Genomic DNA, 56,037 nt, shown 5'->3' with positions numbered 1-56,037 from the left:
GCTGGTCACACTTCCGTAGACACAGCCAGGCACGAGCCCGCCGCTCCCACTACAAACGTCGAGGGCACAACCCCCAGATGCGGTTGCAGTACTAGTGCCTGTCGTCCACCTGGTCTCCCACTATTGGGGTGCGATCGTTGAGCCAGTCGTCGACGGTGACGACATCCGCCCACTGCGGGAACAGTCGCTCGATGAGGACCCGGTGCATCTCCGGGTCGGTGTCCAGGCAGGCGTCGGAGAGGACGGTGAGGCCGAAGTCCAGGTCGTTCGCCTGGCACAGGGTATGCAGCACCACAGCGCTGGTGGCGATGCCGGTGAGCACGAGATTGTGGATACCGCGTGCCCTCAGCACCACGTCGAGATCGCTGCCCGAGAACGCACTTGCCCGCCTTTTGGTGACCACCACGTCGCCCGGCAGGGGCGCCACCTCGGGGTGGATCTCGGTTCCTGGGGCGCCCTCGATGTAGAGGCGGGCCCGTGCGATGGCAGCGAGAGCCCTGTTGCGCGTGCCGACTTCGGGGAAGCCGGGGCGTAACGCGATGACTACGTAGATCACGGGGATGTTTGACTCCCGGGCCCCGTCGATCGCCCTGCGCAGGCGTGGCAGGTATCCGGAGTCGTCGTCGGCGATGTCCACGATGGCTCGTTGGACGTCCATCACGAGAAGGGCGGTGCTCATGTTGTCTCCAGGTACGAAGTCAGTTCGACATTGAAACGGGTTGGGTTCCTCTGTTCGGACCCTGCGCGGCTGGCAATGGCGGTGGTGCCCGTCGGGCGAGATGAGAAGGGCAGAGGCGCTCAGCCGACAGTTCGTGCGACGCATGGTAGACGACGGCTTCCTGCACGGTCTGGGGGAGAGCCTCGCCGGTCCGGCACACCCTCGATCGCCGGTCGTATGCACCGGACCTGATGGACGGTGCGGCTGTCAGTCGGCGAGTGCGGCGTTGACGAGTGCCTTGATGTACGGGAGGTCGTTGCCGGTCCCCGTCGGGTTGAGGGAGTAAACCAGGCGGTGTCGGAGGTCGCGGGTGGCGAAGACTCCGTTGTCCCAGCCGGGGCGGGAACCGGTTTTGCCCCACGCGTACTCGCCGTTGGGGAGCTGGTAGCGCATGAGTCCGCCGATGCTGTAGCAGGCCGCCGGGCCGGAACAGTTCGTGTTGTCGGTGGCGTTGTTCGCATGCGGCACCTCGAAGACCAGCTTCTGCTGGGCGGGCGGGAGCAGGCGGCCCCGGAACAGCGCGGTGGTGAAGCGGTCCAGGTCGGCGGCGGTGGAGATCATGCCTCCCTCGGCCCACGGGTAGGGGCTCTGCTCGGTCACGTCCTGCCCGTCGACGTACACCTCCGCGTGGGGCGAGGGGATCATCGGGTCGTCGGCGGCGGGCAGGCTGGTGTGGCGCAGGTGCAGCGGCCGGATGATCCTGTGCTCCAGTTCGGCGGTGAAGGAGTGGCCGGTGACCTTCTCGACGATCAGGCCGAGGACGAAGGAGTTGAGCCCGTTGTACTGCTGCTCGGAGCCAGGTGCGGGCGGCGTGCCGGTGGCTGCGGCGAACGAGTCGCGCAGGAAGTCCTCGGGTGTCACGGACTTCAGCTGCCATCCGGGTCCGTCGGCCGGGCCGGGGGTCGGTGCGGGTTTGGGCAGGCCGCTCGTGTGGTCGAGGAGATGGCGCACGGTGACGCGGTCGTACGCCTCGGGCAGCACCTCGGGGACGTATCGCCGCACCGGTGTGTCCAGGCCGATCCGGTGCTCGGCGACGAGCTGGAGAACCACCGTATTGGTGAAGGCTTTGGTGACACTGCCGATCCGGACGTACGCGTCAGCAGTCACCGGACCGGCAGTGGCGCCCGCGCCGTCCCGTCTGACCAGTGCGCCCGCAACGACACCGTCGGGCAGGTGGTCGAGGATGTCCTGGACGCTGGGGTTCGCGGACGCCCGGGCGCTGGAAGCGGGCGGGGCGGCCGCCGAGGGCAGGGCCGCACCGGCGGTGAGCGCGGTGGCCAGGGCGAGGGTGGTGACGGCGAGGCGGGTGCGCATCGAGGTTTCTCCGGAACGGCGCTGATGGGAGTTGCTGACAACGTCAACTCTGCTGCCAATCAGGGACGTTGCCCATCCGTGATCACCCTGATCGCAACCCCAACCTCTCCCTGAGAGACGCGGCTTGGCGCTGCCGCCACAGTGGAAGTCCGGCGACATCTCGATCGCGCCGGACGTGCTCAGTCCGTGCTGGTCCAGCTGCTCGATGCGTCCGGCGTCGAGGTCCGGTTCACGTGCTGTCGTCGCCGTTGGCGAGGATGGCGTGGGCGGCTCCCAGAAGCCGTGCGCAGCGTCGGGTCATGGCCTCGGGGGACTGTTCGGGGTGGTTGATCCACCAGCGGACCAGGGCTGTGCACAGGCCGCGCCATACGTGTATGAGGGCGTCGGCGTCGAGCGGGTCGCTGGCTCCGGCGGTGTGCAGGAGGTCGGCGGTGCCGGTCGCGGCGAGGTCGTCGATGGCCTCCCGGAAGTAGGCCGCGCGACGGGCTGCGTCGCTGTCGGGTGGCAGCGAGGGGTCGTAGAGGACGAACCACGCCTCGCGCTGTCCGTCGAGTGCGGTGAACAGGGCGTTCAGTACGCGCAGGGGTGTGGATGGTGCGCCGGTGTCGTGTTCGGCCATCGCGGCGCGGATGGCGCCCAGCAGTTGGCCGCCGACCGGGTTGAGGCAGGCGAGGTAGAGGTCCTGCTTGCTGCCGAAGTACTGGTGCAGGAGCGGTTTGGTGACGCCGACGCGGGTGGCGATGGCGGCCACCGTGGTGGCGTCGTAGCCGTGGCGGCCGAACTCCTCGGTGGCCGCGGCCAGGACCTGTCGTTCGCGCGCGGCCCTCGGTACGCCCTTGGTGCCGGCTCTGGAGGAGAGCGTTGTCATGCAACCCGATCTTACCCTAGGGTAATTTACCGACGGGTAAATTCCTTGGACCCCGCTGGAGCGCACCCATGTCCGCCACCGCGACCGACCCCCGTACCTCCCGCGCCCGCTCCTGGTGGGGCTGGGGCTACGCCGACGCCCACCCCGACGACGCCGAATGCGCCGCGCTGGGGGCCATGCTGCCGGGCACCCTGGCCCGCCTGCTGCCGATCCCCCGCATCGCGGATCTGCCCATCGGCCGTCCCGCCGCGACGCCCCCGCCCTCCCTGGCGCACCTGGTCGCCGCCGACCCGCAGGCGCGCGCCGCCCACGCCATGGGCAAGGCCTACCGCGACGTCATCCGGGCCCTGCGAGGCCGGCCCGGCCGGATCCCCGACCTCGTCGCTCACCCGACCGGCGACCAGGACGTGGCCGACCTGCTCGACTGGGCCGGCGAGCACGGCGTGGCCGTCATCCCCTTCGGAGGTGGCTCCTCGGTCGTCGGCGGCGTCGAGTACCGAGGCGACACCCACCGCGCCGTACTGTCACTCGACCTGACCTCGATGGACCGCGTCCTGGAGATCGACGCCACCAGCCGCTCAGCCCGCATCCAGGCCGGGACCCTCGGCCCCGTACTGGAAGACCAACTGCGGCCCCACGGCCTGACCCTGCGCCACTTCCCGCAGAGCTTCGAGTTCTCCACCCTCGGCGGCTGGATCGCCACCCGGGCCGGCGGCCACTACGCCACCGGCCACACCCACATCGACGACTTCGTCCAGTCCCTGCGCGTGGTCACGCCCGCGGGAGCCGGCACGTCCTGGCGCCTGCCCGCATCCGGCGCCGGACCGTCGCCCGACCGGTTCTTCATCGGATCCGAAGGCATGCTCGGTGTCATCACCGAGGCATGGATGCGCCTGCGGGAACGCCCGCGCCACAAAGCCTCCGCGTCCGTGGCCTTCACCGACTTCCACCGCGCGCTGGACGCCGTGCGGGCCATCGCCCAGTCCGACCTCGCCCCGGCCAACTGCCGCCTGCTCGACCCCGGCGAGGCGCTGCTGTCCGGCGCCTCCCGCGACGGCTCCGCCGTCCTGGTGCTGGGCTTCGAGTCCGCGGCCTCTCCCGTCCACGACCGCCTCGCGGCCGCCGTGGACCTGGCCCGCACCCATGGTGGCCGGGGCGAGACGGCTGCGGCGGACGGCGACGCCCCGGCCGACGCGGCCGTGGGCGCGTGGCGTTCGGCGTTCCTGCGCATGCCCTACCTGCGCGACGGACTGGCCCGCATGGGCGCCGTCGTCGAGACCTTCGAGACCGCCGCCACCTGGGACACGATCCCCGTCCTGATCGACGCCGTCCGCACCGAGGTCGGCGCCGCCGCCTCGAAAGCCATCGGACACCCCGCCACCATCAACTGCCGCCTCACCCACGTCTACCCCGACGGCGCCGCCCCCTACTTCACCGTCGCCGTCGCCGGCCGGCCCGGCGACGAGGTCGGGATCTGGGACGACATCAAAGCCATCGCGACCGACGTCCTGCACCGCCACCACGCCACCATCACCCACCACCACGCCGTCGGCCGCGACCACCGCCCCGGCTACGACCTCCAGCGCCCGGAGCCTTTCGCGCTGGCGCTGCGTGCCGTCAAGGACGCCCTGGACCCCCACCGCATCCTCAACCCCGGCGTCCTGCTCGACTGAAAGAACAGCGGTGATCGGGCGAGGAGGGCAGCAACTGCCGCAACGACCTTCCCACGCAGGCCCCCGACGGCGAAGCACGGGTGAACGGCGGCATCTCCACTTGGCCGACCGGACGGCCGCAGCACCGATTCGCCGGTGACCCGGCCGGGCAACTCACCGCCTTGCTGGTCGTGCTGCTGTCGGTCCTGGCCGGTCCGCTCCGTCGGTGCGCGCGGATACGTGGCCTACCGGCGGCCGGTGGTCAGCCAGCCGCTCACGGTCACTCTGGCCGGTGCCACGGTCCTGGTCGCCGTGAGAGGGGGACTTTCTTGCGCCACCCTCTTGCGTGGTGTCATGTACGGGTCCAGACTCCGGCTTGCAAACACGCGTGCACCTTGCGCGAACGTCCTTCACCCCCACCACCGGGCGTCCCCGGCTGCTTGAAGGGATGTTCAGTGCCACGCTTCACACTTGACCAAAGACACCGCCGTGCCGCTGTCACCGGGAGTGCGGCCGCGATCGGCGTAGCGACCTGGAGCGGCGAGACGGCTCGAGGGAAGCCGGTGGTGCCGGCCGGGAGCGCGGTGAAGGCGATCAGCCACCGGACGTGAGAGCGCCGCTTGCGGCGCGTCCTCCACGGCGGATCGGGGCCGCTGTCGCGCCCGCGCATCGCGGACCGGGAGTGACGCGCATCCGCCGACCGGTGCCACGAAGGCCGCGCGGAAGGTCCTGGCACCACCCGCGCCACGTCGCGCTCTCACCGGATTCGGCTCTGTCGGGCGGCAGCGGTGGCACCGGGATTCACACCGTCCTGCATCACCAGCGTCTGGCACACCCGTTCACACAGTTATAGGAGCAGTATGTCCAGATCCAGACCGGCAAGAGGAAGAAGACCCCTGCTGATCGGTGTCATGGCCGCGGCCATGGCGTTCGCCACCCCGGCCTTCGCCACTCCCTCGTTCGCAGCCGCCGCTGCCGCGGCGCCCCACACCGCTGCCCCCGCCCTTTCCCAGGTCAGCAGCGATCCGTACACCGACTCGCAGGCCCAGCACGCCACCGAGGTGGAGCCGGACACCTACAGCTTCGGCAGCACCGTCGTCGCCGCCTTCCAGGTCGGGCGGGTCTCGGGCGGCGGGGCGTCCAACATCGGATGGGCGACCTCCACCGACAGCGGACAGACGTGGACGCACGGCTTCCTGCCCAGTTCCACCACGAACACCGGCGGCCCGTACTCCGCCGCCAGCGACGCCTCCGTGGCCTACGACGCCAAGGACGGTGTGTGGATGGTCTCGTGGCTGGGCATCGGCTCCGGAAACAACGTCGACGTGGAGCTGAGCCGTTCCACGGACGGCGGCCACACCTGGAGCGCCCCGGTCACCGTCTCCACCGGCACCTTCGACGACAAGAACTGGACGGTCTGCGACAATCACTCCGCCAGCCCGTACTACGGCCACTGCTACACCGAGTACGACGACGCCAACGCCGGCGACGCCGAGCACATGAAGACCTCGACCGACGGCGGTGCGACCTGGGGCGCGCAGCAGAGCCCCGCCGACAGCCCGAGCGGACTCGGCGGGCAGCCGGTCGTGCAGCCCAACGGAACCGTCGTCGTACCGTTCTCCTCCGCCACCGAGGACAGTGAACGCGCCTTCATCTCCACCAACGGCGGCAGCAGTTGGGGCTCCAGCGTGCAGATCGCCACCGTGTCGCACCACCCGGTGGCCGGCCTGGAGGACGCCGCCGCCGACATGTCGCGGCTGGACACGCTGCGCGAGGGACCGCTGCCGTCCGCCGAGATCGACGCCTCCGGCCGGGTCTACGCGGTCTGGTCCGACTGCCGCTTCCGTACCAGCTGCAGCAGCAACGACATCATCATGTCGACCTCGACGAACGGCACCTCGTGGAGCTCGCCGGCTCGCGTGCCGATCGACGCGGCCAACAGCTCCGCCGACCATTTCGTGCCCGGTATCGGCGTGGACCCCAGCAGTTCCGGCACCAGCGCCCGCATCGCGCTGACGTACTACTACTACCCGGACGCCTCCTGCACGGACACCACCTGCCAGCTCGACGCCGGCTACGTCTCCTCCGCCGACGGCGGCGCCACCTGGACGACACCGATCCAGCTCGCCGGCCCCATGACGCTGGCCTGGCTGCCGAACACCACGCAGGGCAGGATGTTCGGCGACTACATATCCACGTCCGTCCTGTCCGGCGGCAACGCCGTCACCGTCATCCCCGTCGCCCATGCCACCAGCGGCAGCACCTTCGACGTGGCGATGTACGCACCGACCGGCGGCCTGCCGATCGGCAGCGGCCAGCCTGGCGGCAACACCGTCACCGTCACCAACCCCGGTGACCGGACCGGTACCGTCGGCACCGCGGCGAGCCTGCAGATCGCCGCGACCGACTCCTCCTCGTCCGCCAAGCTCACCTACAGCGCGACCGGCCTGCCGCCCGGCCTGACCATCGCCGCCGCCAGCGGCCTGATCTCCGGCACACCCACCACCGCCGGCACGTACCACGTGACCGTCACCGCGACCGACGACACGAACGCCACCGCCTCCACCACCTTCACCTGGACCGTCAACCCGGCCGGCGGCGGAACCTGCACCACCACCGGCCAGAAGCTCGGCAACCCGGGCTTCGAGTCCGGCACCACAGTGTGGTCCGCCAGCTCCGGTGTCATCGGCCAGTACGGCTCACAGGGAGAGGCCCCGCACAGTGGTACGTGGGACGCCTGGCTGGACGGCTACGGCAGTTCCCACACCGACACTCTCTCGCAGTCCGTGACCATCCCCTCCGGCTGCAAGGCCACCCTCAGCTTCTACCTGCACATCGACACCGCCGAGACGACGACCTCGACCGTGTACGACACGCTCACCGTCAAGGCGGGCGGCACCACTGTGGCGACCTACTCCAACCTCAACGCCGCCACCGGCTACAGCCAGAAGACCTTCGACGTCTCCTCCCTCGCCGGGCAAACCGTCACCCTCACCTTCACCGGCACCGAAGACAGTTCCGCCCAGACCTCATTCGTGATCGACGACAGCGCTCTGACACTCAGCTGACCCGGCCAACTACCCCCCGTCCGCGGAGGACTGGCTGTGCAGTAGCGGCAATGAGCGACAGCGCGGCCGTGGTCTGCGTCGCTCGCGGTGTGCCGTACGCCGACACGTCCTCCTACCGGCCTTCGTCCTGTGCTGACATCCGTTTTGGTATGTCAGCACAGGCGCGAGCCGGCTTGCCGCCGAGAACAGGGCTCGTGGCCGTCAGCGTTGCCCGACACGCTGTGGCGAGCACCGGGTTCATGGTGTGGACCGTGGCTCCGAGCAGCGTGACTCCGGGGATGCTCCGCAGTCCTTCGCCGCCTTGATGACTGCCGAGGAAGTCGGCCGGCGTCGTGCCGTGCGAACCCGTCGACGCGGTCCTGACGGCGGCGAGGACGGTGGACCGGCGGCTGCGTCATCTTCCGGCCCGGGTGAGGGTACTTCCTGCTCGCCATGTGCCTGTTCCCTGAGGTCGGCTACCGGCTGGTCCGTGACGAGCTGACGGCTGGTCCGGCCTGGAGGCAGGCCGCCCGCTCCGACCCGTACGACACTGTGTCGTTCGACGGCTCGCAGAGGGTTCCCGACAGCGGACGCGCCCAGGCCGGGCTGGGGCGACATCTCATCACGGCTGCCTCGCACCGGAGTCGATGAAGCTGGTCGAGTCCGGCCGTGCATCGCACCTGCTGCGGTGCGCCCCGGGCCCCGGAGACCCGTGTGGTGCAGGGGCCGGGGGCGTCTGCTCAGCTGTTCAGCTGTTGCTCGTGCCTGTAGTGGGATTCATCCCTGGCAGACGCCACGTGCGTAGTCGAACGTGGCCGTCGCCTGCGAGTACCGCCACTGAGGCGCGAGCAGGTTCGCCTTGAGCTGCGTCGGGGCTCTCCACCACACAGCCGAAGTCCTGGAGCCAGGGCGGGTAGAGGTTTTCCGAGCCGATGTAGAAGGCCGAGTCGTCGACCGACACCAGCTTGTGGTGTGGGGCGTAAGGGTGGCCGTCGGCCCACTTGGCGCTGTCCGAGCTGCGGAAGGTGGCCAGTTGGAGGGTGGAGCACATCGTCGTGCGGGCGGTGTTCCTGTCGCCGGTGAGCAGGGCGAGGCGGTCGCGCAGGGTGTCGCTGATCTCCGAGAGGGACCTGATCTGTGAATAGCCGGCGCTGCCGACCGCGCCCCGGTTGGCGGGGTCGCTGACCACGATGCGCGCCTTCACGCCCGCGGCCATCTTCGCGACGAGGGCGTCGTAGAGCCTGATGTCGTAGCGCGGCAGCGGCGGGCAGGTGGCGTTGAGGTCCTGCTGGGAGATCTCGATGTGGTCGCGGGCGCTCGCGACGAGGGCGCGCAGGGCGCTCTCCTCGGGGTTGACGGTGTCGTAGCCGCGGTCGGTGGTGTTGTCGTGCAGCCCGACGACGCATTTGGTGTCCGCGGCGGTGGGCAGGGTCGGGCTGAACCTCGACGCCGGGTCGCTGCTCTTGATACCGACGCCGAGGCCGCCGACGGCGATCACGGGGAGGTCCCCGCCGGGGCTCGGGGTGCCGGTGTCCCCGGCCGGCGATGGTATGCAGCCCGCACCGTTCGACGAGGCGAACCAGACGCTGGCGATGCTCGACTTGTTCTCGCATGTCCAGGACCACAGTGTGTCCAGGTACTTGCCCGCGGACTTCGCGGCGGGCCCGGTCAGCGCGAGGTCGACGTCCGTCACCGGGTGCACGGTGTCGAGGTAGTCGTTCTTCCAGCCGTTGATGCCGCCGGTGACGACCGACTGGTTGTCGACGACGAGCAGCTTGGAGTGTTCCAGGAGAACGCGGTCTTCGAGGTGGTCATCGATGCCACGTTCAGCGTGATGTCCTCGGCCGCCTTGCCCAGAGGTGTTCTCGGTCATCTTGGCGAGCAGCCGCTTGGTGCCGGGTCGATCGGCGCACTTGTCGTCGCCCCAGCAGCCGGGGGTCTGGAGCAGCCAGTCCGAGGGGTCGGCCGTCGAGGAATCGAACCGGTTGCCCGCAGTGCGCTCCCGGACACTGCCTTCGCGGCCGGGCGAGACCTTGCGCAGCGCCTGCTCCACCGCGTCGAGGTGCGGGGTGGTCGATGGACCGGGGGAGTCCGCGAGGGCCGGAGCAGCGGGCAGCCCCGCGAGGACCAGAGAAGGGGCGACGACGCGGCCCGTGAGACGGAAGCGACGGCGAAGATCGATGCCCCGAAGCGCGGCGGCAGCGCCCGCCAGGCACATGGGCCGGCTGTCGGCCTCGCGGCGCTACAAGAGGCACGACCGCCGATGGAAGCGGTACGAGAAGCAGCTGCCCGGCCACCTTCACCGCGATCGACGACTGCACCCGTCTGCGCGTCCCGCGGATCTACCCGACGCTGAACCAGGCCACCGCCATCCAGTTCCTCGACTGCGCGCTGCAGCGTCTGCCGTTCCAGGCCGAGGTCTTCAACGGCAAACCGCGCGAGTCGGAGGACGGGTACAACGACCATCGCCCCCACGGCGGCCTCGGCGGCCAGCCCCCACGAACGCCTCAGCGGAAGAGTACGACCCGGGCGTGTGCCCGGGCCGGGTCACCGGTACCTCAGGCCCGGGGCAGCGTGTGCCCTGACCCGGGCCGGACGGCTCAGCGTGCGCTGACCTTGACCGTGCTTGTGACCTGAGCGGGTTCGGTGCGCGCGTCACCGCCGAAGACCGCGGTGAAGGTCGTGTTCCTGGTGACCTTGCAGGTGATGACGAGCTTGCCGTCACGGTCCACCGTGGCCGCCTTCACCAACTCCTTCGCACCGCCCGCCGGTTGCGCGTAGACCGAGACCTTGCGCTCCTTCCACGTCTTGCCGAGCTTGGCGGTCAGTGTGGCGTTCTTCCCCGACGTGACGGTCTTGCCGTTCCCGTCCAGGGTCAGCGTCGTCTTGTTGCGCGGGACCGCGACCGTGGCCGTGACGGTCGCGGGGGCATGCGTGTCGTCGCCGGGGTAGTGGAGGGAGTAGGTGACCGTGCCGCCCGCTTCCGGGGTGTCCTCGATCTCGAACTCGCGGTCGCGCGACAGCCACACCGTGCGGGTGCCGAGCGACTTGCCCGTGGGCGAGGCGAGGTCGGTCCGCGTCACCTCGATCGGCAGGGAGTCGGGAAGCGAGGGCAGGACGAGGTCGAACTTGCCGGTCAGGGTCAGCTTCCCGTCCAGCGGGGCCTTCGCGGGCGCACTGACGCTCAGCTTGGTCACCGTCTTGGTGGCGTCGTCGAACGAGCGCAGAACGAGGTTCTTCCCGCCCGCGCCGTCGCTGGTGAGGACGAACAGCGTGCTGCCGTCGGGAGCCCAGGCCAGGCCGTGCGGCTGCACGGAGTTGTAGTCGCCGGTGCTGATGGAGCGGATCGCGCGGTTGTCTCCCGGCCGGTAGACGTACGTGTCAACGCCCTTGCCGTAACGGACCCCCACGGCCAGGGCGCCGTTCGGCGCGTACTGGACGGCGTCCGGCTCGCCCTGGATGTCGAGGGTTCTGGTGTCCTTGCCGCCGGAGAGGTCGGAGCCGAGGTTCGTCACGAAGTCGTCGGTGCCGTCCGCGGTGACGATCTCCTTCCCGTCCGGCGAGACGGCGAGGTCTTCCTGGCCGCCGAGGCTGTCGGGCATGATCTGCTTGCGGTAGGCGCGCTTCTGCGCCGTGCCGGAGGAGACGTCGTAGACGGCGAGTTCCTCCGGGGAGCGGTCCTTGTTCCCCGCGACGAGGACTCCCTGAGCGGTGGTCAGCTGCGGTGCCGACTCCCAGGGCACCCCGCCCGACTGGTTCAGTGTGACGACCGGCTTGACGCCGGAGAGGTCGAGAGAGCCGATGTTGCCACCGCCCTGGGCGTACTCGCCGTAGCTGAACCAGAGCTTGCCGCCGGCGAAGGCAAGGTCCAGCGGGGCGGTGTGCGCGCCGGTGGCGTAGCGGGCGGTCTCCTTGAGCGTGACCGTGTCGACGGCGGAGATCGCGTCGGCATCGGGCAGGGCTATGTAGAGCGTCGACGAGTCCTCGCTCAGCGCCATTCCGGTGCCGCTGGTCTCGCCGGTGATTCGGCCCACGGTCTTGCCCGTGTAGTCGGCGACCACGACGGAGTTGGTCTTCGGGTCGCTGATGAAGACGGAGTGGTGGACCCCATCCACCACCATCTCGCCCCGCGGCCAGTCCGCCGAGATCGGCAGAGTCGCACGGCTGTCCGCGGCGGCGGTCTCAGCGCCGGCCCCGGCGAGGCATACGGAACCGAGCAGGATGGCGAGCCCCGCCGTGCCTGTGGTGGCGGCTCGAGAATTGGCATGACGAACACGCATGGTCTTGCGTTCCCCGTTCACAATGTGCCCGGCCGGTTCTGCAATGGCCGGTATCGGTCGTTGACGAGGATATGTCATGTCTGGCGCACGAGTGCGACCCGGTTCCCGCGGTCATGGGCCATTTCTGGGCGTGAGGGGGCGTGGCAGTCATGGCGTGTGATGATCCTGGCTGAGCCACTGGATGGAATCTTTGACTCAGATCGCTAGGCCGCGGCCGGCAGTTCGGAGACGCTGCCTGGTCGGAGATGCCGCTTGGCCTCACCCGGCGCGCCGTCCGACGCGGAGGACGCTCAGATAGCGGCGTGATGCTCGGTCGTCCATCCGTGTGCGGATGCGCTCGGCGATGGCGTCGAGCAGGGGCTCACGGACGTCCCGTTCGAGCCTCCGGTACAGCGACGTCGAGCGAAGGAGATCGGCGAAGCCGTCCCCGTTGAACCACTGAACGGTCGGGTACCAGCGCACGGTCGTCGGACCGAACAGTCCTCCGGGGTCGTCGACCAGGCCCCAACCCTCGTCGGTGGTGCGCACGTCGTCCTCCAGCGGTGGATGACCCCAGCCGGGGTCCCCGGGGCAGAAGCGCTCGTGGAGATCGGCGGTCTCGGCGTAGACCTCCGGCTCTCCCGGCTTGCGGACAACGACGTTGCCGAGCAGCGCCATCCAGCCTCCGGGATGGAGCACGTCGTACGCTCGCCGCCAGCCAATCGACGGGTCGACCCAGTGCCACGACGACGCAGCCACGAGGGCGTCGAAGCGTCGGCCGCGATCGTCCCACCCCTCAAACGTCGACGTCTCGACTTCGACGTTGCGGAAGGTGGCGATCCGCTGGCGGGTGAGTGCGGCCATGGCTGCGCCGGGCTCGACGGCGGTCACCGAGCAGCCGAGCGCTGCCAGTGAGCGCGTCGCCTGACCGGTACCGCAGCCCACTTCCAGCACCGACGACCTTTCGTCCAAGCCGGTGATGGCGCCAAGGTCCGCGAACAGTTCCTCGGGGTATCCCGGGCGGACCCGGTCGTAGAGTTCCGGCACCTCGTTGAACACTCGGCCGAGGTCGTGTCGATTCGAGGGCACCTTCGGATCGTCGGTCACGAACGCACAAACTATGGGGCCGGTCCATGGAGACGCCACTGGTTTCCGGCAGCCGCTGACGTGCCGGAGGCGTGTGGTGGAGCCGGTTCGCCCGGCACCGACGCCGTCCGGGCCTGTGGCCATGACGGTGCGGGCGTCGGCGCGGTGTCCTGTGAGGGAGCTGTACGCGACGTTGCTGTAGTTGATGGCGACTGAGCTGGCCGTCAAAGGTGAGGACGGGCAGGCCACCACAGACGTGGGGAGAATTCCCCGGTGGCGCTGGGTGCGACGGGCGCCGGTGGCTGGTCCGGGCGCCCGCGGGAAGCGTATCGGCTCTGGTCGGGCGGGTCAGGGGTGGGCAGGCACCGGCATGGGGGTGGTCGGGTTGGCGGGTGGGGTGAGGCGGTCGGCTCCCTCCGGTACGGGGACGGCGTTGAAGACGGCGTCCTGCTGGGCCTGGAGTTCCTTCTTGCGCACCGGGGGAGTGGAGGGCAGGCGCTGTTCTTCGTAGAGCAGGTGGGTGACTTCCTGGGCGTGCTTGCTCTCGGGGGTGTGGAACTGGATCTCGAAGAGCTGGCCCGAGCGCGGGGCGCGCCAGCCCGTGTTGAGGCCCTTGTAGCCGCTGGTACGGCCCCAGGCGTTGGACCACTTGGTGCTGTGGTTGCCCCAGGCCGTGAGGAGGGTGGAGGCGCGGGTGACGCCGGTGGTGTAGGTGGTGCCGGGCAACTGGAGGGTGTAGCGGACTGCATCGGTGAGCCGGGCCAGGACGGTGTCCACGTTCTGCCCGGGGTCGTCCTTGAGGGAGGTGGCGACCTTCCGCTTGAGCGAGTCCGCGGACTTCAGCCGGTGGTCGAAGCCGACCAGTACTGCGCCGGAGACCAGGGCCGCGGTGCGCACGTCCGTGCTGATGGACTGCTCGGCCTGGCGGGCGTGGTTGAGGTAGGCGTCGACCTTCGCGTTGTCGGTGCTGTTCAGTGTGAGCCCGCCGGCTCCTCTCCAGCCGTCGTCGCCGGCCGCGACCGCAGGGCCGGTTGTGAGGGTGAGGGCTGTGGTGAGCGTGGCCGTGAGCAGGCCCTTGCTGAGGGAGGAGGTGGTGGTGACCGTCATAGAGCGTCCGCCTTCACGCCGGTGGGATGCGTTGTGTCAGGCACAACCGCCGGGGCAGGGGGCGGGTTACTGGCGCAGGTGCGGTGGTGCGGCTCCGCGACCGGTCTTGTCCGTGTGTGCATCGGCGCCGCCTTCGTCACAGCCACGCGGCTGACATAGTGATCCCGAGGGCGTGGCGCCCGGGCGGCGATATCTCTGGGGTGCGGCTCGGGTGTGGCTCTTCCGTAGTGAGATCGCCGGTCAGGCCGTGAGCTCGTAGTCGCGCTGGTCAGTGACCGTGCGGATGCGTTCGATGTCCCAGGCGGTGCGGAGGGGCCCAGTACTCCTCGAAGTGACTGTTGCTGACGAGGTGTCGGCAGGCTCCTGCAATCACCCCGCTGGCGATCGGCCAGCCCTTCGCCAAGGCCTGCGGCGGGGTCGGTGGCGGTGTGGAAGCAGCGGGCGGCGCCCCACAGCTTGTCGATCGCGTGGACGATGTCGAGGACGGTGCCGACCTTCACGTTCCGCCGCCGCGCCTCGTCCTGGATCAGCTGCAGCTGGTGGGCGGGCGCCGTCCACCAGCACGATCCAGGGCCGCAGGTGCTGCGGGTCGCGGGCCTGTGCCTGGTCGAACGCGGCCGCGATGGCCTCGGCGGGGTCGTGGGCGAGCGAGCCGGTCAGCCACTTGTTGCGGGCCACCGGGCCCGGTCGAGGGGTGTGGCGGCCAACTGCGGCCGCACGGCGGGGCGATCACGTCGTGGACCCGGCGGCGGGACGGGTGGGCGTCGCAGACCACGGTGGGGGTGGTCATCCGCTTGCGGTTGTTCTTCTCGTCAGGAGCGTGCCATGCGCCGTGGGTTCGTGCGGACCGCGCGGCCGTTACGGGCGGTTTCGATCAGTCCTGCTTCGCGGAGAGCGGCCGCGTGCGTGGAGGTTGTACCGGGGCTGGTACACAGCTGGCCGGCCAGCTCGCTGGTGCTGAGCGGATGGGTGAGGAGACGCAGTGTGTGTGCCCGGGTACTGCCAAGGACCGGGGCGAGCGCGTCCTCGTCTGATGCAGCGGGCAGGATCGGCATGCCCGGACCGGCTGGGGAGACCACCAATACGGGGTGCTCCTCGTTGTCGGCGACCAAGGGCGCCACGGTCCGGTGGAAGGTGGGCAGCAGCAACAGGCCTCGGCCGCCCGCCAGCACGTGCCGGCGGTAGGGCGCGGGCAGCTCCCAGCAGCCCCGTTGACAAGTCGGGAACCGAGGCACAGGCACAAAGCGGTCAGCGCGCCGGCCACTCCGTACTCGGCCGTATTGAGCCCCCTCGGAGGCGGCGACCGTGAAGCCTCCGTGACGAGGGGCGGCCCTCGCGGCCAAGACCGGAAGGACCTCGTTCGGAGAGAGACGTGGAGGCCCTGTACGGATGCTCCCGACAACACGGGCCAGGCACCGGACTCCGGTGGCGAAACATCACCCGCAGCAAAACCCGGTTGGCAACTTCATCGTTCGCGATGGCGTCGTGCCCTGGCGTGAGGCCGCCGACGGGGGCATCCGCGACGGGGACGACGGAGACAGAAACAGTGGTGATCCAGGGGTCTCCCTGAAGGGCAGTCATTCAGGAATTGGTGGCGAGATCGGTGGCGGTGCTGGCTGTCCGGAGGGTACGGGCCAGGGAGACGGCGTGGCCGACCGCCCAGAGGTGGAGGTAGAAGAGGCGGGGGTTGTCGCTCAGAGCGTGATTGTGCAGCTCGACGACCTTGATGCCGCCGTGCCGCAGCGCTCTGATGACCGGCTGGACCTCGTTGGCCGTGATGACGAAGTCCCCGCTGACCGCGGCAGAGCCGCTCCCCACGGAGTGGAAGGCGAAGGAAGTCGTCACACCCATGGCCGACGGCACCACGCAGGTACCGTCGTTGATGGTCTCTCTGCGGGCGAAGGAGAACCGGTAGCCGTCCTCGCTCACGCCCTTCGCGCCGAGCGCGGCGTCGATCGCGGCGGTGTCGAGACCGGCCGGAGGGGTCCTGTCGGGCTCCCGGGGCGCGGGGGTGGCGGTGGCGTCCAGGCAGGCTCGCATGGCGAAGGCCAGGACCGCCGGGTCGGTGGAGAGTCCCCGGACGTGTGTCCACCAAAGGGTGGGCCGGTGGGCGAGCAGATGTTTGTGGATCGCGCACTGTTCCAGGTCGTGGGCCTGGATGACGTCGGTCACCCGTTGCAGCTCGGCCTCGGTGGCGACCACGTCGCCCATGAGCATCGTTCGGCCGTCGGGGTAGCGGGCGAACGCCGCGTACGACGCCTCCACCAGACCGCTGACCCCGTACGAGGACAGGTTCAGGTCGTAGCGGGGAAACGTGGCGCGGTACACGATGCCGTCCGCGCCCAACTGCCCAGCCCCGTCCAGCTTCTTCGCCACAGGCTGCCAGTCAGCCGGGCGTGTCACCACGGGGTGCTGCGGCGCCCCGGGGACTTCACCGCGCGTGTCCCCGGCGCGGGTCAGAGCGTGTGCCACGGGAGTCTCGGTCAGGGCGGAGGCCAGCGCGCTGCCCGTGAGGAGAAAGCCACGGCGCGATGTCGGACGAGTGCTGCGGTCTGGCTTCATGTGTCGTCCCCTTGTACCCCGGCTGATTTGTTCGGGCCAGACCGGGATAGCGGTTTTCGCCGCTCAGGTGCGGGCGACACGACCGAGTTTCGCCTGGTCGTGGGAGGTCGGGGTACGGCGTTCTGCGCCCTTGTCAGTGAGCTGCTCTCGCCCGGATCGGCAAACAACACTCTCGCGCGCGGGCGTGGACCGCGTGGAACTGCTGCCGGCCCACTACGGCTACGCGGAGGCGTTGGTGCCAGTGCGAACCTTCCCCCTGCGGCAAGCGATCGGCGGCCTGGCCGAGCCAGGTGGCAGTCGCTTGTACTCGATGGCTACTGGCTGCGCGACTCCGTACGCCATTCCGCCGGTCGCACAGGCGAGGAACTCAGACGTCGATCTGGCCCGCCCGGATCATGCCGAAGGAGAGGGCCGAATCGAAGTAGGAGGTGCCGGCGACGGTGGTCACCGTCTCCTTCCCGGCGTTGATCAGATCGGGGTGCTCCTCGCCGTCGCACGGGTAGGGGCCCACGCCCAGAATGCCGTTCTCCGAGTGCAGCACCACGTGCACCCCGTCCGGCAGGTGATGGGGGATCAGGGTGGGCAGGCCGATGCCCAGGTTGACGTACTGGCCGTCGCGCAGCTCCCGGGCGGCGCGGGCGGCGAGCTGGTTGCGGTCGAGGGGCATGGTCACTTCTCCTCGGAGTCGGTGCGCAGGACGGCTGCCTGGGCGCCGATGTGCGCCGGGCGCACGGTGCGGCGCTCGATGCGCTTGTGCAGCGAGTCGTCGACGGCGACCACACGGTCCACGTACACGCCCGGCAGATGGACGGCGTCCGGTGGCAGATCGTCGGCGTCGACGATGCGCTCGGCCTCCACCACGGTCATGCGCCCCGCCATCGCGCACAGCGGATTGAAGTTCCGCGCCGCCGCATGGAAGACGCAGTTGCGTGCCGGTCGGCGACCGCGGCCCGCACCAGGGCGAAGTCGGCGGTGATGGCTTCCTCCAGCAGGTAGCGGCGGCCGTTGAACTCCCGTGTCTCCTTGGGCGGGAGGCCACCGCGACACCGCCGTCGCAGGTGTGGCGCCACGGCAGGCCGCCCTCCTCGACCTGGGTGCCCACCCCGGCCGGGGTGTAGAACGCGGGGATGCCGGTGCCCCCTGCCCGCAGTCGCTCGGCGAGAGTGCCTTGCGGCGTCAGTTCCACCTCCAGTTCGCCGGCCAGGTACCGGCGGGCGAACTCCTTGTTCTCGCCCACGTAGGAGGAGGTCATCCGGGCGATCCGGCCGGCCCGCAGCAGCAGTCCCAGCGCCCAGTCGTCCACACCGCAGTTGTTGGACACGACCCGCAGGCCGGACGCGCTCGTCTCGGCCAGCGCGGCGATCAGCGTCGAGGGGATGCCGCACAGGCCGAACCCGCCGACCGCGAGTGTCGCGCCGTCAGGGATGTCCGCCACTGCCTGCGCGGCCGCGGCCACCACTTTGTCCATGCCGTGTTCCTTCCCCACCGGTCCGTTCGGTGGATCTCACCCTCGCGGTGCCGGCCCCCACCGACCATGTGTGCCGATGCCACGACTGGGCCTGGAAGAGCGGTGATTGACCACATGCCGCCCGTCGTACGGCGCTCCTATCGTTCCGGCAATCACGCACCGCGCCCACTGTCAGGAGCCGATCGCCATGCGTTCCAGCCTCACGGACACCTTCAGAAGCAGAAGCAGATCTGTTCGCGCACTCACTCTGTTCGCGGTCGGCGCCCTGGTCGCGGGCTGCTCCTCGGCCGGCACCGCCGGCACGGCGGCCGCCGGCGCGGGCGGCAGGGCCGCCCCCGTGAAGGTGGGGCTGGTGTACTCGCGCAGCGGGCTCCTCGCCGCCTACGGCAAGCAGTACGAACAGGGCTTCACGGCGGGGCTGGCCTACGCCACGCACGGGACGGACAAGGTCGGCGGCCATCCGATCGAGGTCACCGAGCAGGACGACGCGGGCGACCCGGCGAAGGCCGTCGCCGCGGCCAAGACCCTCGTCGGCAAGGGCTGCAAGATCCTCGCCGGCACCACCGACTCCGGTGTGGCACTGCAGATGGCGCCGCTGGCCGCGCAGAACAAGGTGCTGTACGTCAGCGGCCCCGCCGCCACCGACGCGGTCACCGGCGTCAACGCCTACACCTTCCGCTCGGGCCGGCAGTCCTATCAGGACATCCTCGCCGCCGGAACACTCCTCGGCGACGCCAAGGGCAGGAAGGTCACGGTACTCGCCCAGAACTCCGCGTTCGGGCAGGCCAACGTGGCCGCCGTGAAGTCGGTCCTCGGCAAGGAGGGCGCGCACGTCGGCTCCGTGTTGGCCCCGCCGAGCGCCACCGACCTCACGCCCTTCGCCCGGCAGACCAGGGCCGGCAAGCCGGACCTGGTGTTCGTCGCCTGGGCGGGCGCCACCGCCCCCGCTCTGTGGACCGCGCTGAACCAGCAGGGCGTGCTGGACGCCAGTAAGGTCGTCACCGGACTCGCCGGCACCGCCTCGTACCCGGTCTTCGGACCGGCCGGCTCCAAGGTCGCCTTCCTCGCGCACTACTTTCCGGGCGCCGGGGGCGGCAACCCGGTGGAGAAGGCCATGCTCGACGGCATCACCAAAGCCGGTGGAACCCCTGACCTGTTCAGCCCCGACGGATTCACCGCCGCCCAGATGCTCGTGCACGCGGTCGAGTCCGGCAGCGCCACCGACACCGCGGCCATGGCCAGGGCGCTTCAGGGCTGGAGCTTCGACGGACCCAAGGGCAAGGAGCAGATCCGCGCGACGGACCACGCCCTGCTGCAGCCCATGTTCACGGCCCGGCTCAGGGGCACCGGCAGCGCCGCGCGGCCCGAGCTGATCGGCAGCATCCCGATGACAGCGGTCGCACCACCGGCCGCGAGGACGGCGGGCTGAGACGATGTCCTCCTCGAACACGACGTCACCGGGCGCCGCGGGGGTCCCGGGCGCCGGGGAGGCCCCTGCCTTCCCGGCCCCTGTGCTCCGGCTGCGCGACATCGGCTGGACAGTCGGCGGTGCGACCCTTGTCGACTCCGTCTCCTTCGACGTCCGCGAAGGCGAGTTCCTCGCTTTCATCGGCCCCAACGGTGCGGGCAAGACCTCCCTGTTCAACCTGGTCAGTGGGCTCAGTCCGGTCTCCCGGGGCACGATCGAACTGGACGGCCGCGACGTCGCCGCGGAAGCCGCCTACGCCCGGGCCCGGCGTGGCCTCGGGCGCACCTTCCAGACCTCCAGCCTGTGGCCGGGCATGACGGTCGCCGACCACGCGAGGCTCGCGGCCCAGGCTGCCGACGGCGGCTCGTACCGGGTCTGGCGCCGTGCCGGCACCTACCCGGAGCGGGTCGACCGGGTGCTGGCCCGCACGCAGCTCGCGCACCGCGCCGACACTTGTGCCGACGCCCTCACGCACGGCGAGAAACGCAAACTCGAACTCGCCGTCCTGCTCGTCGGCGAGCCCCGGCTGATGCTGCTGGACGAGCCGATGGCGGGCGTGAGCGCCGAGGAGGTGCCCGCGCTGACCGACCTCATCCGGTCCCTGCACAAGGAGGAGGGGCGCACCGTGCTCATGGTCGAGCACCACATGGACGTGCTGCTGGACCTGGCCGACCGGCTGGCCGTGATGCATCACGGCACACTACTGGCGCTGGACACCCCGCACGCCGTGATGGCCGACCCCACCGTGCAACAGGCCTACCTCGGGGAGGAGTTGTGAACCCCACTCCGGTGCCCCTGCTGACCGTACGCGATCTGCGGGTCGTGATCGGGGGCGAACACATCCTGCACGGCGTCGACCTGGAGGTGGCCGCTTCGGGCACCACCGCTCTGCTGGGCCGCAACGGAGCGGGCAAGACGACCACCGTACGCGGCATCCTCGGCCTGGTCCCTCGGACCGGCAGCGTCCTGCTCGCCGGTGAGGAGACGGTGCGCCTGGCCACCCACGCCCTGGTGCGCCGGGGCATCGGCTACGCCCCCGAGGACCGCGGTGTCTTCGCCGCTCTCAGCGTGGCCGAGAACCTGCGGCTCGCCGAGCGGCCCGGTGTCGGTGAACCGGCCTACGACCTGGTGCACGAGCTCTTCCCGGAGCTGAGACGACGCGCTCGGCAGGCCGCCGGAACCCTGTCCGGCGGCCAGCAGCAGATGGTCGCCATCGCCCGGACCCTGCTCAACGGCAACCGGCTGATCATCGCCGACGAGCCCACCAAGGGCCTGGCGCCCAAGGTGGTCACCGAGGTCGCCCAGGCGCTGGAGCGTGCCGCCGAGGCGGTACCCGTCCTGCTCGTGGAGCAGAACCTCGCCGTGGTGCGCCGTATCGCCCGCCACTGTGTCGTCCTCGCGGACGGCCGCACCGCGCACCGGGGCCCCGCCGCCGACCTGCTCGCCGACGCGGCGGCGGCACGCCGGCTGCTCGGCGTCGGCAGCGCCGGCCACGGCAGTCCAGTGAACGGTTCCGCGGACCCGTCCGTTCGCACCGCGGCGCGCCCCGCCGCCCGGACCACGGAGGCGGACGCCTGATGGCCACCGTCGTGCTGCTCACCTTCACCGGACTCGGCCTGGGCGCCCTGTACTTCCTGGTCGCCGCCGGCCTGTCGCTGATCTTCGGGCTGATGGACGTGCTCAACTTCGCCCATGGCGCCCTGCTGTCCGTGGGCGCCTACGGTGCGTGGTGGGCCGCCTCCGGCCACCTGCCCGGCGCCGGTTCCGGAGTCGCCGGATTCGCCCTCGCCGTGGTCTTCGGCACCGCGGTGGGCACGGTCGCCGCCGTGCTGCTCGAACTCGCCGTGATCCGCCCGCTCTACGCCCGTCCTCGGGAGCAGATTCTCGCCACGGTGGGGGTGGGTCTGGCCGTGCCGGCGCTGCTGGCCGCGATCTGGGGGTCCGACGCCAGGCCCTTCTCCGGGCCGAAGGCACTGTCCGGAACCTTCGGGCTGCTGGGTGCCGAAGTGCCGCTCGACCGCCCGGTGTTGATCGGCGCGGCCCTGGTGGTACTGGCCGCGCTCAGGCTGTTCCTGGGCCGCACTCGGCACGGGCTGGTGGTGCGCGCGGGGGTGGAGGACCGGGCGATGGTCACCGCGCTCGGCATCGACGTGCGCAGGGCCTTCACCCTGGTCTTCGCCATCGGCGGCGCGGCAGCGGCCCTCGGTGGTGCCGTCGGCGGCCTCTACTTCGGCTCCGTCGACCCCCAACAGGGCACCTCGCTGCTCATCTTCGCCTTCGTCGTCGTCGTGACGGGCGGGATGGGCTCGCTGACCGGCGCCGCGCTGGCCTCGGTGGCCGTCGGCCTCGTCCAGCAGTTCGCCAACTACTACACCACCGCCGGGCTCGGCGACCTCGCTGTCGTCGTCCTGCTCGCCGCCCTGCTGCTCGTCCGGCCGCGGGGGCTCACCGGGAGGCTCGCATGACCACCGCCACCCAGCCGCGCGACCGTGTCCGCACGGCGAACCGCCGCGTCGCCACCCGCTCCGAGAGGCTGCGGCGAGCCACCCGCTGGTGGCCCGTCCCGCTGCTGGTGGTGCTCCTCGCGTTGCCCTACAGCGCGTTGCCGTTGCCGGGCCTGCTGGACGGCCCGATCGGCAGTCCCGGCAACCTGCAACTGCTCGCCCTGTGCCTGCTGTTCGGGGGCTTGGCCACCGGCTACGACCTGCTGCTCGGCCGTACGGGTCTGCTGTCCTTCGGGCATGCCCTCTACTTCGCCGCGGGCACGTACGTCACCAACACCGTGATGCTCGAAGCGGGTCTGCCGTTCGCCGCGTCCGCGCTGTCGGGACTGCTGGCGGGAACGGCGCTGTCCGCGCTGCTGGGCGCCGTCAGCCTGCGAGTCAGCGGCATCGGGTTCTCCATGGTGACCCTGGCCTTCGCGCAGGCCGCGTCGATCCTCGTGCAACGCGATCCGGGAGGCGTCACCGGCGGCGAGGAAGGCAGGGCCGCGCCCGCGGACGGGCTGCCGGCCTCACTGGTGGGCATCGAGCACACGGCCAACCTGTACTGGATGGCCCTGGCCTACCTCGTGGTCGTACTGGTCGTCGTGCAGTGGTCGGTCCGCTCGCCCACCGGCCGGGTCTGGGAGGGCATCAAGGAGAACGAGCGCCGGGTGGAGGTGCTGGGGCTGCGTCCGTACGGTTTCAAACTGGTCGCCTTCGTCCTGTCCGGCACCCTGGCCGCGCTCGGCGGCATCGTGTACCTGCTGCTGACCGGCGGCGCCACGCCGCAGACGACCACGTCCGACTTCACGCTGTCCCTGCTGGTGATGGTGGTGCTGGGCGGTTCGGGGACCCAGTGGGGACCGATGATCGGTGGCATCCTCTACACCTGGGCCGATCACCGGCTCGGCGACCTGGCCGGCTCGGGTGCGGTCACCTCCCTGCCCTCCGTGGTCCGTGTGCCGCTCTCGCAGCCGCTGTTCCTGCTCGGCGCCCTGTTCGTCGCGGTGATCTACCTGCTGCCCGGCGGCGTGGCCCGGCTCCCGGCCCGGCTGCGCACCGCCCGTACGTCCCACGCCACCGCCGACCGCGAGGAGGTCCTCCAGCCATGAGCCGCACTCCACGGAACGAGCCAACGGCCCATCAGGGCGCCGCTGTTCCCGGGCACGAGGAGTTCCAGGTGCCGGTGGCCGGCGGGGAACTGGCCGTGTCACGCTGGCCGGCCGCCGACCCGGGCGCGCCGGTGGTCCTGGCGCTGCACGGCATCACCGCCAACGGCCTGAGCTGGGCGCGCGTCGCCCACCACCTGGCCGGCCGGGTCACCCTGGTGGCGCCGGACCTGCGTGGCCGGGGCCGCAGCGGGTCACTGCCCGGCCCGTACGGCATCGCGGCCCACGCCGACGACATGGCCGCCGTGGTGGAGGCACTGGGCGTGGCGCGGGTGGTGCTGACCGGCCACTCCATGGGGGCCTTCACCGCGGCCCTGACCGCGGTGCGCCATCCGGACCTGCTGACAGGCCTGTTGCTGGTGGACGGCGGCGTGGGCTTCCCCGTCCCACCCGGCCTGGATCCCGACGAACTGATCACTTCGGTGATCGGCCCGGCCATGCGGCGGCTGTCGATGACGTTCCCGGACCGGGAGGCCTACCGCACGTTCTGGCAGCGGCATCCGGCCTTCGCCGGCTCCTGGTCGCCGTGGGTGGACGCCTACGTCCAGCGCGACCTCGTGGGGGAGGAGCCCGAACTGCGGTCATCCTGCAGCCTGGAGGCGGTCCGCACCGACGGCGTGGACCAACTGCGCGGGGAAGTGTCGGGGGCGGTGCACCGGCTGCCCCGCCCCGCCGTGCTGCTGTGGGCCGAACGCGGTCTGATGGACGAGCCGCAGGGCCTGTACGACGAGCAGCGGCTCGCCTCCGCGGGCCTTGCCCCCCGCCTGGTGCGCACACAGCTCGTACCCGGCACCAACCACTACACGATCATCGTCGGCGACGAGGGCGCCCAGGCCGTGACACAGCATCTGCTGGCCGCGGCCGGCGTGGCGGGGGCCGGGAGCGGGGACGGTACACCGTAACGGCGATCGTGTCGGCTCCCGTCCGGGCGTCAGGTGCCCGACAGCAGGTGCAGACGCAGGGCGAGCTGGAGTTCCAGGGCCTGTTCGGGGGTGTTCCAGTCGGGTCCGAGTAGCGCCTGGATGCGGTCCAGGCGCTGCACGACGGTGTTCACATGGACGTGCAGCTCCTCCTTCGCCCGGGTCAGGCTCCCGCCGCAACCGAAGTAGGCGTGCAGGGTGCGGACCAGTTGGGTGCCGCGCTGGGCGTCGTACTCCAGCAGCGGCCCCAGGGTCGCGGCGATGAAGCCGTCCACATCGTGGTGGTCGCCCAACAGCACGCCGAGGAAGCCGAGTTCGGCGGCGCTCGACCCGGCCCCGGCGCGGCCGAGGACGTGCAGGGCGCGCAGGCAGCGAGTGCTCTCGGCGTGTGCGTCGGCGATGGCCCGCGGCCCGGTGGCCGGCCCGGCGCCGGCCACCGTGACCGGCGTGCCGGCCAGCTGGCCGAGCTGCCCGGCGGCGACGCGGGCCGCCTCACCCGGACCGGTGCCGTCGTACGGCAGCAGCAGTACCACGGTGTTCCCGTGTTCCGCGCTGACGCCGCTGCCCCCGAACAGGCTGCGTGCGGCGGCGTCGGCGAGCCGCTCCCGAGCCGCGGCACCGGACCGGGCGACGAGCAGGACGTGGGGTCGGTCGAGGTCGATGCCCAGGCGACGGCCGCGGGCCACCAGCCCGGCCGGGTCGCGGTCGGGTGCGGTGAGAAGATCGGTGAGCAGGTCGCCGCGGACGCGGTTCTCGGTCTCCGCGACCGAACGCCTCAAAAGGAGCAGCAGTGAGGTCACGACGCTGCTGCGCTCGAACAGGCGCCGGTCGGGGCCGTCGAGCTCCGGCCGCCCGTACAGAACCATGCAGCCCAGCAACTCCTGCCCGGCCAGCACCGCGCAGACCCAGCGCCCGTCGCGGAACACGGCATGGGCGGCCGCACGCGAGCTCTCCGCCGCCGCGACCAGCGCCGCCGCCTCGGCGTCACCTGCGTCGCCCGTGCCCCGGGTGAAGGCTCCGCCGTCCCCGGTGACTGTGGTGAGCGGCCACCCCGAGCCGTCGTGGACCGCGACGTCCCCCTTGAGCAGACCGGCCACGGCGGCGGCCACGTCCGGGACGTCACCGCCGCGCAGCACCAGATCGGTGAGCCGGTCATGGGATTCCTCGGCACGCTGCATGGCGGCTGAGTGCTCCCGGATCACGGCGTTCGCCTCGGCCAGCTCGGCCAGCGCGACGCGGGTGTCGGCCATGGCTTTCGCGGTGTCGATGGCGATGGCGGCATGGTCGGCCAGCGAGCACAGCAGGGCGACCTCGTCCGGGGCGAAGGCGCGCGGCGTGCGGTCCGCGGCGAAGAGCGCACCGATGACCTGGCCGCCGCTCCCCGACCCCAGCAGCAGCGGCACGCCGAGGATCGCGACCAGGCCCTCGTCCAGAACCCCGGCGTCGATGCTGCCGGTGTGGAGGAAGCGGCCGTCGGTGCGGTAGTCCGGGGACGCGTAGGGGCGCGCGGTCTGCGCGACCAGGCCGCCGAGGCCTTCCCCCAGCTGGAGGCGCAGGTTCTGGAACAGCTCCGACACCGAGCCGTCGGTGACCCGCATGTAGGTGTCCCCGGCCTCCTCGTCGGGCAGCGTGAGGTAGGCCGTGTCGGTGCCCAGGAGCATTCTGGCCCGCCGGACGATGGAGCGCAGCACGGCGTCCAGGTCGCGCAGGGCCGCCAGATCGCCGGCGGTGTCGAAGAGCGCGGTCAGCTCCGTTTCCCGGCGCCGGTGCTGCGTGAGTGCGCTCTGTACGCGCAGCGCCGCTTCGGCGGCCTGTTCGACCTCCGCGAGGTCCGGGGCGGAGGCACCGCTGCGTCGCGCCTCGACGGCGACGGCGCCGATCTCCTCGGCAGGGGCGCCCGCGGCGAGGAGTTCGAGCAGCCGGCGCAGGTGACGGGCGGCGGAGGTGGGCTGGTGCGGCATGGGCGGGCAACCGTTGCGAAGTCGGGGACAGGGGAGTCGGCGTACGGCCGAGGAGGGCCGGGGTCATCCCCGACCGGGAAGACCCTGACCCTCCGGCCGGGCAGTGGTGCCGGCCCGTCAGGCGGAGGCGGCCCTCTGCTGGTCCGGGGCCGGCCGCGCCGCGGAGCCCTCCGGCTCGATCGCGGCCAGGTCTCTGCCACGGGTCTCGCGCGCGGCGACGACCGCGATCACGGTGATGAGGGCGGCCAGGCCGACGTACACCGAGATCGGCGTGGAGGTGCCGTAGGAGCCGAGCAGGGCGGTGGCGATCAGCGGGGCCGGGGCGCCGGCCGCCACCGAGGAGAGCTGGGCGCCGATGGAGGCGCCGGTGTACCGCATCCGCGTGGCGAACAGCTCGGAGAAGAACGCCGCCTGGGGTGCGTACATGGCGCTGTGGAAGATGAGGCCGACGGTGACGGCAACGACCAGCGCGGGAAACGACCTGGTGTCCAGCAGGGCGAAGAAGGCCCACGACCACAGGCCCACGCCGACCGCGCCCACCAGGTACACCGGCTTCCGGCCGACCCGGTCGGAGAGGGCGCCGAACAGCGGGATCAGGCAGAACTGCACGGCCGAGCCGATCAGTACGGCGTTCAGCGACGTCTGCTTGTCGATCTTGAGGTGCTCGACGCAGTAGGTGAGGACGAAGGCGGTGATCACGTAGTAGGAGATGTTCTCGGCCATCCGGGCGCCCATCGCGACCAGGATGTCCCGCCAGTGGTTGCGCACGACAGCGACGAACGGCGGCTGCTCGGCCCGCTGTTCCGCCTTGCGCCGCTCGGCCTTGGCCAGCGCCTCCTTGAACAGCGGGGACTCGTCGACGGACAGCCGGATCCACAGACCGATCATGACGAGCACGGCGGAGAGCAGGAACGGCACCCGCCAGCCCCAGGAGGTAAACGCGTCGTCGCTGAGCACGGTGGTCATCAGGGAGAGCACTCCGACGGCGAGCAGGTTGCCGGCCGGTGCGCCGCCCTGCGGCCAGGACGCCCAGAAGCCGCGTCGCTTCGCATCACCGTGTTCGGAGACCAGCAGCACCGCCCCGCCCCACTCACCGCCGAGGGCGAAGCCCTGGACCAGGCGCAGGGTGGTCAGCAGCAGGGGAGCCGCGACACCGATCGTGTCGTAGCCGGGGACGCAGCCGATCAGGGCGGTGGAAAGGCCCATCATCAGCAGGCTGATCACCAGGAGCTTCTTGCGGCCGAAGCGGTCGCCGTAGTGCCCGAACACCACGGCGCCGATGGGGCGGGCGGCGAAACCGATGGCATAGGTGAGGAAGGACAACAGGGTGCCGGTCAGCGGGTCCGACTCGGGGAAGTACACGTGGCCGAAGACCAGGGCGGCGGCCGAACCGTAGAGGAAGTAGTCGTACCACTCGATGGTGGTGCCGATGAGGCTGGCCGCGACGATCTTGCGCAGGCCGCCCGGTCTTGCGGAGGAGTCCGGGTCGGTCACGGCGTTGTGAGCGCTGGGCATGGTTGTCACCGTTTCGGAAGGAGAGGGGAGCGGACCTCCGGATCCGGCCGACGCTGGGGGACGAAAGGAGCAGGTCCGGGGGAGTTCGATGGCGGGTGCGCCGGGGCAGTGGCGCGGGTGCCGTCCCGGCCGACCTCAGCCGGTCGGAACCTGCATGGGCGGCAGGACGACGGGTGGTCGACGGGCGGTCAGTGGGCCGTCCAGCCGCCGTCCAGGGGGATCGAGCCGCCGGTGAGGTAGCCGGTGCGTTCGGTGCACAGCCACAGGGCCGCCTCGGCGACCTCGGCCGGCGCGATCAGGCGCTTGATCGCGGTGCGTTCCAGGAACACCCGGTCCATCACTTGCGCCGCCGGGATGCCGTGGGCGAGAGCCTGGTTCGCGATCTGCTCCTCGACCAGTGGCGTGCGGACGTAGCCGGGATTGATGCAGTTGCTGGTCACGCCGTGCGAGGCGCCCTCCAGGGCGACCACCTTGCTCAGGCCCTCCAGTGCGTGCTTCGCCGCTACGTACGCCGACTTGTAGGCGCTGGCCCGCAGGCCGTGCACCGAGGAGATGTTGACGACGCGGCCCCACTGCCGCGCGTACATGTGGGGCAGGGTACGGCGCAGGATGCGGAACGGCGCCTCCACCATGACCCGCTGGATCAGGGTGAATCGCTCCGGCGGGAACTCGTGCACCGGCGCGACGTGCTGCAGACCCGCGTTGTTGACCACGATGTCGGCGTCGTCCGGCAATGCGTCCACGGCATCGGCCTCGGAAAGGTCGGCCACGACTGCGATGCCACCTATCGCCTCGGCCACCTCCTTGGCGGCCTCGGCGGCCCGGTCCACCACGTAGACCTCGGCACCGGCCGCGGCGAAGCCCTCGGCGCAGGCCCGGCCGATCCCGCTGGCGGCACCGGTGACCAGAACCTTGCGGCCGGTGAGGAATCGGGTCGAGGCCAGACCGGACGCGGTGACGTCACCGGCCTCGGGATGCTGGGTCGAGCCCTCGGCGGAGCTCTTGGCGCTGTCCATGGCCGAACACGGTAGGTAGGAACCATGAGGTGAGACACGTGGGTCGCCACCACATTTCCGAAGCATGAGATGGGTTCGGCCACCATGGCCTGGTGCTCGGTGCTCGGTGGTGGGTGGTGACCCGGCGGGCCCCGAACGCCCGGTACACCCGATAAGCGCGGGTGCACCGGCCCGTGCGGCCCGTCGCATGTCACAGCGCCACCGCCGACACCATGGGTGCGCGAGCCACGCCGGGCGCCGCAGTCCTGGCTGTTCCTCACATGTCGAGGGTGGGCCGGCCGGTCGTACGGTCCGCTTTCAGTAAGCCGGTACCACAGCGGGCCGGTGCGGCCCGGTGTCGCACCGACCGGTCACAGGGACACGCGCGGGGCGGCGCCGGGCGGGGTGGGACTGCCGGGCGGCGCGCCGCGTCCGCGCTCCCTTCCCTCTCTCCCCACCACTCATCGGAGTCGCACCATGCTTCACTCCACCTGGCGCAGATTCTTCCGACGCGGCGCAATGGCCGCCGCATTCGGCGTCTTTGCCGCGGGCCTGACCGTCGTCGCCCCTCTCGCCTCGAATGCGGCGGCCGCCGGCACCCTCCAGCAGGTCACCGACTTCGGCTCGAACCCCGGCAACCTGGCGATGTACGAGTACGCGCCGGCGAACCTTCCCACGAACGCCCCGCTGGTCGTGGCTCTGCACGGGTGCACCCAGTCGGCGAGTGACTACCACACGCACTCCGGCTGGCAGAAGTTCGCCGACGAGTGGGGCTTCGCCGTGGTCTACCCGCAGACCAGTGCTGCCAACAACAGCCTGTCCTGCTTCAGTTGGTTCGACTCCACGAAGGACACCCGCGGTAACGGCGAGGCGGCCTCGGTCAAGCAGATGGTCGACACGGCCGTGGCCCAGTACGGTTCGGACCGCAGTCGCATCTTCGTCACCGGCCTGTCCGCCGGTGGCGGCATGACCGCGGATCTGCTCGCTGACTATCCGGACGTGTTCGCCGGCGGCTCCGTCGACTCAGGCATCCCCGCGCAGTGTGCCACCACCCAGACGGCCGCCTCCGGCTGCCAGTACAGCAACCAGAACCTCACCCCGAAGCAGTGGGGCGACAAGGTTCGCAACTCCTACCCGGGGTACTCGGGCGCATGGCCGCGGGTCGCCATCTGGCAGGGATCCTCCGACACCACCGTCGCGCCGGTCAACGGCGCCGAACTGCGCGATCAGTGGACCGACGTCTGGGGCATCGGCCAGACGGCCTCCAGCACCCAGAACCTGACCGGCGGCACCACCGAGAGCATCTACAACGACCCCGCCGGCAAGCCGGCCGTGGCTCTCTTCTCGGTCTCCGGCATGGCGCACGGCCTCGCCGTCAACCCCGGTTCGGGCGCCGACCAGTGCGGTACCACGGGCACGTACTACCTCAACTCCATCTGCTCCAGCTACTACACCGCGAAGTTCTGGGGCCTGGACGGCAGCGGCGGTCAGGGCGGCACCGGTTCGCTGCCCGCCCCGTCCGGCCTCACGGTGACCGGGACCACCGACACGAGTGTCGCGCTGTCCTGGAACTCTGTCAGCGGCGCCGCCTCGTACAACGTCTACCGCGACGGCACGAAGGTCGGCTCCGCGACGGGCACCACGTACACCGACACCGGCCTGTCCGCCGGCACCGCCTACGGCTACACCGTCGCCGCGGTCGACTCCTCCGGCGCCGTCGGCGCGTCGTCCGCTTCGGTCACGGCGACGACGACAGGCTCCGCACCCCAGTGCTACACCGACAACAACTACAACCAGGTGGCCGCCGGCCGCGCCCACCAGAGCGGCGGATACACCTACGCCAACGGCTCTGACCAGAACATGGGCCTGTACAACGTCGCCGTCACCCACACACTGAAAGAGACCTCCCCGGGCTACTTCGTCATCGCCGACTCCGGCTGCTGAACCGGCAAGAGCCGCCACGCCTGCGCCGGCTGGTCAGAACAGCCGGCGCCGGCGACGGACTGGCCGGTGAGAGCAGCCTCGCGGAAGACGCGCGCCACCAGCCTTCCTGGAGGCTGCGTCTGCAGGCGCTGACGGGGATGAAGCCGACGGGGATGAAGACGTGCCGGATCCTGGGATGGTCCCCAAGCCATGTGCGGGTGGACAGGCTGTTGTGCGAGGACAGGTTGTCGGTGGCGACGTTTCATGTCTGCCGCGTGCCCGCAGGGCGCCGTGGACCAGGTCTTCTCCGGCCCGGGGTCGTGGTCGACCTCGGAGTTGACGTGCTGGCCGTCCGGCGACCAGCCCGGCCCCGGCGGGAAGGCGCGGGGGAGCACGGTCCGGGTTCGTCGGCGCAGGCGATCCGAGGACTGAGCCGCTTGAGGTACTTGATGATCGGCAGCCCCAGGCCCAACCGGCGTGAGACCAAGGGCCGGTCTTCAGCAGGGCCGACATGGGCCGCCTCCTCCTCGACGGCGGCGACGAGCAGCGGGTGGTCGGGCCGCATTCGGTCCAGCAGCCGCGTGGACGCAAGGGGGCGGCGGCGATGTCGATCGCCGTGCCGTCCAGGCTGTCGGCACGCGCGGTGGACCTACGGCACCGTGCACACCCGCTGCCGGGGCGCGGCAGCGGCACGAGATGCCGTCCGTGCCCGAAGAAGTCTCGCCTCGGCCAGGAGTGACCAGGTCGAGGGGGTGGCCCGGCAACTCGCTAAAGTGATATCACTTTGATGGTGACCGTGGAACGAAACAGCGCTGGAGCACGGACCCAGGCTCCCCCCTCCGGGCCCGCGATCGTCGTCGACGGGCTGACCAAGCGCTTCGGCGAACGCACCGCGTTCGCCGACGTGACCTTCTGCGTCGACTACGGCGAGGTGTTCGGCTTCCTCGGGCCGAACGGGGCCGGGAAGACCACCACCGTCAGGACGCTTGGCACCCTGCTCGCCCCTACCGCCGGCTCTGCGACAGTCGCGGGCCTGGCGCTGAACGCCGCCAACGGCGTCGAGATCCGCCGCCGGATCGCCGTCATGCCCGAGTCACCGGGCCTGTATCTGCGCCTCAGCGTCACTGAGAACCTCGACTTCTTCGCGGGCCTGTACGAGCTCGACAACCGGCGCGCCCGCATCGAGCACGCCCTGCGGGCCGTCAACCTGCTCGACCGTGCGGACGATCCGTGCCGCTCACTCTCCAAGGGCCTGCGCCAGCGCGTCGGCCTGGCCCGCGCCCTGTTGAGCGACCCTCAGATCCTCTTCCTGGACGAGCCGACCTCCGGCCTGGACCCGCTGGCCGCCCGCGACGTCCACGAGCTCATCGACGGCCTGCGACGCCGCGGCGTCACCATCTTCCTCACCACGCACCGCCTCGCCGAAGCCGAGGCCCTGTGCGATCGCGTCGGCATCATGAACACCACCCTGCGTACCATCGGCCGGCCCGACGAACTGCGCGAGCGCATGTTCGCCAAGACCCTCCAGGTCTCGACCCGGGCGCCGCTCGCCGAGCCTCAGCGCGTCTTCGCCGACCTGCCCGGGGTGGAGGACTGGCACCCGAGCACGCGCGACGAGAACGGCGCCGGCTACGTGCTGGCCGTCACCGATCCGGACCTGGCCGCGCCTGCCGTAGCCCGAGCCGTGGTCTCCGAGGGCGCGGACCTGCTCACACTGAGCCCCTCGCGGCACTCGCTGGAGGACGTCTACCTCCAGCTCATCGACGAGGACGTGGAGGCGCAGGCGCGATGACGAACCAGACAACACTCCGGCCCACCGGCCGGTCCACGAGCCGACCGAGCTGGACCCGGATCCGAGCTCTGGTGCGCAAGGAGCTGAACGACTACCGGCGCAACCATTTCATCGCCACCACGATGGCCGTGATGCCGCTGCTGTTCATGATCGAACCAGTGATCACCGTTTTCAAGCTGCCCGCGAACGCTCCGGCGTCCAAGCTGGACGCCCTGGTCGGCGTCTCGTCACTGGAACTGATGTTGATCCCGGCCCTCGTGCCGGCGGTGGTCGCCTCCTACGCGGTGGTCGGCGAACGCGAACAGGGCACGCTCGAACCGGTGCTGACCACCCCGATCCGCCCGGCCGAGTTCCTGGTAGGTAAGGCACTGGCGGCCTTCCTGCCGGCGCTTGTGATCGCGTACGCGATGTACGGGCTCTTCCTCGCCGCCGTCGGAACGTTCGCGCACCCGAACGTCGTGCACGACGTCTTCCAGGCCCCGAGGATCCTCGCGCAGCTCCTGTTCACCCCGCTGCTCGCGCTCTGGTCGATCTGGGCCGCCATCGCCATCTCCACCCGCGCCGGCGACGTCCGCGTCGCCCAGCAACTCAGCTCGCTCGCCAGCCTGCCACCGCTCTCGGTGACCGCCCTGATCGGCTTCAACGTCATCCAGCCCACCGTCGGCGTAGCGGTGAGCCTCGGAGCCGCCCTGTTCCTCATCGACACGCTCGCCTGGCGGCTGGTGTCCACCCTGTTCCACAGCGAACGCCTCGTCACCGGCGTCAAGGCCTGAGGCCGAGCTCCAGACGCCCTCGCCCGGCATTCACCGAGCCCACGAAGCGCGTGGCCGCATCCGTACCGTCGGCGAACTCCAGGAGCACCCGCCACCGGTGTATCGGCCATGGGCCTGACTCTGATTCAGGAGGTCCCGTTCGTGTGTGTGGTTGTGTGCAAGGAGGTGGGGTACGGGTTCGACCCGATCCGGGGGGCTCCGGCGTCGAGGTGAGGACGGCAGAGACGAACGGCCACCGGCTGACCTTCGAGGTGTCGAAGCTCGAAGGAGATCAACACGACGACCGCACCTGACAGTGTGCCCCTGCACGCCCTCGCCGACGACAACCTCACCGTGGCGAGTCCGGCGGCGACACCCGACGTCAGCCTCCAGCAAATCGCCCTGGCCTGGCTGCTGACCCGCTCCCCGGCGGTGATCCCGGTGCCGGGCGCTGAGTGCCGCCACTTGTCGGCCGGTTGACGGATGAACCCGACGCCCGACCACCACAGGTGAACACCTTCGACCCCCGGGGGTGCCTCTATGTCTTTCGTCAAGTGAGGCGTGGGGTTCGGAGTTCGGGGTTCGTAGAAGGTGCCGTCTCGGAGCATCGCGAACAGCACGTTGATCCGCTGACGGGCCAGGCGGAGAAATGCCTGGGTGTGGGTTTTCCCGCGGGCCCGGCATCGGTCGTAGGAGGTGCGGGAGGCCGGATCGTGCAGGGCGGCGAACGCGGACAGGAACATCGCCCGCTTGAGCTGCCGGTTGCCGCCTCTGGGCGCGTGTTCTCCATGGATCGAGGTCCCCGACGACTTGGTCGTCGGGGCCAGGCCGGCGTAGGAGGCCAGGTGAGCGGCGGTGACGTACGTCGCCCGCCGGAGCAGCTGCCCCCCACCGAACCCAAGCTGCGGGTGTGTGCCGACGACGTGGTTGGCACGGGTGAGCGCGGTGCTCTCGAGGGCTCGGGCGATGCCGAAGTCGATGACCCGAGGACCTGTGCTGGAGATGATGGTCTTGCTGGGTTTGAGGTCGCGGTGGATGATGCCGCAGGCATGGATGCGCTTGAGGGCGTCGGCGACGCCGACGGCGAGGGTGTGCAGGGTTCTTGTGGGCAGGGCGCCCTGTTGTCCGAGGACGTCGTGCGGTGACGGGCCGGGGATGTAGTCGGTGGCCAGCCAGGGCGGGTCGCGGAGGGAGTCGGCGTCGACCACGGGCGCGGTGTGGCATCCGCCGACAAGACGTGCGGCCTCGATATCGCGAGTGAACCGTTCCCGGAATGTCGGATCCGCAGCGAACTCCGGCCGGATGACTTTGACCGCGACCAGGTGCTGCCCGGGGGACCGGCCGAGACAGACGGTTCCCATCCCCCTTGGCCCAGCAGAGCCGTCAAGTGGTAGCGGCCGATACGCCGAGGATCGTCCTGCCGCAGCGGCATGTGTCCGGGTGTGGGCCCGGCCTGCACAGGCGACTGCGGCTTGCTGCGCGTCGCTACGCTCCTGTCGGCGAGGATGGCGGCCACTTCGCGTTCGGTCTCCGCTTTCGGCAGCGCGGCCTGTTTCTCGCCATCTGCACGCAGGATGGCTTCGCGCTTCTCATGGTCGGCGCGCGTCTGCTTCTCCATCGACTCCTGGATGGAGGTCGGGGGCTCGCCGGCGTTCTGCTCGACGCGGTTGACGCGGATCCCCCACTTGCCGGTGGCCTCGTCGCGGACGTCTGTCGAGCGACGAACAGAAGGCAAGGGGTGTGCCCCGGTCACTGGACCGGGGCACACCCTGCGCACGAGAGGTGCGGCCTCTCAGGACTCCTGCCGCGGCTCCGGAGCGTCCAGGACGATCCCCCAGGACTCGTCGGCGCCGATCCGCACGGTGAGTTCCTGGGTGCGGCGCGGCCCGGTGAAGTGGAGGACCACGTCCTGGCGTACGGAGCCCTCGTCGAGGAAGTCGGCGGTCACCTCGGACCGGGCCGCCTTGCCGTAGGCCTTGATCCAGGCCTTGGCCGCCGGACCCGCGTCGCCGGGTTCGGTGTGCAGGGCGGCGAGGCCGTCGGCGTCTCCGTCGGCGAGGCGCCAGACTACCTTCTGGACGGTTTCGAGGCTGCCGGTGCTGGGGCGGCCCGTGACGCGCAGGGGACGGTGGTTGGTGTAGTCCGTCTGGTAGTCCAGGTGGCCGTCGTCGGAGCAGGCGGTCAGGGCGGCACCCAGGGCGAGGGCGAGGGCGGCAGACCGGATATGGCTTGGTTTCACGGTCAGTTCCTCGCCTTCGGGCGCAAGATGATCACGCGCTCGATGTAGTTGGCCTTGTGGCGGTAGCGGGCGATGGCGGCGCTCAGCGTGGTCTTGCTCACGCCGCCGTGCTGGCGCAGCTGGATCTCACGGCCGTTGTTGCCGACGACGACCGCGGCATGGTTGTACACCTTCTCCTTCTTCCACTTGAACATGACGATGTCGCCGGGTCGGGCGCCCTTCTGCGAGACCGACGGCGCGCCCCTGTACTTGGTCATGTGCCGGCGGAAGTTCTCGGCGCCCGACCAGGTGTAGCTCTTGTTCTTGATCGTGCCGAACAGGTAGTACTGCTGCCACCAGGCGCGGTCGTGCTTGCGGCCGCCGGAGCGGGTCTTCATCTTGCCGCCGTGGTAGAGGGCCTTGGACACGAAGTTGGTACAGTCCTGCCCGTACTCCCACTTGGTGTTGATGTTCTTCGAGGCCCACGCGGCGGTCCCGGAGCCTGACACTGCCGCGGCACGCAGGGCCGCGGGGGACGCGGCGGTCCGCTCCTCGACCGGGAAGCCGTCGGCGTCCAAGGCGATGGGTTCGTCCGGGACCTCGTCGGCGTCCCGGGCGTCGGGCGGGGCCACGTCCAAGCCGTTCCAGGCAGAGGGTGCCTCGGTCAGCACGGTCTCGGCGGCCGGGGCGTCGGTCGCCAGGTGCAGGATGGGGGCGCCACCGTTGCTGCTGAATGTGAACCGCTGCTCCTGGAGCCCCTCGTCCGGCTCGGCGGCACCATCCTGCTTCAGCTGGGCCGACTCGGCGACCGCCGCCCGCAGAAAGACGGTTCCGTCGGCGTCCGTGCCGACCAGGACGTCGGAAAGCTTCGCCGAGGCGTCGGTGTAGGTACGGCCATGCCGGGCAAGGAGCTCGCGGGATTCGGCCAGGGCGGGGGCCTGGGCGTTCAGCAGGTCCGCGAAGGACGCCCCGCGGGAGCCGGCGGCGAGTGCCGCGGCGGCGGTCGCGTGCCGGCCGGTGAGGATGCCGGCGCGAGCGTCAAGGTACTGCTGGACGATCTCCCGGTAGGAGGTGGCGCCGCCGGGGACGCCCGCTGTGGTCACCGGCTCGGCGGTGGCTTCGGGGCTGGTGCCGTGCCCGGTGCGGGCCTGGACGGAGACGCGGTAGGTGGTCTTGTCCGCGAGACCGGTGACGACGGCCCGGGGGGCGGTCGTGGTCACGCGGGCGGCCTCGGTGCCGTCCTGCCTGCGGACAACGACGGTGTACTCGGGCCCCTCACCGGCCGACCCGTCGTCCTGCGGCGGGTTCCAGGTGGCCAGCAGTCCGCCGTCACCGGAGGTGGCGCGGACGTCCTGCGGGCGGCCCGGGGCGGCCGAGGGGACGTAGTCGATCACCAGGCGGGGCCGTTGGGCGGCGTCCTGGGCCCGGGAGGAGTGGTACGCGACGGTCTCCCGTTCACCGGATGGCAGCCGCAGCGCGAGGCCCTCGCCGCTCTCCTGCTCCAGCCAGGACTGGACGACCGGGGCGAGGTCCTGGTCGCCGGGCCGGGCGGCGTCGGCGAAGGGAGCCTCATCGAGGAGGCCCGAGAGGTCCTTGCCGTGCTGCGGGGAAGACCAGGGGTCGAGCAACTCATAGATCTCGACCGGCCGTTCGGCGCCGCTCATGGGCGTGAGTTCGAGCCGGGCCCGGGCGATCCGCGCACCGGCAGGCACCTTGGTGAGGTCCGGTTTGAGCCAACCGGTGTGGTCGGCGTCGAGTACAAGTCGGCCGTCCCGCGTGGCGGGAGCGTCCTCGCGCACAGGGGCGGTGGCGTCGTCCAGCGACGGGCCGCTCAGCGTCAGCGACTTGGTATCGGGGGCTTTCGGGCCGGGCTTGTCGGACGCGGTGAACTCCTGCTCGTACGACCAGGCCGAGCAGCCGGTGTCGGTGCAGGCGCGCATTGCCCAGAGGTACGTCGTTCCGGATCGCAGCGCGCCTGCCGGGACCTGGGCGGCGGCGCGCCGGCCGCTGTCCACCCAGGCGTCGGGCACACGCACGCCGTCGAGCGGCTTGCCGTCCTCGTCGCGCAGGGAGAACTCGGCGCGGACACGGCCCTGTTCGGGGCTGGAAGCGACACCGGACAGCAGCGGGGTGAGGGTGTCGGTCGCACCCTGCTCCAGCGCCTGCGGCATGTCGGGCAGCCCACCGGGCCGGCGGCCGGTCTGCACGGTGAAGGTGGTCCACTGCGACCAGGCGGTGTTGTAGTGGCTGCCGTCGTAGGGGCTCGTGCGGAAGCGGTAGGTGGTGCCGTCCCTCAGCAGCCCGTCGGGCAGGGTGACGGCGGCGGGGCGGCCGGAGTCGACATAGGGCGAGACGAGATGGTTCCCGACGCGCTTGCCGGTGGCGGCATCGACGATCTCGAAGGTGCCGTTGACCCGGTCGCCGTCCTTGTCGGAGAAGGTGTCACGCAGCGTCGGGGTCGTGGTGTCGACCTGCCAGGTGGCGGAGGCGTCCTTGACGAACGGCGGCCCGGCCTGCCGGTTGTTGCCGCTGCGCGGACGGAAGTTGTACGTCACGGACAGCTTCGGCGGGTTCGCGGTGGAGTTGGCCGAGTTGACGCGCTTCCAGGGGGCGACGGCAGACTCGTCCGCGGCCCGCAGGCCCATCGTGGCCTTGGGGGCCTTGGCGGAGGCCCAGGTCTGCACGAGACCGGTCACGTCGGCACCGATCCAGCCACCGGCACCGCAGGCCGGGTTGCCCTTGGTCTCGGTGGAGGTGGCGTACTTGTTCTGCATCGTGGGCTGGCTGGTCCAGCGGCTGGCGGTGCTCGCCGCGTCGGCCGACCAGACCTCCCAGGCCTGCGGCTTGCAGTCGGTGTTGGCCGAGTGGAAGTTCCACAGGCTCAGCTTGGCGCTGCTGACCAGGGCGTCCGCGATGGGGGCGGTGCCCCAGGTGATGTACGAACGGGCCGTACGGGGCGTTCCGTTGGCGTTCTTGGTCCCGGGATTGCCGAAGTCCAGCTCGGTGTCGGTGGACCAGTCGCGGGTCTCGCCCTGTTGGACGTAGGTGTCGAAGACGTTGCTCAGCGCCGAGGTGGACGGGTCCACGGTCACCGGGAAACGGGTGTTCGGGTCGGCGAGGAAGCCGGCGTCGGGCGTCACCACGAGGTCGAAGGAGTCGTCGCCGTTCTCCACGACGTCCATGCCCACCGGCACTCTGCGGGTGTGCTCGCCCGACCGCTCGTCCACGGTCGCGTCCCACATCACCGGGGCCGGCATGACGGCACGCTCCTGGCCGGTGCGGCGGTCGGTGAACAGCACGCTGCCGTCGGTCTGCTGCCTGAGTTTGAGCCCCTCGGCCCGCAGCGGCAGGGTGTACCGGTAGGCACCCTCGCCGTCGAGCTGTCGGGGCCGCTTCTTGATCTCGACGTACTGCTCGAAACCGGTCCGGGTCGCCTCCACGACCACGTCGGCACCGGGCACGGCTTCGACGTACTCGGCCCGGTTGCCGTCCAGCAGGGGCTTGGGCAGCCCGCCCTTCCACTGGAGGGTGACCTGCTGCTCCCCCTCCCCGAGGGTGACCAGGTCACGGGGCTTGGCGGTACGGGTCGCGTCGAGCGAGTCGGCCGGCTCGCCACCCGGGCCGCCCAGGGTCAGCTCGGCGGGGTGCGCCTTGGGGGCGACGGAGCCGTCCGGCCGGACGGCCAGGTCGGTGTCCACGGCCACCCAGCGGCCGTCCCGTTCGAACCGGACCGGACCGGCCGTCAGTTCCGTGGTCAGCGAACCGTCCGCGTGCACCCAGGTGGTGGAGGTCTCGGTCCGCTCGGACAACGCCTCGACGCGATCGCCGCCACGGCGGGCAGCGGCGAGGGCGGAGGGAACGTCGGGGGCCGTCGTGGCGTCCGGTACCGGACCGCTCTGCTGCGACGGCGCAGCGGCGTACGCCGGTGTCGCCGGCACCAGGACGGAGAGAAGAACCAGGCCGGCGACACCGGCCTTTGGTATGCGCATGTGCTTGTCAATTCTCGGGTCAATAGAAAGTAATGCGGTCGTAAAGTCTAGGGTCTGGGGCGATTCTCGCGTGAAGGTGCATGACCGTTTTGTTGCTATGTATCCATGGATCCGGCCTGCCGTCCCACAGGTGACATTGATCATCGATCATGTTGGAACGCTGAGCTTCGAGAATCCGTCCCTCTCCGAGTAGTCCCTCCCGGCCGAACCGCGCACCCCTGCTCTCCGCGACCCGCTTGACATCCGCCAGGGCCTGGGAGCGCCGGATGACTTGGTCCCCTGCCTCGTGCCGGATGCAGGGCTGGGACGACCTCTGCGAGGTGTCGCTGCCGGCCAGTCCCCGAACACCCCGAACGGACCCCCTTCCGAAGCACCCGGACCACACCCTGATCACCTCGCGCGGGACGGGCGACGACTGCACGAACTTCGACGAGCTGAAGTGCCCGGTGGCGTGGACGCCTCGTCGTGACTGCACGTGCGGCGGCGAGTCGGCAGTGCCGGAACGGCGCCTGGCCGAGCCTGATCCCGTCGACAAATGACTCCGACGTCGACTCCACCGCCATCGCCGTCATGACTCTCGCCTGGCGGACCGTGACGCCGTGGGCGCGGGCCAGATGGGAGCCGTGGGACAGCCGGCCCGTCGTCGGCAGGCGCCGACCGGTTGGAGGTGAGGCGAACCCGGCGGCGCCAAGGGCCATGCCCGCTACGTCCCCCGACCGCCGCCACCCGCACGCGCGGGAAAATACCGCCATGAAACCGGAAGAGATCGCGGAACTGCGCACCATGTTCGTTTTCACCCCTCCTCAGGGCCAGAGCTGGGAACTGACCTTCGAGGGGCTGGAAGCACGGCTGCGCGAGCGCGATCCAGACACGTTCATCCGCCGTGACGGCGGGGGAGACGGACCGGTCCGCGGGGCGTCGATGATCTTCGGGACCACTCTCGACGAGGAAAACTTGGAAGGCCTGGCCAGCCTGGAACCTGAGGGCGTTTGCGTACTTGACTGCAACGCCCACTTGGCGGCGCGCTTCGCGCTGTGGCTCCGCAACAACCTGGCACCGGCCGACATCCCGGTCATGTTCAACACGGAATGGGGCATCGAGGAAGGCCTGGAACGCGCGCTCGTGCCCGACGCCGCCCGCCCCCGGATCACCGCGGCCTTCGTCAAGCATATTGAGGAGACCGGGGGCCTCGACTGACAAGTCTCAAGAACGTGGCGGACGAAACCGCAGATCCGCACGAGCGGCTCCACGCCCGGCTATGTCCAGCGCGTCTGGAGCGCGGGCCGGAGCGGTGTCCTGGCCTGCGGTCTAGGGTCTGTCGTCGATTGATCTTGACTGGTGGATCATGGTCGGGTGATGCGTCGCCATGAACTGTCCGATGCCGAGTGGGAGTTCGTCCGGCCGTTGCTGCCCGTGTCGTCGCGTGGGCGCAAGCGGCTGGACGACCGCAGGGTCCTCAACGGGATCGTGTGGAAGTTCCGGACCGGGACGGCCTGGCGGGACGTGCCCGAGCGGTACGGGCCGTGGGCCACGCTGCACACCCGTTTTCGCCGGTGGGCGGCGGACGGCACGTTCACGCGGATGCTCCGCGCCGCCCAGGTACGGGCGGACGCCGCCGGGGACATCGACTGGCTGGTGTCGGTCCACTCCACCATCGTCCGCGCCCACCAGCATGCCGCCGGCGCCCGAAAAGGGCGGCTCCGCAACCTGGCGCTCGGACGCTCCCGAGGCGGCCTGACCAGCAAGATTCACCTGGCCTGCGACGGCGCCGGCTGCCCACTCGCCTTCACCGTCACAGGCGGCAACACCAACGACCGCACCCAGTTCATCACCGTGATGGACGCGATCCGGGTACCCCGCCCAGGCCCGGGACGGCCCCGGGTGCCGCCCTCGCACGTCCCGGGCGACAAGGGCTACAGCTCCAGGGCGATCCGCAGTCGGCTGCGAGGCTTGCCTGGCGCAACCGTCGAGGCCCGACCCGCGGTTCGAAGCACACGGTCGACGGCCGCCTCGAGCGCTCGGTCGGTCTCCAGGGCTTCTACCGGCTGACCTCCGAGTCCGCCGACGCGTTGGCGGAGTTCGTCGGCAACAACATCCCTCCACCCTGACGACTGTCACTGCTGGCCGGGAGGCCTGAGGAGCCCTGGTCTTTCCGCTCTTGGAGTGTGGCAGTCGCGCGAGGTTCTCATTCAGGCGCGCGTTGCCGCGTGTGGGACGAGCCACGCCGACGGCTCAGCGTGCGGCGCGCCCGGGACGGAGCTCATCAGGGTCGACCGTCGTCAGCGCCACGCTCAGCGGCACGCCGGTGCCGGCCGCGGCGGCCAGCCGCTCGCGTACCTCGCGCGGCGTTCGAGGCCGCCAGCCGGGCCCGTCACAGCAGCCAGAGTGGAACGTGACACCCGCATTCAGCAGGGCGGTCAACGTCCGCCACCCAGCGGAGTCGCTCCGCTTCGGCACAGCGAGGTCCTGGCCCGCGTCGACCAACTCTCCACCGCAGCGCGGGCATCGGCTTGCCCACGTGCCGCGCTTCTTGAACGAAGAGCGACAGGGAAGGCACACGTAATGCCGGTGAGGAGTCCCTCCGCGAAAGCACATCGCATCAGTATGGCAAGGCCACTTCGCCTATCCCAGCGATTATCGATGCAGAAGAGTCGGCATTCTGACTTACCGCCAGGGCAGCTGTCCTGCCTCAACGACCGCTGTCGTTCGCGTTGCGGTCCCGCGCAACGTGGTTGTGTGACCAGACCATGCCCAACTGCTCCCACCGCTGGATGCGTTCGGCGTCGCGGCGTTCACGGGCGTAGATGAGGGCGGCTTCCACGCCGCGTCGCCGATACTTGCTGCGCTGCCTGTCCATGGACAGGCTCGACAGCGCCCCTCTGTCGACCGCCAAGTAGCCGTCCAGGCAGGATAATCGGGGATGTTTCCCGGTGGGATCACGTCTATCGGGTGATCCTGGGATCGGTTCGACCGAGGAGGAACTTTGCGTCAGACGATCATTGCCGTACTCACGACGGCCGCCCTGGCTGTCGCCGTCGCCCCTGCGGCGGCCGCTGGACCCGTCGCCCGTCCGTCCCTGGAACCGCTGACGAGGCTGTCCGCCGAGCGGGTCCTCATCGCCGACCAGGTGGCCGCCGCCAAGTACCGCACGGGGCAGCCCATCGACGACCCCGCCCGCGAGCAGCAGGTACTCGACGACGTGACCGCCCAGGCCAGGGCACTCGGCACCGACCCGGATGAGGTGGTAGCCGTATTCCGGGACCAGATCGAGGCGAGCAAGATCGTCCAACGCGGGCTGTTCCACATCTGGGACGCGGATCCGTCTGAGGCGCCGACCGGCAGCCCCGATCTGTCAGTGATTCGCGTCGAGATCAACCGTGTCAGCGGCGAGCTCGTTCAGGCCATCGCGGACACCGAGGCGCCCCGTACCAGCCCCCGGTGCGGAGGTCGGCTGCTGGCCGCGTACCGCAACACCGACCGTACGATGCGGCTGGACATGCTCCACTCGATCGCGCTCGGGCGTTCCCTGCCGCACGTGTGCGAGGCGAAATAGCTCCCTCACTAGTGCCGTCGGAGCGCCGGGGAGCGGTCAATCGCGCGACGTCTGAACACGATTCAACGGGTGATGTTCGCTTTCGCCGTGCGCAGGGCGTCGATCCTGCTTCGCGGCAGGGCATCCGCGGCTGCGCCCTCTGCCGCGCCGCGCCGCCCGGATCCGACCCCTCCCCGGGCCGGGCACCCGTGCCTCGTCCGTGACCCCTGGCAGACGGTCTGGTCGCTCTCCCCGACGCGGTGGACGGGTCCGGCGATCGCCGCTGTGTGATCGAGGAAGATGGCGAGACCGCCGCGCCTGTACGTTCCGCATCCCGCCTCCCTGGCCCTGGAGCGCTGGGGTCTGGCCGGTGGATCAGGACGTCGGTGGCATCCAGGGGGTGAGGTCGTCGCGCCAGTCCTCGAAGTGTTCCAGGGCGACGCTCAGATGGGAGTTCGCTCGGTACAGGGTGCCGAGGATGTGGTGCGGGTCGACGGTCGGGAGCAGGGACTCGCCGTCCTCCTCCGAGGCGGCGACAGCTTCGGCCTCCCGGTCGGTGAGGCGGTCGTAAGGGTAGGTCACGGCCGGACACGACCGGTCCGGGCTGGGGCAGGGAGTGTCGGGCGGCCACACCCAGACCGCGCCGTGGTGCCGTACGAGGACTTCGCCCACGTACCAGCCGACCGCGCGCAGGAACGGCCCCCGTCGGTCGTCGTACTGCTCCTCCCAGGTGGCGTAGCGGTCGAGGACGAGGCGTTCGAGGCGGGGGAGGGAGTCGGGGGCGAAGTCCCAGGATCCGCCTGGCTGTTCGACGAGGGCGGTGAAGTCGGCGCGGGCGGCGTCCAGCCAGGCGTTCAGATGTGGGTTGTCCTGGTAGGAGGGGTCGTCGATGGGGCGCATGCCCGGCACTCTACGGCTACCGGGGTGCGCCCGGTTGTGTCGATCCTGTGTGCGCGGCGAGTTGACGAGGGCGTGTCAATCGTCTCGTCCGTAGGGTGAGGCTTCCGGCGGCGCCACAGATGTCACGGGGGCCCCGTGGCGCCGTATGCGAACCGAGTGGTCTGGGCTCCCACTGGAGAAGCCTCGTGACTCAACTGATACCTGCGCCCCGTCGGCGCGTGTGGCTGCGGGCCGCGCTGACCCTGGCCGCAGCCGGGGTGCTGACCCTGACCGGGCTGCCCGGCCTGCCGGGCGATGCCGCGTACGCGGCCAAGGGCAAGCGCTGCGACAGCCTTCCCGACGTCACCGCGACGAATCCGGGTACGAACGATCTGCCGTGGGATCACAACATCCAGGTCCGCGCCCCGGGTGACGTGGACACCTACACGTACAACGCCCCGCGGCAGACCTTGGACGGTCTGACGCTGCCGGGGGACGCGGAGAACCCGACTCCGGAGCAGATCAAGGAGCGGGATGCGTTCCTCGACAAGTTCGACAAGAAGTACACCCAGTATCCGGAGAACAGCGAGGAGCGGGCGTTCGCCCGCTACAAGCAGTATCTCCAGGACAATCAGGGCAAGACGCCGAAGTACTCGACGTTCGCGAAGTGGCTGTCGGACGGCTACATCCTGCCGAACAACAACAACAGACGCGGCGCTGCCTACGAGACGAAGGTGATCAACGATCTCGGCCTGGTCGGCGAGGACTGGCTCTGCCAGGAGGAGATCGAGATCAAGGACAAGGACGGCAACCCCGTCATGGTCAAGGACCCCAAGACCGGCCGGATGAAGCCGCTGGTCCGCAAGTTCGACGCCGTGAACTACAAGAAGGGCGAGTTCCTGGAGTTCAAGGCCGGTCCGGGCCGCGACACCGGGCAGGACCTCGCGAATCAGAAGTTCCTGGAGGACCCCCGCTTCAGCGAGGGGAAGATCGCCTATGTCAACGGGGAGTCCAAGGACTCCGCCACCACCAAGTACGTCAACAGGGTGGCCGACGAGTACAAGGACGCGAGCGGCCAGCCCCGCATGCGGGCGTACGAGCACCTGTCCGACGACGTCCCGGAGTACAAGTCCGTCAACTACCGCAACGTGTCCGGCTCCACGCTGGAGGATCCCGACTTCGCGGTGAACGGCAACAACCGGGCCGCCGGCGGAGCCTCACGCGTCATCGACCAGTCGCCGCCCACCCCGCTCGACATGGAGAGGCAGCTCCAGCGTATCGGGAGGAACGGCGCCACCAACTTCGGTGTCCGCGGGCCGGGCGGCATCGACTTCTCCACCCTCGACCTCGCCTATGTCGGAAAGCCCGTCAAGGGCAAGGGCCTGCCGTACGCGTTCTCCGCGGACAAGATCCAGGACGAGAGCAAGGACTACGGGTGGGGCGGTAAGGCCAAGGCCGCCCTGATCTCCGACAGTTTCTTCACCTGGCTCGCGCTCACACCGGACAAGTTCTGGGTCAACCTCAACCCGGACCAGCCCGACAAGATCATGAACCCGGTGTTCGGGAAGACCGACGCGGGACGCGTCCTGCTCCAGGCCGACCTCCAGCTCAAGCACGACTACGCCAAGGACATGGATCCCCGTCAGGGCGTCGGCAAGACGTTCTGGGACGCCATGAAGGTCGCCAACGTCCCCTGCTCGCCGTCGATCCGCCTGTGGATCGAACCGAAGACCGCCAAGGTCCGCGCCGACGACAACGGCCTCTACATCCTCGACGCCCCCCTCAAGGTGAGCGTCGCCCACCTCGTCGTCAAGCACCCCAACCCCAACGGCAAGTGCGACCTGAGCGACGCCCAGGAGAAGACCGGCGAGGCCCTGGTCCGGCAGTACGTCATCCCCGACGTGGAGCAGAAGGTCGACTCCACCGCCGACTTCGCCGACCTGCGCCGCGTCTACAGCGCCCGCGTGGCCGCGGAGTACGTCCGCCAGCAGGACGCGCAGAGCCCGTCGGACTACCACTCCGTCATCAACAGCGGCAACATCGGCGCGTGGCCGCTGCGCGCCCCCAACCAGCACTGGACGCCGAAGCAGACGTGGGACGACTACATGACGTCCTACACCAAGGGGGACTACTCCTACCCGTGCGAGTACGCAGGCCAGCAGAAGGTGTGCGTCATGGGCGGCGTCGACTTCTCCAAGGCGCCCAAACGGAACATCACCTCGGTCGAGTTCCGCGTACAGCACCCGTACCTGCCCAAGTCGGCCAGGACAGCCGCCAAGACACAGCCCGATGACGCCGACAACCCGAAGCTGACCCTCCTCGGCGGCGACGGCCGGTCCACCGGCAGCGGCGGCGGCACGCCGACGCCCACTCCCACCGGCACTCCGACCAGCACGCCCACCCACCAGCCGACCACGCCCCCGGCCAGCCACACCCCGGCCCCGGGACACTCGACGCCGGCGGCCGGACACACGCCGCCGGCCACCCCGCCCGGCGATGACAACAACGGCGGCGGCCTCGCGCACACCGGCACGCAGGTCCTCGGCATCGCCGGCATCGCCGCCATGCTCGTCGCGGGCGGAGCCGCCCTGGTCTGGTTCAGGCGCCGACACGGCGCGCACCGCTGACAGCACCGACGGCACCAGCGAAGCGACGCGGCTCCCGCACCCGCCTTCCGGGCGCGGGAGCCGCGTCGTCATCGCGCGCCAGCGGCCCGACGCCACATCGCCGTTCTCTTACCGAGCAGCCCCGGAGGCGAGGCGAGGCGAGGCGTTGCGGAGCGCGAGGTCACATATCCCGTGTGCGGACCACTGTCGCATCACCGGGGCCGATGCTCTTCATCGAGCCGGTGCGGACGGGCGAGGAGCGGCGCCGCCTTCCCCGGAGCGGTCGTGCCGTTCCGGGAAAGGCGGTCGATCGGTGTGCGGTGCTGTTGTGAGGTCAGCGGACGACGTGGACCGTCACTGGCCTGGAGGTGCGATCCGTCTTCGCGTGCTGGTGGTGCTTGTCGGTCGAGTACAGCACGGAACGGAACTGCAGCTCGCCCGTGTGCGTGGCCTTGACGTCCGCGCGCGCGTCGCTGCTGAAGCTCCGTGTGACGGCGTGCCAGTGGCCCCAGTGGCCGGGTTCGCCGGACCGCTCCTGTATGACGAGCGTGGTGTACCGCTCGGCGTCGTCATCACCCTGACCGCGTACCTTCACCACGTGGCCGGCATGCACGGTGTGAGGAGCGGCCTGAATCGAGATGTCGCCCTTCGCGAACGCCGGGGATGCCGCCAGTGCAGCCGAGGCCACCCCCAGCGCGCCGACCGCCGCGAGCCGCTTCATGCCAAGCTTCATACTCGGGTCTCCTTCATCTCTTTGCCCCCTTTGCGCCAACTGGACTTCGTTACTCCCTAATTGACGCTCTTTCACCGGAGAAGAGTGGTTGCCGTGCCAAGAAGTTGGCCCCCGATTGTCACTACCTCGTAACTGCAGTGGGCCGACCACCCGCGCTGCCTCACCGCGTACAGACCAAAGCGGGCTGCCTGACAGCCAACCTGGGCGTCGACATAACTGATCGACACCCTGATCTTGATCGGGTTGGCTGGGTGGCATGCCAGAACTGCGAACCGATCGTCTTCTGCTCCGCCGCTGGCGGGAGTCCGACCTCGAACCGTGGGCGGCCATGAACGCCGATCCCGAAGTCCGAGAACACCTGGGGGAACTGCTGACGCGGGAGCAAAGCGATGCCTCGGTGGCACTCATGCAGGCCGAGTTCGACGAGCGGGGTTTTGGGTGGTGGGCGCTCGAAGCACGGGAGACCGGTGAGTTCATCGGCCGTGTGGGCTTGGACGAGGTGAATAGGGACATGCCGTTCGCGGGAGTGGATATCGGTTGGCGGTTGATGCGTTCGGCGTGGGGTCACGGTTACGCCACCGAGGCCGCCCTGGCCTGCCTGGCTTTCGGCTTCGAGGCCATCGGGCTGCCGGAAGTGGTGGCGTCGACGACCGTCCACAACCTCCGATCCCGGGCGGTGATGCGCCGGATCGGCATGACCCGGGATCCGGCCGACGACTTCGAGGATCCGAGCGTGCCCGAGGGGCCGCTTCGCCAGTGTGTGCTGTACCGGATCCGATCGTGCCCTCGCGAAGTGGTGTAGTCACCGGCCGAGCTGATTCGGTTCTGGCGGGAGAGGCTGCCGGTCGATGTCGGCGGGGGTACCGGTGAAGAGTTCAGCCGTGGAGCCTTCGGAGAGGTAGCGGCGGTCGCAAACCTGCCACTCGCCGTGGAGCTCGGCCAGGACTGCGGCTGCGAGGCGGTCCGGGCCCGCAGGGTGGGGAACATCTTCACGAGTGGGCCGGCGGGAAGTCCGCGAACGCGGTGCTATCCGTCGAATCCTCCAGCAGCAACGTCCTAACCTGCGGGAACTCCCGTCCGAGCATGTCGGCGACGACGTCCAGCTGGGTGCGGACGGCCTCTGCCGTGGCATGCGTACAGATCGTGCGGATATCACCAGCTGGACATCCTCCAGGCCACGGGCCCGTAAGGAACGCAGGAACTTTGCCCAGAACGGCTTCGACTCGCTGTGACCAATCAGCCCGAGGATGTCCCGGTGGCCGGTTGCGGAGATTCCCGTGGCGATGACCACGTCCTGGGGCACGATCTGATGGTGCACCCTGGCCTTGCAGTAGGCGGCATCCAGGCAGACGTAGGGGAAGACGGTGTGGTCCAGGCTGGGCAAGAACGTCCCGGCCACACCTTCGGGATCTTCAGATCGAGGTCATCGGCTTGGGTGGTCAGCCCCCGCTTCCGGTGGCCGTTGCGCCAGGTCGTGCGCCTCTCGGAGTGCTCGCCCGGGGCGGCACAGATGACCTCCGTGGCCTCGGCCTCGATGAGCCAGGCAGAATGCGCTCGCACGGCACCCTGACCGTCTCGACTCCGTCAGCCGTACGTGGTGACTCCGGCATCCGCATCAGATCGGTTTGGGACAAGGCCGTCGCGCGCTCCTCCGGTCGAACTGCTCGTTCACCAGGGAGACTTACGCGATGGCCTGCCACTGTTCAGAGAGCGGTCACGGACAGAAGGTGCAGGCCCCGGGCCGATACCAGCGCGTTCACGTCGAACGACCGGCTACAGTTCCCGCCCGGCTGGGTGAGAGAGTCGGAAGACCTCCCGCGACCCTGACTACGCCGCCAAGAAGACCAGGGTGGAGCACCTCCACGCCATCGCCGACGGCGAGGTCATGACCCCGACCGGGAACCGCGCCCCCGCCGGCGGGCGACCTACACCCGCCCGCACGGTTTCCGCCACCTCTTCGCGGCGTACGACCCCGCACCTGACCACAAAGGAGGACACCCGCGTCGGCATCCTGGTGAATGGCGGGAAGTCCACCAGCTCTGTCTCCGGCGTCACGTCCACCTTCGTGGGCCTCGACTCCCGGCATCCGCTGGGCCTGACCCTGGAGAACGTCAGCCTGGACGCCACGGCGTTCACGGCCTCGTACGTGAACATCGGCCTGTACAACAGTGACATCACCCCCTCCGGCACGGGCGTGACCGCCGGCTCGGTGAGCGGCAGCGGTTCCGTAGCGTCCTGCACGTTCCCCTCCTTGCCGAGCCTGTAGCCCGCGCCCCGGATCACCGCACCGCTCGACGGGGTACGCCGTGACATCGCGCGTACCCCGTTCCGTGATCCGTCGATCACCGGTCTCCCGGCAGCACATGCTGGTCGACCTGCGTGAACGACCAGGATCCGGACCGGCGGCGGAAAACCCACACGAGGTCGAAGCGGTCCGGCCAGGTGGCCGGCGTTCCTGGGGCGTCCGCCGCGCCGAGCCCGGCCACGACGGCGGGGATCCGGCTGTGCTCCCAGCAGATCAGTACGGGGCCCGGCGCGGTCAGCGCGGCCTGTGCGAGCCGGCGCTCGGACCCTTCGGCGAAGTCGGTGTCGACGGCCAGTCCGAGGTCCTTGGCCAGTGGGGTCACCGTCTGGCGCATGCGATGGGCGCCCGCGTTCGGGCCCTGGTCGGAGGCGGCGAACACCGTTGCCGGTCGTGCCAGTCCCGCCCTGGGCGGCGAGAACAGCTTCGGGAGCGCGTGTGCCCGCTCCCAGCCCCGAGCCGTCAACGACTTGCTGTCCGGTCGCCCCGAGTCGTCCATCCCGCTCAGCCCGGAGGCGGGCTTTTCACCGTGCCGGATCACCATCACCACGGTCCCGTCAGCGGCATTCACCGTGAGTGAACGGGCCGCTTTGGGTTTCTTGTGCGAGTCGGCGCATCCGACGCCGAATGGGGCGACCGACACAAGGGCCGCGCCTAGGAGCAGACGACGAGCCACAGGGGCGGAGGGCAGCGAGGGGGGTTGACCGACTTCACGCACGGGCCGACCTTACGCCGACGACGGCGGGGTCTGCTCGCGCATACGAGGAGATTGCGAGGAGTTGGCGGGCTGTTGGCCTGTGCCGGCAGCCCGACGGCCCGGCTCTATGCTGCCGACGACGAACGCCCTGGCCGGGGCGGCGTACGTGAACAACGTGTTGTTGCCGCGACAGGTGCCGATCGGCAGGCTTCGGTGACTCGGCTCGCTGGAGGCGCCGTGCGCGCAGGAGGTCCAGTGCAGGACGAGGTGATGTTCTGGCCCGCGGTGGCGGTGTCGGCCGTCACGCTCACGGCCCGCGCGGCGACGGCCAGTTCGTCCTGGAAAAGGGTCTGGGTGTACGTGCCCGGCCTCAGCACCGGGCTGCTGAAGTTGCCCGTCGACGCGTCCGGCGTGCACCAGTACTGCGCCGTGCTGTCGGCGAGGCCGACCAGGGCGGTGGAACGGCTTGCGACGCCGGATGCCTCGCACTCGCCGGTGGCCGGGGCGCCATACGGGTGCGGAGGGGCCTGTGGTGGAGCAGGTCGGCCGGTGACGTCGGCGGCCTTGGCTCCTTGACGCCGCGGAGCAGGACTTGGGGGAAGCCGATCGGGACCAGGGGGCGAGCGGGGGCGGGCGCCTCACGGGACGACCGGTCACTTGGGCAGTTCGGTACCGGAGGGCGGCCTTCACTGGGCGATGGCGATGGCGGTGACGGTCGCATCTCATCGTGTAGGGGCGTCGGGACAGCGCTGTTGTGATGTGTCGAGGTCCAACACCGTGCTGTGCCAAGGCTCCCAGGGCTGCTCTGCTTGGCCATGCGGGGATGGTCCCGTGTATTTCGTGTAAACGTGAACAGTACTTTCGCTCGGGCCGGTCTAGGTCGGGCAAAGGGATCTACCCGCATAGAGGGATTCGCTGATGTCATGCACGCGTCCGCCCGGAATCCCTGCCGGGCATCCCCACCGGGAGATCCCCCATGTCCCCCCTGCCCCACATATCGCGCCCTCTGGTGACCACCCTGTCGGCCTTCGCGCTTGCTGCCGCGGGCCTGACGGTCACCATGGGCACCGCCCATGCGGCCAGCTGCAGCCAGTCCTATCTCCCCCTGCCCGACTCCAGTTGCACGCCGGGCGCCCTCAACCCGGACGTGACGCAGGACACCATCGACTCGACCATCTGCGTCTCGGGCTGGACCTCGACCGTCCGGCCCCCGAGTTCGTACACCACCGCGCTGAAGAAGCAGCAGATCGTGGAGTACGGCTACGCGGACACGAGCCTCTCCGACTACGAGGAGGACCACTTCGTCCCGCTCGAACTCGGCGGCAGCCCGACCAGTGAGCAGAACCTGTGGCCCGAGCCCCGCTACGACACGGGCACCGGCTACACCTCCGCGGACAAGGACACCGTCGAGAACAAGCTCAAGACGGCCGTCTGCGACGGTCAGGTGAACCTCTCCGACGCGCAGAACGCCATCATGACCGACTGGACGACCGCTCTGTCCAACCTCGGCCTGAGCTGACGTCGGACCGGAAAGGGGCGGGGCCCTCCGCGCGGGAGGGCCCCTGCCGAGCGCCCATCCGTTGTGTCGAACCCCGCGCTACTGCGTGGCCGGGGTTGCCAGTCCAGGCCGAGGCCGGCCACCCGCTGCGCCGACGGTGGCGGTGAGAGGGCCGGGGCGTGCCGCCTCAGCGGTCCTTCCTGCTCCCCGGCGACATCGTCGCCGCCGGCCAGGGCGCCCCCCGTCTCCTGGGGCCGCGGCTGCCAGTCCGTGTCGAGGCCGTCGCTCAGCCCGACTGGCCATCCATCGGCCACACCCTGCCCGCCGTCCGGTATGACGCACCGCCCGCATGTGGGGAGGCAGCTGACGGCCCGGAGCATGCGACAGCATGCGCGGCCACGTGGCCCTGGGGCCGGGCCCGCGCACCTGTGCGGCCGGGCCTCGGCGAGTACAGCGCTCCACGGGTGGGGGAGCTCTGCGCAGCTGCTGCTCGTCCGTGAGGGGATCGTCATGAGTCGCTTCGTCGGGCTGTCCTGTAAGTTGCTTCGGTCTTCAAACGGCGCGGCCCGGCATGGCAGTTGCTCTGCGGCGTACTGCGCCGCACGACCGGTTTCTCCCTGTCCCGCACTCGTGCCGCACGCCATCTCGGTCTGCTTCTCGCCGCGGAGTTGACATGCGCTCCCTGACTACCCGGCCCCGGCCCGCCCGCACCGTACGCCTGCTGCTCGCCGTACTGGTCCTGGCGGGCGGCCTGTCCGGCTACGCCTTCGGCCCGCATGCCCTCACCATCACAGCCGACGACACTGTCACCTGGGTCAACCAGGACCGGCCTCCACGACGTGAAAACCACCTCCGGCCCGCAGTCGATTCACTCGCCGACGCTGAGCAAGGGCGGCAGCTGGAGCCACACCTTCACCACGGCCGGCACCTACGGCTCCACCTCACGGCTGCACAGACCACGCGGTCCGTCCCCGCACCGGCTCCGACCGCGCGCACCGGCCCCAGTCGCTCGGCCGCCGCGCCCACCCAGCAGGCGGCCCCGGAGGCCGACAGCGCCGCCTCCGCGTCCCGCCCGCTCGGCCCGATCCCTCCTTCTCACCGGAGTCGTCGCCTGGGTCGCCGTGCTCTGCCTGCTCCTGGTCGGATCACGCTCGGCCGACACGGGCACGCGCAGCAGCGGCTCGGCCAGGTACCCACGCCTCGGAGCGCACTGACGAGGCCCTCGGCAAGCATGACTGAGCAATGGTGGCGTCCGAGGGTCTTGTCGCCGCAAATCCCTGCGAGGTCGTGTGGACGAGCCCGGTTTCGCTACCCGCGTGGGTGCCGGCGGGCGGCTGTCCGTCCGCGGCTGGAGGCGTCGCCGCGAGGGCAGGCCTGTCCACGGCGTCGGTGTCGCTGGTGCTGCGTGGTGCGCCGGGACCTGGTGAGCGCACCCGGCAGCGGGTCCTGAAGGCCGCCGCCGACCTCGGCTACGGTCCGGACCGCACCGCCAGCGCCCTGGCCAGCTAGCGCAGTCGGCTGCTCGGCGTGATGATCGACGTCCACGGCGCCTTCCAGGCAGAGCTGGTCGAGCAGCTGCATCACTGCCTCCGAGGAGGTCGGCCCCGACCTCGTCCTGAGCGCCCAGACCCGGACCCGGACCCGCGACGAGAACAGGGCCATCAAGAGCCTCGTTGCTTTCCGCTGCGAGGCGCTGGGCCGTAGGATCACGGGGTCGGCCAGGTGATCGGCCATCAGGTGGGCCTCGGTCACCGCACGATCGCGTGCGTCATCGCCATCGGCATGCTCACCGCCCTGCGGGGAGGCGGGGGGCGGTTTCCGACGATGTCTCCGCCGTCGGCCATGACGACGACACCCTGTCCCGGCAAACATCGAACCGCCGAGCACCACTTCGCCTCGGCCCCCGTCCAGCACAACGCCGGAACCGCCGCGTCATGGAACTCCGCCGGCTGGTGGCCGAAGGTGTGCCCTGTGAATCCACGGCTTCTGAGCGGCGTGTTTGGATGTGTTGGTGATCATTAACGCACAGGAAACTTCCGAGCTGCGGACGTACGTGGACCGGATTCTGGAGCACTGGTGCAAGGACGAGGACACCGAGGCGCTCGTCCAGGGCGCGCAGCGGCTGACCAGGAGGGAGGCTCGGCGGCGGCTGTTCAGGTTGGGGCATGCCCTGCGTGGGCAGGTGCTCGCGCCCGGCGACGGAGTGGGGCTGTTCCTGGCCAATCGCGTGGACTCCGTCCTGGTACAGCTCGCCGTTCATCTCATCGGCTGCCGCGTGGTGTTCCTGCCGCCCGAGCCAGGGCCGGGCGAGCTCGCCGCGCTGGTCCAGCAGTCCCGGGCGCGCGCCGTGGTCACCGACCCGCTCTTCGCGCAACGGGCCGCCGATGCGGCCGGTCGCAGTGTCCATGCCCCTGTACTGCTGAGCCTCGGGCCCAGTGAGCAGCGGTGCACGGACCTGCTGGCCCTGGCGGCCGAGTGCCCGGCCGTGCGCCCCGACGGCGTGCCCGCCCCGGGAGAGGACGAAGCCGTCACCGTCCTCTACACCGGCGGAACTCTGGGCCGTCCCAAGCTCGCCGCGCACAGCCACCGGCTTTACGACGCGCTGGTGGACCTGCTGGAAGACGCTCCGCAGAACTCCCGCCCCGCGGTCTTCCCGGCCATGGACCAGGGCACGGACAGGGTGCTCGCCTCCACGCTGCTCACGCACGGCAGCGGCCACCTCACCTCGGTCCAGGCTCTGGTGACGGGGTCCACCCTCGTCGTGCTGCCCGAGTTCGAAGCGGGCGCGGCGCTGACGGTGCTGCGCGAGGAGCGGATCACCGCCACCATGTTCGTACCGCCCATGCTGTACGCGGTTCTCGACCACCCGGCGTGCGAGCCGAACGCTCTGCCCGCGCTGCGGCGGATCGTCGTCGGCGGCGCGGCCACGTCGCCCAGCCGGCTGCAGCAGGCGGTCGAGGTGTTCGGGCCCGTGCTCAGCCAGGGCTACGGGCAGTCGGAGGCGCTCGGGATCACCGCGTTCGGTGCGGAGGATCTCGCCTCGGAGGGAGCCCGCCGCCCCGAGCTCTGGCGCAGCTGCGGTCGCGCGATATCCCGCGTCGAGATCGAGATCCGTGGGGAAGACAGCTCGGCGGCACTGCCCGTCAGGCAGGTCGGCGAGGTGTGCGTCCGTGGCGAGACGGTGATGCTCGGCTACTACGAGGACCCGGAGCGCACCGCGGCGGCGCTGCACGACGGCTGGCTGCGCACCGGGGACATGGGCTATCTCGACGCCGAGGGGTACCTCTATCTCGTCGATCGGGCCAAAGACATCATCGTCACCGGCAGCACCAGCGACAACGTCTACTCCAGGGTCCTGGAGGATTTCCTGCTCACCCTGCCCGGTGTGCGCAACGCGGCGGCGCTGGGTGTGCCGGACGAGGAGTACGGGGAGGCCGTCCAGATCTTCCTGGCCACGGCCGAGGGCGCTGACGTCGACCCGGAGGCGGTCGGCGCGGCGGTGACCGCAGAGTTGGGCGCGTTGTACACGCCCAGGAGGACAGTGCTGCTGGACCACCTGCCGACGACCAAGGTCGGCAAGGTGGACAAGAAGGCGCTGCGCGCCGCGCGGACCAGCGGGGTCTTGGACATGCCGTAGGTTCCGTCGCTGTGGAGGCACGTCGGCCGATGCGACGTCAAGTGCGCCCGGAGGACAGGATGATCGTGACCCACCTCTACCGGCCGCCCTTTCCCCTGTGGAAAGGGCGAAGAAATGCGGCATGGTGAGGTGGTTCGGCCCAGATCCCGCGAGCCGCGATGAGTCCTGTGGCGTCCGGCGGTCGTACTGTCGAACCCGTCACCGAGGAGGGCTTCTGATGCGCAGCGTGACCTATTCGATGAACGTCTCACTCGACGGTTACATCGTCGGGCCGGACGGCGACTTCGACTGGACGGCGCCCGACGAGGACGTCTTTCGCTTCTGGATCGACGAAATCCGAGAGGTCGGCGTCCACCTATTGGGACGACGGCTGTACGAGACCATGCTGTACTGGGAGACCGCCGATCAGGATCCATCACTCGACGACTCCATGCTTGAGTGGGCCGCACTCTGGAAGCCGCTCCCGAAGGTGGTGTTCTCCACCACGCTGCCCGCGGTGCAGGGCCATGCCCGCCTGGCTTCCGGTGGTCTGGCCGAGGAGATCGAGCGGTTGCGAGCCGAGCCGGGGGAGGGCGACATCGCGATCGGGGGCGCGACCCTCGCCGCGGAGGCGGCCGCATTGGGTCTGATCGACGAGTACCGGGCCATGGTCTACCCAGTGCTGGTCGGCGGTGGCATCCCGTTCTTCCCCCGGCACGAGCGCCGGGTGGATCTCGAACTCGTCGAGACCCGCACCTTCAGCTCAAGAGTCGTCTACCTCCGCCACCGCGTGGCGCGCTAGGTTCTGTCGTCAAATGTCACGCCCACATCAGCAGGGCTGCGAGGGTGACGGTTGCTTGGTAGGACTCGGTGGTCTTGTCGTACCGGGTGGCGATGCCGTGCCACTG

General features: G+C 70.2%; 39 protein-coding genes and 8 pseudogenes. 22 read left to right on the top strand and 25 right to left on the bottom strand.

All coding sequences use genetic code 11. The annotated features are described in order from the left end of the window. Positions 1–91 precede the first annotated feature (91 nt). The 3 genes from ACZ4MF_RS40550 to ACZ4MF_RS40540 form a co-directional block, all read right to left on the bottom strand. Entirely contained in the window at positions 92–679 is a 588-nt protein-coding gene (locus ACZ4MF_RS40550) for a cysteine hydrolase family protein (RefSeq protein WP_467498247.1), read from the bottom strand. Between the two features lie 246 nt (positions 680–925). Then, a complete protein-coding gene (locus ACZ4MF_RS40545; protein ID WP_467498245.1) occupies positions 926–2,032 on the bottom strand; it encodes a serine hydrolase domain-containing protein in 1,107 nt (368 codons plus the stop codon). Positions 2,033–2,261: 229 nt separating this feature from the next. After that, a complete protein-coding gene (locus ACZ4MF_RS40540; protein WP_467498243.1) occupies positions 2,262–2,900 on the bottom strand; it encodes a TetR/AcrR family transcriptional regulator in 639 nt (212 codons plus the stop codon). 68 nt (positions 2,901–2,968) lie between these two features. On the opposite strand from ACZ4MF_RS40540, the gene ACZ4MF_RS40535 reads away from it, so the two are divergent. Both ACZ4MF_RS40535 and ACZ4MF_RS40530 read left to right on the top strand, forming a co-directional pair. Further along, positions 2,969–4,573 (top strand): FAD-binding oxidoreductase, encoded by a 1,605-nt coding sequence (locus ACZ4MF_RS40535; RefSeq protein ID WP_467498242.1) that lies wholly within the window; start codon positions 2,969–2,971, stop codon positions 4,571–4,573. 839 nt (positions 4,574–5,412) lie between these two features. After that, positions 5,413–7,620 carry a putative Ig domain-containing protein gene (locus ACZ4MF_RS40530; protein WP_467498240.1) on the top strand — a complete coding sequence of 736 codons (2,208 nt, stop codon included), beginning with the start codon at positions 5,413–5,415 and terminating at the stop codon, positions 7,618–7,620. A 727-nt stretch (positions 7,621–8,347) separates the two neighbouring features. Here ACZ4MF_RS40530 and ACZ4MF_RS40525 read toward each other — a convergent pair. Continuing rightward, positions 8,348–9,817, bottom strand: coding sequence for a phospholipase D-like domain-containing protein (locus tag ACZ4MF_RS40525; protein WP_467498238.1), 1,470 nt, complete (start codon positions 9,815–9,817; stop codon positions 8,348–8,350). On the opposite strand from ACZ4MF_RS40525, the pseudogene ACZ4MF_RS40520 reads away from it, so the two are divergent. After that, positions 9,816–10,122: pseudogene (locus tag ACZ4MF_RS40520) on the top strand (hypothetical protein); the annotation flags it as partial. The gene ACZ4MF_RS40525 and the pseudogene ACZ4MF_RS40520 overlap by 2 nt on opposite strands. Positions 10,123–10,199: 77 nt before the next feature. Here the strand turns inward: ACZ4MF_RS40520 and ACZ4MF_RS40515 are convergent. The 7 genes and pseudogenes from ACZ4MF_RS40515 to ACZ4MF_RS40485 form a co-directional block, all read right to left on the bottom strand. Next, complete coding sequence (locus tag ACZ4MF_RS40515) at positions 10,200–11,879, bottom strand: Ig-like domain repeat protein (protein WP_467498236.1); 1,680 nt, start codon at positions 11,877–11,879, stop codon at positions 10,200–10,202. Positions 11,880–12,137: 258 nt separating this feature from the next. Then, complete coding sequence (locus ACZ4MF_RS40510) at positions 12,138–12,965, bottom strand: class I SAM-dependent methyltransferase (protein WP_467498234.1); 828 nt, start codon at positions 12,963–12,965, stop codon at positions 12,138–12,140. Between the two features lie 327 nt (positions 12,966–13,292). Further along, positions 13,293–14,051, bottom strand: a complete 759-nt coding sequence (locus ACZ4MF_RS40505; RefSeq protein WP_467498232.1) for an ATP nucleotide 3'-pyrophosphokinase — start codon at positions 14,049–14,051, stop codon at positions 13,293–13,295. An 812-nt stretch (positions 14,052–14,863) separates the two neighbouring features. Further along, positions 14,864–15,163, bottom strand: a complete 300-nt coding sequence (locus ACZ4MF_RS40500; protein WP_467498230.1) for an ArsR/SmtB family transcription factor — start codon at positions 15,161–15,163, stop codon at positions 14,864–14,866. 469 nt (positions 15,164–15,632) lie between these two features. Next, positions 15,633–16,613: an LppY/LpqO family protein gene (locus tag ACZ4MF_RS40495; protein ID WP_467498228.1), complete on the bottom strand. Its 981-nt coding sequence runs from the start codon at positions 16,611–16,613 to the stop codon at positions 15,633–15,635. A gap of 367 nt (positions 16,614–16,980) precedes the next feature. Continuing rightward, positions 16,981–17,280, bottom strand: coding sequence for a CoA-transferase (locus tag ACZ4MF_RS40490; RefSeq protein WP_467498226.1), 300 nt, complete (start codon positions 17,278–17,280; stop codon positions 16,981–16,983). Positions 17,281–17,282: 2 nt separating this feature from the next. Further along, a pseudogene (locus tag ACZ4MF_RS40485) lies at positions 17,283–18,081 on the bottom strand (CoA transferase subunit A). Positions 18,082–18,268: 187 nt separating this feature from the next. On the opposite strand from ACZ4MF_RS40485, the gene ACZ4MF_RS40480 reads away from it, so the two are divergent. The 6 genes from ACZ4MF_RS40480 to ACZ4MF_RS40455 are packed head-to-tail and all read left to right on the top strand — an operon-like array spanning position 18,269 to position 24,103. Next, on the top strand, positions 18,269–19,510 hold the full coding sequence (locus ACZ4MF_RS40480; protein ID WP_467498224.1) for a substrate-binding domain-containing protein: 1,242 nt from the start codon (positions 18,269–18,271) through the stop codon (positions 19,508–19,510). A 4-nt stretch (positions 19,511–19,514) separates the two neighbouring features. Beyond that, on the top strand, positions 19,515–20,327 hold the full coding sequence (locus tag ACZ4MF_RS40475; protein WP_467498222.1) for an ABC transporter ATP-binding protein: 813 nt from the start codon (positions 19,515–19,517) through the stop codon (positions 20,325–20,327). Continuing rightward, positions 20,324–21,127, top strand: coding sequence for an ABC transporter ATP-binding protein (locus ACZ4MF_RS40470; RefSeq protein ID WP_467498220.1), 804 nt, complete (start codon positions 20,324–20,326; stop codon positions 21,125–21,127). Before ACZ4MF_RS40475 ends, ACZ4MF_RS40470 begins: the two co-directional genes overlap by 4 nt. Further along, a complete protein-coding gene (locus tag ACZ4MF_RS40465) occupies positions 21,127–22,014 on the top strand; it encodes a branched-chain amino acid ABC transporter permease (protein ID WP_467498218.1) in 888 nt (295 codons plus the stop codon). Before ACZ4MF_RS40470 ends, ACZ4MF_RS40465 begins: the two co-directional genes overlap by 1 nt. Beyond that, on the top strand, positions 22,011–23,144 hold the full coding sequence (locus tag ACZ4MF_RS40460) for a branched-chain amino acid ABC transporter permease (protein ID WP_467498216.1): 1,134 nt from the start codon (positions 22,011–22,013) through the stop codon (positions 23,142–23,144). The genes ACZ4MF_RS40465 and ACZ4MF_RS40460 overlap by 4 nt, the downstream gene beginning before the upstream one ends. Then, complete coding sequence (locus ACZ4MF_RS40455) at positions 23,141–24,103, top strand: alpha/beta hydrolase (RefSeq protein WP_467498214.1); 963 nt, start codon at positions 23,141–23,143, stop codon at positions 24,101–24,103. The genes ACZ4MF_RS40460 and ACZ4MF_RS40455 overlap by 4 nt, the downstream gene beginning before the upstream one ends. Positions 24,104–24,132: 29 nt before the next feature. Here the strand turns inward: ACZ4MF_RS40455 and ACZ4MF_RS40450 are convergent, their stop codons facing one another. The 3 genes from ACZ4MF_RS40450 to ACZ4MF_RS40440 form a co-directional block, all read right to left on the bottom strand. Beyond that, positions 24,133–26,082, bottom strand: a complete 1,950-nt coding sequence (locus ACZ4MF_RS40450) for a helix-turn-helix domain-containing protein (protein ID WP_467498212.1) — start codon at positions 26,080–26,082, stop codon at positions 24,133–24,135. A 117-nt stretch (positions 26,083–26,199) separates the two neighbouring features. Continuing rightward, a complete protein-coding gene (locus ACZ4MF_RS40445; RefSeq protein ID WP_467498210.1) occupies positions 26,200–27,597 on the bottom strand; it encodes an MFS transporter in 1,398 nt (465 codons plus the stop codon). Between the two features lie 188 nt (positions 27,598–27,785). After that, a complete protein-coding gene (locus ACZ4MF_RS40440) occupies positions 27,786–28,613 on the bottom strand; it encodes a 3-hydroxybutyrate dehydrogenase (protein ID WP_467498208.1) in 828 nt (275 codons plus the stop codon). 456 nt (positions 28,614–29,069) lie between these two features. Here ACZ4MF_RS40440 and ACZ4MF_RS40435 point away from each other — a divergent pair, with 456 nt between their 5' ends. The 3 genes from ACZ4MF_RS40435 (at position 29,070) to ACZ4MF_RS40425 (ending at position 33,080) form a co-directional block, all read left to right on the top strand. Beyond that, on the top strand, positions 29,070–30,536 hold the full coding sequence (locus ACZ4MF_RS40435; protein ID WP_467498206.1) for an extracellular catalytic domain type 1 short-chain-length polyhydroxyalkanoate depolymerase: 1,467 nt from the start codon (positions 29,070–29,072) through the stop codon (positions 30,534–30,536). Positions 30,537–31,311: 775 nt separating this feature from the next. Continuing rightward, entirely contained in the window at positions 31,312–32,307 is a 996-nt protein-coding gene (locus ACZ4MF_RS40430; protein WP_467498204.1) for an ABC transporter ATP-binding protein, read from the top strand. Beyond that, on the top strand, positions 32,304–33,080 hold the full coding sequence (locus tag ACZ4MF_RS40425) for an ABC transporter permease (RefSeq protein WP_467498202.1): 777 nt from the start codon (positions 32,304–32,306) through the stop codon (positions 33,078–33,080). The genes ACZ4MF_RS40430 and ACZ4MF_RS40425 overlap by 4 nt, the downstream gene beginning before the upstream one ends. A 548-nt stretch (positions 33,081–33,628) precedes the next feature. On the opposite strand, the pseudogene ACZ4MF_RS40420 reads toward ACZ4MF_RS40425, so the two are convergent. The 5 genes and pseudogenes from ACZ4MF_RS40420 to ACZ4MF_RS40400 form a co-directional block, all read right to left on the bottom strand. Beyond that, positions 33,629–34,420: pseudogene (locus ACZ4MF_RS40420) on the bottom strand (protein kinase domain-containing protein); the annotation flags it as partial. A gap of 134 nt (positions 34,421–34,554) precedes the next feature. Continuing rightward, positions 34,555–34,767, bottom strand: a pseudogene (locus tag ACZ4MF_RS40415) (SPFH domain-containing protein); the annotation flags it as partial. An 84-nt stretch (positions 34,768–34,851) separates the two neighbouring features. Beyond that, positions 34,852–35,298: a hypothetical protein gene (locus ACZ4MF_RS40410; protein ID WP_467498200.1), complete on the bottom strand. Its 447-nt coding sequence runs from the start codon at positions 35,296–35,298 to the stop codon at positions 34,852–34,854. Between the two features lie 2 nt (positions 35,299–35,300). Beyond that, positions 35,301–36,941 carry an amidase domain-containing protein gene (locus ACZ4MF_RS40405; RefSeq protein WP_467498251.1) on the bottom strand — a complete coding sequence of 547 codons (1,641 nt, stop codon included), beginning with the start codon at positions 36,939–36,941 and terminating at the stop codon, positions 35,301–35,303. Positions 36,942–37,475: 534 nt separating this feature from the next. After that, positions 37,476–39,266: pseudogene (locus ACZ4MF_RS40400) on the bottom strand (DNRLRE domain-containing protein); the annotation flags it as partial. 750 nt (positions 39,267–40,016) lie between these two features. Between ACZ4MF_RS40400 and ACZ4MF_RS40395 the strand changes: the two are divergent. Then, positions 40,017–40,463 carry a hypothetical protein gene (locus tag ACZ4MF_RS40395; protein ID WP_467498249.1) on the top strand — a complete coding sequence of 149 codons (447 nt, stop codon included), beginning with the start codon at positions 40,017–40,019 and terminating at the stop codon, positions 40,461–40,463. Between the two features lie 159 nt (positions 40,464–40,622). Further along, positions 40,623–41,213, top strand: a pseudogene (locus ACZ4MF_RS40390) (IS5 family transposase); the annotation flags it as partial. Positions 41,214–41,955: 742 nt separating this feature from the next. On the opposite strand, the gene ACZ4MF_RS40385 reads toward ACZ4MF_RS40390, so the two are convergent. After that, a complete protein-coding gene (locus ACZ4MF_RS40385) occupies positions 41,956–42,159 on the bottom strand; it encodes a hypothetical protein (protein WP_467498198.1) in 204 nt (67 codons plus the stop codon). A gap of 90 nt (positions 42,160–42,249) precedes the next feature. Here ACZ4MF_RS40385 and ACZ4MF_RS40380 point away from each other — a divergent pair, with 90 nt between their 5' ends. Then, positions 42,250–42,819 carry a chorismate mutase gene (locus ACZ4MF_RS40380; RefSeq protein WP_467498196.1) on the top strand — a complete coding sequence of 190 codons (570 nt, stop codon included), beginning with the start codon at positions 42,250–42,252 and terminating at the stop codon, positions 42,817–42,819. A gap of 354 nt (positions 42,820–43,173) precedes the next feature. Here the strand turns inward: ACZ4MF_RS40380 and ACZ4MF_RS40375 are convergent, their stop codons facing one another. After that, positions 43,174–43,698, bottom strand: coding sequence for a hypothetical protein (locus ACZ4MF_RS40375; protein WP_467498194.1), 525 nt, complete (start codon positions 43,696–43,698; stop codon positions 43,174–43,176). Between the two features lie 185 nt (positions 43,699–43,883). Here ACZ4MF_RS40375 and ACZ4MF_RS40370 point away from each other — a divergent pair, with 185 nt between their 5' ends. Then, positions 43,884–46,304, top strand: coding sequence for a hypothetical protein (locus ACZ4MF_RS40370; RefSeq protein ID WP_467498192.1), 2,421 nt, complete (start codon positions 43,884–43,886; stop codon positions 46,302–46,304). A gap of 313 nt (positions 46,305–46,617) precedes the next feature. Here ACZ4MF_RS40370 and ACZ4MF_RS40365 read toward each other — a convergent pair whose 3' ends face one another. Continuing rightward, on the bottom strand, positions 46,618–47,016 hold the full coding sequence (locus tag ACZ4MF_RS40365) for a hypothetical protein (RefSeq protein ID WP_467498190.1): 399 nt from the start codon (positions 47,014–47,016) through the stop codon (positions 46,618–46,620). Between the two features lie 256 nt (positions 47,017–47,272). On the opposite strand from ACZ4MF_RS40365, the gene ACZ4MF_RS40360 reads away from it, so the two are divergent. Continuing rightward, positions 47,273–47,818, top strand: coding sequence for a GNAT family N-acetyltransferase (locus ACZ4MF_RS40360; protein ID WP_467498188.1), 546 nt, complete (start codon positions 47,273–47,275; stop codon positions 47,816–47,818). On the opposite strand, the pseudogene ACZ4MF_RS40355 reads toward ACZ4MF_RS40360, so the two are convergent. After that, positions 47,819–48,632, bottom strand: a pseudogene (locus ACZ4MF_RS40355) (transposase). 233 nt (positions 48,633–48,865) lie between these two features. Between ACZ4MF_RS40355 and ACZ4MF_RS40350 the strand changes: the two are divergent. After that, positions 48,866–49,282, top strand: a complete 417-nt coding sequence (locus ACZ4MF_RS40350; RefSeq protein ID WP_467498186.1) for a hypothetical protein — start codon at positions 48,866–48,868, stop codon at positions 49,280–49,282. Positions 49,283–49,358: 76 nt separating this feature from the next. On the opposite strand, the gene ACZ4MF_RS40345 is transcribed toward ACZ4MF_RS40350, so the two are convergent. Beyond that, the gene (locus tag ACZ4MF_RS40345; RefSeq protein WP_467498184.1) at positions 49,359–49,862 is read right to left on the bottom strand and encodes a histidine phosphatase family protein; all 504 of its coding nucleotides are present in this window, start codon (positions 49,860–49,862) and stop codon (positions 49,359–49,361) included. 278 nt (positions 49,863–50,140) lie between these two features. Continuing rightward, positions 50,141–50,485 (bottom strand): annotated as a pseudogene (locus tag ACZ4MF_RS40340) (hypothetical protein); the annotation flags it as partial. A 506-nt stretch (positions 50,486–50,991) separates the two neighbouring features. On the opposite strand from ACZ4MF_RS40340, the gene ACZ4MF_RS40335 reads away from it, so the two are divergent. The 4 genes from ACZ4MF_RS40335 to ACZ4MF_RS40320 all read left to right on the top strand — a co-directional run bounded on the left by ACZ4MF_RS40335 (position 50,992) and on the right by ACZ4MF_RS40320 (position 55,931). Then, complete coding sequence (locus ACZ4MF_RS40335) at positions 50,992–51,534, top strand: hypothetical protein (RefSeq protein WP_467498182.1); 543 nt, start codon at positions 50,992–50,994, stop codon at positions 51,532–51,534. A gap of 1,368 nt (positions 51,535–52,902) precedes the next feature. After that, the gene (locus ACZ4MF_RS40330) at positions 52,903–53,022 is read left to right on the top strand and encodes a helix-turn-helix domain-containing protein (protein ID WP_467498180.1); all 120 of its coding nucleotides are present in this window, start codon (positions 52,903–52,905) and stop codon (positions 53,020–53,022) included. 502 nt (positions 53,023–53,524) lie between these two features. Further along, positions 53,525–55,150 carry a class I adenylate-forming enzyme family protein gene (locus tag ACZ4MF_RS40325; protein WP_467498178.1) on the top strand — a complete coding sequence of 542 codons (1,626 nt, stop codon included), beginning with the start codon at positions 53,525–53,527 and terminating at the stop codon, positions 55,148–55,150. 217 nt (positions 55,151–55,367) lie between these two features. Then, positions 55,368–55,931 carry a dihydrofolate reductase family protein gene (locus tag ACZ4MF_RS40320; protein WP_467498176.1) on the top strand — a complete coding sequence of 188 codons (564 nt, stop codon included), beginning with the start codon at positions 55,368–55,370 and terminating at the stop codon, positions 55,929–55,931. Positions 55,932–56,037: the final 106 nt, after the last annotated feature.

It is taken from the genome of Streptomyces sp. NPDC025793 (assembly GCF_055558375.1).
Note: the sequence above shows the minus strand (reverse complement) of the source record. Positions and strands in the feature narration are given on the sequence as shown.

Coding starts and splice junctions, on each gene's coding strand:
- ACZ4MF_RS40550 (WP_467498247.1), bottom strand. CDS start 679: ATGAGCACCGCCCTTCTCGTGATGGACGTCCAACGAGCCATCGTGGAC.
- ACZ4MF_RS40545 (WP_467498245.1), bottom strand. CDS start 2,032: ATGCGCACCCGCCTCGCCGTCACCACCCTCGCCCTGGCCACCGCGCTC.
- ACZ4MF_RS40540 (WP_467498243.1), bottom strand. CDS start 2,900: ATGACAACGCTCTCCTCCAGAGCCGGCACCAAGGGCGTACCGAGGGCC.
- ACZ4MF_RS40535 (WP_467498242.1), top strand. CDS start 2,969: ATGTCCGCCACCGCGACCGACCCCCGTACCTCCCGCGCCCGCTCCTGG.
- ACZ4MF_RS40530 (WP_467498240.1), top strand. CDS start 5,413: ATGTCCAGATCCAGACCGGCAAGAGGAAGAAGACCCCTGCTGATCGGT.
- ACZ4MF_RS40525 (WP_467498238.1), bottom strand. CDS start 9,817: ATGTGCCTGGCGGGCGCTGCCGCCGCGCTTCGGGGCATCGATCTTCGC.
- ACZ4MF_RS40515 (WP_467498236.1), bottom strand. CDS start 11,879: ATGCGTGTTCGTCATGCCAATTCTCGAGCCGCCACCACAGGCACGGCG.
- ACZ4MF_RS40505 (WP_467498232.1), bottom strand. CDS start 14,051: ATGACGGTCACCACCACCTCCTCCCTCAGCAAGGGCCTGCTCACGGCC.
- ACZ4MF_RS40495 (WP_467498228.1), bottom strand. CDS start 16,613: ATGAAGCCAGACCGCAGCACTCGTCCGACATCGCGCCGTGGCTTTCTC.
- ACZ4MF_RS40490 (WP_467498226.1), bottom strand. CDS start 17,280: ATGCCCCTCGACCGCAACCAGCTCGCCGCCCGCGCCGCCCGGGAGCTG.
- ACZ4MF_RS40480 (WP_467498224.1), top strand. CDS start 18,269: ATGCGTTCCAGCCTCACGGACACCTTCAGAAGCAGAAGCAGATCTGTT.
- ACZ4MF_RS40475 (WP_467498222.1), top strand. CDS start 19,515: ATGTCCTCCTCGAACACGACGTCACCGGGCGCCGCGGGGGTCCCGGGC.
- ACZ4MF_RS40465 (WP_467498218.1), top strand. CDS start 21,127: ATGGCCACCGTCGTGCTGCTCACCTTCACCGGACTCGGCCTGGGCGCC.
- ACZ4MF_RS40460 (WP_467498216.1), top strand. CDS start 22,011: ATGACCACCGCCACCCAGCCGCGCGACCGTGTCCGCACGGCGAACCGC.
- ACZ4MF_RS40455 (WP_467498214.1), top strand. CDS start 23,141: ATGAGCCGCACTCCACGGAACGAGCCAACGGCCCATCAGGGCGCCGCT.
- ACZ4MF_RS40450 (WP_467498212.1), bottom strand. CDS start 26,082: ATGCCGCACCAGCCCACCTCCGCCGCCCGTCACCTGCGCCGGCTGCTC.
- ACZ4MF_RS40445 (WP_467498210.1), bottom strand. CDS start 27,597: ATGCCCAGCGCTCACAACGCCGTGACCGACCCGGACTCCTCCGCAAGA.
- ACZ4MF_RS40440 (WP_467498208.1), bottom strand. CDS start 28,613: ATGGACAGCGCCAAGAGCTCCGCCGAGGGCTCGACCCAGCATCCCGAG.
- ACZ4MF_RS40435 (WP_467498206.1), top strand. CDS start 29,070: ATGCTTCACTCCACCTGGCGCAGATTCTTCCGACGCGGCGCAATGGCC.
- ACZ4MF_RS40425 (WP_467498202.1), top strand. CDS start 32,304: ATGACGAACCAGACAACACTCCGGCCCACCGGCCGGTCCACGAGCCGA.
- ACZ4MF_RS40405 (WP_467498251.1), bottom strand. CDS start 36,941: ATGAGCGGCGCCGAACGGCCGGTCGAGATCTATGAGTTGCTCGACCCC.
- ACZ4MF_RS40395 (WP_467498249.1), top strand. CDS start 40,017: ATGAAACCGGAAGAGATCGCGGAACTGCGCACCATGTTCGTTTTCACC.
- ACZ4MF_RS40375 (WP_467498194.1), bottom strand. CDS start 43,698: ATGCGCCCCATCGACGACCCCTCCTACCAGGACAACCCACATCTGAAC.
- ACZ4MF_RS40365 (WP_467498190.1), bottom strand. CDS start 47,016: ATGAAGCTTGGCATGAAGCGGCTCGCGGCGGTCGGCGCGCTGGGGGTG.
- ACZ4MF_RS40360 (WP_467498188.1), top strand. CDS start 47,273: ATGCCAGAACTGCGAACCGATCGTCTTCTGCTCCGCCGCTGGCGGGAG.
- ACZ4MF_RS40345 (WP_467498184.1), bottom strand. CDS start 49,862: ATGGTGATCCGGCACGGTGAAAAGCCCGCCTCCGGGCTGAGCGGGATG.
- ACZ4MF_RS40335 (WP_467498182.1), top strand. CDS start 50,992: ATGTCCCCCCTGCCCCACATATCGCGCCCTCTGGTGACCACCCTGTCG.
- ACZ4MF_RS40320 (WP_467498176.1), top strand. CDS start 55,368: ATGCGCAGCGTGACCTATTCGATGAACGTCTCACTCGACGGTTACATC.